Here is a 45,255-nt window from a genome sequence, read left to right on the forward strand (position 1 = left end):
ACATTTTTTCACATGACTGGAATGCGATGCGGGGGTATCATTACCTCATGCATATCGCCCGTATGTTAAATGAAATGGCGCTTCATTCGCTTTACCTGACGGAACATGTCAAAACAGTCGGGGTTCAGTCTTTCATCAAGAAGTTTTATGAAGCTATGACCTATAGTGAGTTGGATACAGGGCGGCTTCGCCGGCTGACCGAATCTCCCGGTCAATTGCGACTAGTGCGCGAAGAAAATTGGAAAGCAAGCCGTCTGGCGGCATAGCGAATTGAACTGATACAGACAGCTTAGGCAGCGGTTGCGCGGCGCTACTCGTCTTTCCGTTGAAGATGTCCGGCATGCTAAAACGAGCAGAAACGGTTTAGTTAAGGATGTGTTGATACGGATAAACCGGTGATTTTTGGAATAACCGAATAGGCAATAGTTGCGAAAACGTCAATTCCAGACCCCGCAAGATTTAAAAAACATTTTCATGCGTCAGCTCTGTGATAATGTGCAAGCGGTAGATCACGACAGTGTAAAAAAACCGGTTTCCGCACAGACTGGTGAACCAAAAGGCGGCGAGAGAAAAGACGGCCAGGTTTATCTCCCCGGCTTCGGCTGGGTGACCGAAACAGGCGGTTCGGGCACAACAGTAGACGGTGACGGTGATATCAACAAACAGGTTGGGACTATGGATTAGCCCTCGACAATAGACCAAACATTCCAAGGAGCGCAGCAGAAATTGCGGTGTTTTTTGCTGTTCAAGGAGGTCTTTATGAAACGAATACTGAGCATTTTTATGGTGCTGACTCTGCTGCTGACCGCCCTGCTTCCCCTCACCGCCTATGCCGAAGGCGAAGGGAACATTGACCATGGAGGCGGCGGCATGGGCAGCGGCACCGACGAAAACTTCTGGAACCCCGGCGACGAGGGGGTGCGGGTCACGGTGGTTAGAGCCGGCGATCACGCGTTGGTCACCACCCCGGTTGATTTTACCAACCAAAGCCCCGACAACATCCAGGCGCACTTCGGCAAGGTCAGCAAAATATCCTACACCAACGGTTTTTCTTTGACGCCCGGCACGCAGCAATACACCTATGTCAATCCGGGGCAAGCGATTCCGAGAATCATCACCTCCGGCAGCGGCAACGCCAACATCGAAGTCATCAAAAGCTATTTTACAGATGAACTGGTTATTAGATATATTGCCGATATTACCGGTTTCAATTATGATACCCTCATCAACGGTGACTACAAAATACTGTTAGAGCCGGTTGTCTACATGACCTTCCAGGGCGTAAGGATTGCTCTGACGGCCACCGAGGCGGCGCTTTACGACCAGCAGTTGGACGGCGGGCTGCGCGGCGTAATGGTTTCACTTTCGCACAAGAACCTGCCGCTGGCGATGTTCCTGGAAACGCCCGATCTCGGCTATCCGGCCTGGTCCGGCTCCCGAACCAGCGCAGCCTCCAACACGGACATCATCAGCTCCCTTGGCCTTGGCATCGTGCGGTTCAGCGAGGCGGAGCCTCCCCAGGTGAGCGGCTATGACTACACCTATCGGGTCAACACTCAGGTCATCACCTCGGTCACGGTCAGCGGCGGCCAGGCCGATCCCGACCATCCAGTGACGGTGCGCTTTACCATCGGCGGTCAAACCTACATGGTGAACAACGTCTATTATCCCGAAGGCGACAGCCAGCTTGCGTGGGTGCGCTGGACGACACCCGCCACGCCGCAGACCATGACCATTAATGTGTCCGTCGCAGGCAGAGGCAGAGCCAGCCAGGGCACCATCACCGCAAACATTGTGGATCTGTCGGGCCATGATCCGCCCAATCCCGTTGCCGACGACCGCAACGACGCCTACTCCAAACCGGGCGTTCCGAGCAATGCGCAGAAAACCTCCGCAACATGGGGCGTGTGGCGTCCCTGGTGGCAAGAGTATTGGGTGTGGCACTCCACCGGCGATGGTTCGGGCTGTTGGTGCGACCATGGCTGGTGGGAGTTCGACTGGAATTCCTACTCGGCAAGCCTTTTGGCGTCCATGAGCGTCAAGCCGGATGACAAGGACCCGACCGCGGCAGGCAAGACCATGAAAAGCGGATACGGCATCAACCAGACCGTCGCCGCCCAGGTCAGCACCAGTCAATCCTCGGCGGTGACAGGCGCGCAGACCGCCGTGACCTATTTTCCTGAATTCCAATATCAGTCCTACTGGCGTCTGCTGGACAGAACCGGCGGCGGTTACAGCGCCAAATTTGAGTTCGCCCCGAACCAGTACAGCACGTATAACCGGCGCACCTACTTCACCCCCATCTGGCTGCCGGACGGAAGCTATACGCCCTACACCTACCTGATGGATTGCTGGACGCCCCAGGGGATGCTCAGCATGAATCTCACCGACTCGGTGACCATCAGCGGGAATCTTTGGAGCGACTGGCATATCGCGCCGGTCAAACCCTGACCTTATCATCGGGAAAAGAAGCGGACCGCAAGGCCAAAACAGCTTTGCGGTCTTTTTTCAGCAATAAAACATGAAAGGTGGAAAAGCCATGAAAAAAACCAAGAAGCTCCTGCTTGTCTTGGGCGCAGCCCTTGTCCTTGCAAGCATATTCTGCGTGGCCGCCCATGCCGCGCCTAGCGGCGACGTGGCGGGAGCCATCGAGGGCACCTGGAACGACGCGTCCGATCAGATCAAAACCGTGGTCAACAAGGTGGTGTTCCCCGCCATCGACCTGATTCTGGCCGTGTTTTTCTTCGCCAAGCTGGGCATGGCGTACTTCGACTACCGCAAACACGGGCAGTTTGAGTGGGAGGCTCCGGCCATTCTCTTCGCTTGCCTGCTCTTTGCCCTAACTGCTCCGCTATATATCTGGCAGATACTTGGCATGTAGTCCAAACAGTGAGTCTGCAGATTTATGGAACCGCGGACCTTTTTATTTCCAAATTCAAGTAGATTATAAAAACTGCTGTGGTATAATAGATCAAAAAGTATTTTAAACATATTTCAAGGAGGCGAGAGCATGACAGCGAAAAAGTATACGATAGAAGAAATCAAAACTGTTGTAGAACCAATCGCCCGAAAATATGGGGTGGAACGCGTGTATCTGTTTGGCTCTTATGCCCGTGGAGATGTTACTGAAAACAGTGATATAGATTTACGCGTGGATAAAGGGTCCCTTAAAGGGATGTTTGCTCTGTGCGGGTTATATACGGAAATTGAAGAAGCTCTACAGACGAAAGTGGACGTTCTGACAACAGGAAGCCTGGAAGATGACTTTCTCCATAAGATACGGAAAGAAGAGGTGCTTCTATATGGCGGATAACCGGAACGCCGACGTACTCCGCCGTATCATTTCCTATTGCCGTGAGATAGAAGAAACCATTCGGCGGTTTGGAAAAGATTACACGGTATTCGCGCAAGATTCCGTATATAGGAATGCCACGGCTCTTTGTGTAATGCAAATTGGAGAATTGACCACGCGTCTCACCAATGATTTTAAACAAACCTACACTGGAATGCCTTGGACGCAGATTAAGGCGTTGCGTAATGTGGTTGCTCACAGCTATGGTAAAATTGACGTGGAAAGCTTATGGGAAACCATAACCATCGACATTCCAAAGTTGAAAGACTATTGCTCCGACATCATCCAACAATTTGATGTCCTCACGCAGGAGAGCGCCAACGATCCGGAGGATGAGCAAAAGATTCCCGGCATTTCCATGGATTAAACAAAACCAACTAAAAAAAGCAATTGGAACACGCTTATCTGAAATAGGAAGCGTGTTTTTTTATTGCCTGTATTTAGAATATCTCTTCACCTCTCCTGTACAATCATTATGCGCGGAAGCCTGGGTAAAAGCAGGCTTTCCGTTTTTTTATGAAAGGAGTGACAGGCCCAAATGTTTATATGGGATTTTACCACCGGCCTTGTGTTGGGGCAGATCATGGACTGGATCTATGGACAGATCATCGGCTTCCTTGGCGAATTCTTTGCCATGATGGGCAACATGGGAGCCGAGCTGTTCGATATGAGCTGGGTGCAGGCCATCGTGCTGTTCTTCTCCTACCTGGCCTGGGCGCTTTACGGGACAGGGCTGGTGGTAGCCGTCTTTGAATGCGGCATTGAGGCCCAGTCAGGCAAAGCCAGCGTCAAGGATACCGCCTTAAACGCCATCAAAGGCTTTATGGCCGTGAACCTGTTTTCCCTAGCGCCGGTGGAGCTATACAAGCTGGCCATCACCTTGCAGAGCAGCTTCACATCGGGCATTACCGGCCTTACGGCGGCAGACAGCGGCATCAGCACCATGTTCATAGCCGCCCTTACCAATCTCGGCGGCTTCGGGCTCAACCCCATCATGAGTATATTCTGTGTCATCCTCATGGGCTACGCGGTGATCAAGGTATTCTTCGCCAATTTGAAGCGCGGCGGCATCCTGCTGATCCAGATCGCCGTGGGGAGCCTGTATATGTTCAGTGTTCCCCGTGGCTACATCGACGGTTTTGTAAGCTGGAGCAAACAGGTGGCGGGCTTATGCCTCACCGCTTTTTTACAGGCCACTATTTTGGTTGCCGGCTTAATGGTGTTTAACAGCAACATGCTCTTAGGTCTCGGCCTGATGCTGGCAGCCTCGGAGATACCGCGGATTGCCGGACAATTCGGACTGGACACCTCCACCAAAGGCAACCTCATGAGCACCGTGTACGCCGCGCAAACAGCGGTCAATATGACCAGAACGGTGATAAGGGCGGTGGCCAAATGACGGAAATGAAGCTGGTCTATATCGCCTCGCCCTACGCCGGGGATATCGCATACAATACCAGGATGGCCATAGAATACTGCCGCCATGCCGCTGGCCGCGGCGTCATTCCCCTGGCTCCTCATTTGCTCCTGCCGAAATTTCTCTTTGAATCCAATCCGCGGGAGCGGGAGCAGGGCATCAAAATGGGGCTGCGGCTGCTGGGCGTATGCTCCGAGCTGTGGGTGTTCGGCGACCGGATATCCGCTGGCATGCGCCGCGAGATTGCGGAGGCCGAAAGGCTGGGTATTAAAATCGTTTATCAGGATTCAAATAAAATTCAGGGAGTGATGAATATGAAGCAATGGGGTATTTGGGTGAAAAGAGGCGCGGACTCTGTCTGCGGAGCGGCGGAAGCCTGGCTGAAATCAAACGGAAACCCCCTGACCTTTGACAGTTATGAGGAAGCGGCGGCTAGGGCCGCATCGCTCATGCAAGATATCGGAACCGCCAATGTCTCCTACTATCCGAAGGAGATGCGGCGGGAGCCGGAGGAAGCGCCCGTGCCCGGCCTGAGCATGAAGCTGTAGGGAGGGCTGAGACATGTATATTTACCCTGACAATTTAAAATCCCAAGCCGTGCTGTGGCTATGGCAGCTTCGGGACATCGGCGTCATCGGCGTCGGCTGTCTTATCTCTGTTTTCGCGCTGGCGCAGCTTGGTATTTTGCTTCCCATCGTGGCCACCGCCCTCTACGCCTTTTTAACTATCCGCTTCGAGGACACCAGCATTCTCGACTTTATAAAATATGCCTGCGCTTTTTTTATCACCAGGCAGCAGTTCTACGAATGGAGGCTGCAATCCGCCGACCACTGGGAATTGGATAGAAAGCAGGTGAACAAATGAGCGGAAAAGAGAAAAAACAACAGAAACAAAAGCTGGCCACGCGGCAGCTCATCAATACCAAAGCCGTCACCGACCACAGTCTGCAGACTTACGGCCACGGCGAGCTTGTATATTTTATCATCAAGCCCACTAATATCTCCGTACTGTCCGAGGCAAGCGTCGCCGCCCGAATTTACGCCCTCATGACCGTGCTGAAAGGCATGGCGGAGATCGAAATGTGCTGCCTGAATTCCCGTGAAAACTTCGAGGACAACAAACGGTTCCTGCGAAGCCGCATGGAGCGGGAGGAGCAGCCCGCCGTCCGCAAGCTGCTGGAAGCCGACCTGACCTTTCTGGACCGCATCCAGGTGCAGATGGCCACCGCCCGTGAATTTCTTATCATTATCCGGCTGCGCAATGAAAAAGAGAGCGAGGTGTTTCCCTATCTGAACCGTATTGAGAAAACCCTGCGGGACCAGGGTTTCTCCGTTAAGCGGGCTGATAAGGAGGACATCAAACGGCTGCTGGCGGTCTATTTCGAGCAGAACGTGACCACGGAGCGGTTCGAGGACTTCGACGGGGAGCGATGGATTGTTTTGGGCGACTGAAAAACATTCTCTTTACCCTTTTTCCCGTATGGACTTGTGGCCGCTCTTCGTTTATTGTCGTGTGTGACGCAAATAGGTAGTTCGCACAGGAGGTGATAAAGGTGACGGTTGCTCAAGATGAAATTCTAAGCATGTTTGTCACGGAGTTGCGGGAAAAAGCACTTTTAGATTTTCGGCATAGCGATCAGCAAGTTCAAGACCGATACAATGAGAACCGTGAATTAAGCATGAAATTAAACAATATTCTCAAAGAACTCAGCAAGGAAAAACGGCGGATCATTGAGGACTACATGGACAAAACAAGCGGCCTTGTTAGCTGCCAGCTTGACTACCTCTATCTGAAAGGGATCAAGGATGGTTTTAAGCTGGTTAAAATGCTGGAACTCATATAGCTCCTGACCGGATACCCGTCAAATGCTTGCCCCAACAAGGCAGGTCTTTTTTTCTATTCATTTTTAACTGATAAGGAGATGATGCCTTATGCCAAAAAGAAAAGGAACTCCTGCCGCGGCACAGCAAGATGGCATCCGCATCCAGGAATTTCTCGATATGATTTCTCCGTCGGTGATTCAATTTTTCACCGACTATTTTATTTGCGGCAACACCTACCGCTATGTGTGAAAATTGTGTGAGTAGCCGACCAGATGTTAAAGACGGCCATTCAGCTTCTGTACTCGCTGACCTATCGGGACAGGGAAAGCGGTTATTCAGTTGTCTGGGCAAGCCTTTGCCGATGACTGATGAGAATGATGTCTACTCGTAACCAATGCGATACAGTCAAAGAACCACTTACCGCAGTTTAGGCTTACTTTTATAAATTGAATTTTATAATATGATAGAAGTAATAAAAATTTTTATTTTTTCGGGAAGTTTTTGACTCTCCAAAACATCTTAATTAGTATCAGGACAAAACGTTATGTATTGTGATGTGATGTTAATGATAGAACGACAGAAAAAATTTTGCAGTTTAATAAGGGAATACCGATTAGGATTATTTCGCGTTGCAAAGGGAATCTTGAGAAATGATACCGATGCTGAGGATGCCGTAAGTGAAACAACCTGCAAAGCATTTGCAAATCTTGATAAACTGAGAAACTTTGAAAGCTTTAAACCCTGGGTTATGAAAATCCTTGTAAATGAGGCATATACCATGGCAAATAAACGGAAAAGAACTGAGCCGCTGGATGACATAGCAGTTGAGGACAACAATTCAGAGGCAATCGAATCACATGAGCTGTGGGATGCCGTTCAACATCTGAGTCTTGAATTCAGAACAGTAACAATTTTATTCTACTACGAGGATATAAGTATCAAGGAAATCAGTAAGATTCTAAATCTGCCACAGGGGACCGTCAATTCAAGGCTTAACCGCTCCAGAGAAAAACTCAGATCAATTCTTAAAAGTAACGGAGGCCGCATAAATGAATAATTTTGATGATATCATCAGAGCAAAAGCAAAATCGGAGCTGATAGTCCCCCCCGAAGGATTTGAAGAACGCAACGATATCCTTATCATGGAGCTTGATGCTCATTCGAGAACTTTGAAAAAAAACAAAAAATTTCCCGTCTTTTACTTTAAATCATCAGCTATAGCGCTCTTAATTGTTTTATTGCTTGCAGGAGTTTGCTCTGCTGCATATACCCTGTCGGGAGGGGACTTCTTTAAACAGTTTTTTGCTGATAAAGCAAATAGCGATGCAGAAAACGATTACAGTTATATGAATACTGAACAAATTGACGATATGGCATCAAGCACGGTTGGCACGGTTGTGAATACGGATGAGCTCACCATTGATGTTATGGGTGTGATCATAAGCGGGAATACTGCGGAAATCATGTTGAAAATTACGGCCAATAAACTGGACAGCGTACTTTATGATACCGGAATAGAGCCGCTTAAAAACTACAGATTCAATGATGATATGGGGGGAAGCTTGTTTAAGGATTTTGAAACTGCATCTATCAGACATTATTACAGCGATGAAGATGAAAGCCTTGCCCCCAATCAATTTAAAATAATGTATACGCTGATCGGCAAGGACAACTTTGAAAAAGGAAAACACACAATGGAATTAAGCAATTTCGGTTATTTTACCTTTGGTGACGGCGCAGGCACGGACTTTGTGTCAATGTATGATAAAAGCTGGCAGTTTGACATTGCATTTGACCCCGGTTCGGACACCAGCAAAAGCGTATTTGTCAATAAGGAAATCACCATCGGAGGCTGCAGTTTTATCTTCAATAGTGTAAATATCACGCCTTTGGCATGCACTATCAGGTTAGAATGCAATCAGGATCGTAAATATTTTAATGAACACTTAGATGAAATCCTTAAGGCTTTTACCGAAGGTACTGAGGATTGCTCCATAACACTTGCAGACGGCACAATATTAAGCAGTAATCAATTCGAGAAAAGAGGCTCCGGAGGAGAAGAAGGTTTTACGGTGGTGTTGACTTTTAATGCGCCTGTCACAGTTAATGATGTTGTTTCGCTAACGTTTTTTGGCACTGAGTACTCCTTAGAATAAGCGATTTAGTAAACCTTGCGATTCTATTTAATACTCATTGTATTATGAACATCTTGGAAGAAAGACAAGTAGCCGAAGCCTTAGACGGAGCAGTTCGTCTAAGGCTTCTTTATAAACCTGTTAAATACCCGAATAGGTAGATTTAACAAAAATGTTCTCGATCATATCTGTAAAAAATAGGGTATCCGGATTATCGTGTTGATACCATAATTAGGGTACCCAGAACTGTAAATATTAGTTAGTACATCCGTTAAAATTCACCACACAACCTGTTCCTATATGTGGCGAAATCTGTTAATAATGCGAATTCATTTTTTTGTTACATCAATCGGTATACTTTTAAGTTCATTTTGAATGAAGTCTGAAAGATATTCCTCAAATTTCTCTTTGTATTTCTTTTGTTCTGGATCTCGATGACGTGGGTATGACGGGTGCGGCAGGTAGAAAACTTTATCCCTCCATTCTTTAAGATAATTATATTGTTTTCTTTTTAGCTCATATTCTACCAATCTGCTCATAGCAAAAATGTATTTTGGGTTAAAGTAGCTTAATTCCTGATATAAATGGCCAATGCAATGTTCTAAGGGGTATTTTGTGTTAAGATCATTTTCTAACTGTTTCATAGCATAACCAAATTCATTAGATTTTTTCTTTTTCCCCTGAGAATTTTTTTCCTCAAGAAATGAATTAATAACCTCATTATTCAGGCTGCACTTAAAAAGATCCGTTACCCACACATAATCTAAAAAGCTACTGCAAATATCATCTTCTTTTAAATTTGTAGTTCGCCTAAGAAGCTTCTTTATGGCAAAGTTTAGATTTTTGTGATACCTCTTATTAGGGTTTTTCTCATTATTAGGATCTATTAAGTAAAAATTAGCTACATCATCAATGAGAAAGTCTAAGTCTTTAATACAATAATCATGATGATTTTTAAAGTATTTTTCTTCCTTATCTTTTGGAGAAGCAGGGTATAAGGTAATCAAAAGATATTGCACCTTTTCTGAGCTATAATTGCCAGCCCAACCTCTAGGTGGGTATGCATGATCTATAACAGCGCTATTGCAATTTTTACACTTCATTATGTCTAATAATTGCTCTTGTATATTACCCACTTAAAAGCCTCCTAATAATTGAGCATTAGGTAAGATTTTTAACTAATGATCCTTCAACATAATTAAAGTACAATGTAATTTTAAAATAGTCAATATTTTGTCGTATCACAAAGATTTAATACACAAACCAACTGGAAATTAAATCAGTCGGATCAACACGATAATCCGAATACCCAAAAAATAATCCACAAAATATCTCTGTAAAAGTGAATCACTTGCACCCAAGACCGCCACAAAAGTTGTCGGTTTTTTTTAATATATTCAAATCCAGTACCGAAAGGAATGAACCCTATGGCAAGAAAAATCAATGCCCACCCAACTACGCAGGAAGATATCCGCATCCAGGAGTTTCTCGACATGATCGCGCCATCCGTCATCAAATTCAACACCGACCACTTCATCTGCGGCAACACTTACCGTTGCGTTTGGGCATTGAGGGAATACCCCACAGCCACCGATGAACAGGCCATCCTGTGCCACCTGGGTGAGAAGGACGGCATCACCCTGCACATCTACACCCGTCATGTCACGCCGGTGGAGGAAAGGAAAATCATATCCAACGCCGCCAACAAGAACCGCATGAAGCAGAGCAGCACCAACGACCTGCAGCAGACTGTCACCGCTCAAAGCAACCTGCAGGATGTGGCCGATATCGTGGCGGCCATGCACCGGAACAAGGAGCCGCTGCTTCACGCCGCCGTGTATATTGAGCTGTCCGCCCACGGTCCCGAACAGTTGAAGCTCCTGCAGACCGAGGTGCTGACCGAGTTGATCCGCTCCAAGCTAAACGTCGACCGGCTGATGCTCCGCCAGCAACAGGGCTTTATCAGTGTGATGCCAAGCGGCTGGAATGTGTTCGGCGACCAGTTTGAACGGGTGCTGCCGGCCAGCAGCGTGGCCAACCTGTACCCCTTCAACTATAGCGGCAAGACCGACGCCAATGGTTTCTACCTCGGCAGGGACAAATTCGGCAGCAACATCCTCGTGGATTTCAACAAGCGGGCCGACGACAAGACCAACGCCAACATCCTCATCCTGGGCAACAGCGGCCAAGGCAAGTCCTATTTATTGAAGCTCATTCTCACCAATCTGCGGCAAAGCGGCATGCATGTGCTGGCCCTTGATCCGGAAATGGAGTATGAGGAACTGACGGAAAACCTCGGCGGCTGCTTCATCGACCTCATGTCCGGCGAATACATCATCAATGTGCTGGAACCCAAGACCTGGGATGAAGCGGGCGATCCTAGGGATGCCGATGCGCCCCAGGCGTTCCGGCAGACCTCCAAACTCAGCCAGCACATCTCGTTTCTAAAAGATTTTTTCCGAACCTACAAGGACTTCGACGACCGGCAGATCGACACCATCGAGATCATGCTGGGCAAGCTCTACGGCAAATGGGGCATCACCGACCGGAGCAATTTTGACCGGTTAAAACCGGACGATTACCCCATCCTGTCCGACCTGTACGAACTGATGGAGGCCGAGTATAGAGACTTCGACGAGAACAGCCGCCAGCTTTACACCGCCGATACGCTGCGGGAAATCTGCCTGGGGCTGCACTCCTTGTGCAAGGGCGCGGAGTCCAGTTTTTTCAACGGCCACACCAACATTACCGGCAGCAGCTTTGTGACCTTCGGCGTCAAGGGACTTTTGCAGGCGTCGAAGAACATCCGCAACGCCCTGCTGTTCAACGTGCTGTCGTACATGTCCAACGAGCTTTTGACCCATGGCGGCACGGTGGCCAGCATTGACGAGTTGTATTTGTTTCTTACCAACCCGACGGCCATCGAATATATCCGGAATTTCATGAAGCGGGTGCGCAAGAAAGACAGCGCCGTCATCCTTGCCTCACAGAATCTGGAGGATTTCGATATTGAAGGCATCCGGGAATACACCAAACCCCTGTTCTCCATCCCGACCCACGCCTTCCTGTTCAATGCGGGCAACATCGACGCCAAATTCTACATCGACACCCTGCAGTTGGAGCAAAGCGAATACAACCTGATCCGCTATCCGCAGCGGGGATTGTGCTTGTACAAATGCGGCAACGAGCGGTACAACCTTATGGTTCAGGCTCCGGAACACAAGGCGAAGCTGTTTGGAAAGGCGGGCGGCCGATGATAAAAAATCGGGGAAAAACAGCGTGGGCGGAATGCAAATGATGTGGCGAGGGGGTGAAGGACTTTGGACATGAAGGAGCAACGTTTCGGGATCGAAATAGAAATGACAGGACTTTCCCGCCAGCGGGCCGCGCAGGTTCTGGCGGAATACTTTGGAACAGCGCTCTCCAGCGACGGGGGCTATTACGGCGTCTATTCCGTCCTGGACAGCCAAAGCCGCAGGTGGAAAGTCATGAGCGACGGCAGCATCACCGTGGAATCCAGGCGCGGCAGCGCCGACAATACCTACAGCGTGGAGCTGGTCAGCCCCATTTGCACTTACGGGGACATCGAAACCATACAAAAAATCATCCGCAAGCTCCGTTCCGCCGGAGCCATCGCCAACGCAAGCTGCGGCGTTCATGTCCATGTGGACGCCTCGCCGCACAACGCCAATACCCTGCGCAACATCACCAACATCATGGCCAGCAAGGAGGATCTGATCTACAAGGCGCTGCAGGTCAATGTGTCCAGGGAACACAGCTACTGCAAAAAAGTCGACGAGCGTTTTCTGGAAGAACTCAACCGCAGGAAGCCAAAGACCCTGGAGCAGATCAGCCGGGTCTGGTACAACGGCGGCGACGGCAGGAGCGAGCATTACCACACCAGCCGCTATCACTGTCTAAATCTGCACAGCGTGTTCCAGAAAGGCACGATTGAGTTCCGGCTGTTCAATTCCACCACCCATGCCGGAAAGATCAAGGCGTACATTCAGCTCTGCCTCGCCATCAGCCATCAGGCGCTCTCCCAACGCTGCGCCAGCCGTGCCAAGACCCAAAGCACCAATGAAAAATACACCTTCCGCACCTGGCTTCTGCGCCTCGGACTTATCGGCGACGAATTCAAGACCGCCCGGCTGCACCTCCTGGAGCATCTGGACGGCTGCATCGCCTGGAAAGACCCCGCCCAGGCCGAGCGCCAAAAGGAACGGCTGAGGCGGAAAAAAGAAAAGGAGCTGGCGCAGACCGCCGAGGCCGCTCCAGCGCCGGAAGAACAAAATAATCAGGATGTCGAACAGGTCGAGGCTGAAGAAAGTCCCGGCCTTTCCATGTCCATATAGCAAGGAGGATTGAGCAAAAATGAAAGGCAAAACCTTATACATTGCCTACGGCAGCAACCTCAACCTGCCGCAGATGGCCTGCCGGTGCCCCACCGCCAGGGTGGTGGGGACAAGCGAGATCAGGGACTATGAGCTGCTGTTCCGAGGCGGCCGTCAAAACGCGGTGGCGACGGTGGAGCTCTTGAGCGGCGGCCGTGTGCCGGTGCTTTTATGGATGCTGAAAGAAAAAGACTTGCAGGCCCTTGATTACTATGAGGGGTATCCGAACTTTTACCGCAAGGAAATCCTCGATGTGGAGCTGAAAGGCAAAACCTTCCCCGCCATGGTGTATGTCATGAACGATGGTCATCCCTTCGGCGCGCCCTCGGATTATTATCTGAACGCCATCCTGGAGGGCTATGAAAGCGCGGGCTTTGACACCGAGGTTCTGGAGCGGGCGGTGGAGAGATCCATCCGTCTGGCCGGAGAACGGCAGCCGGAACAGGAAAACCTGTTTGACCTGAAATGGCGGTGAGGACATGGCCGCTCCCGCAGCCATCACCCTGGCGGTCAAGGCCGCCATCACCGCCGCCACCGACAAAAGGACGCGGCAGGCCGTCGGCGTTATCATCGCCGCATTGCTGGCTCCCGCTATTCTCATCGTGGTTGTGATCGTGAGCCTCCTCTCGGCTGCGGCAAACCACAACAACGCCGCCATCGATCTAAGTTTTAACGGCGGGGCGATTTCTTCGCAAGTTCCCGCTGGTTTTTTATGCTCTGTTCTTCGGCGTGGAAAATCTCCGAATGGATGGTGCGGCATACCAGGCCTTCGTTGATTGCTTCGTGGGCTATGAGGAACGCACCCGCACCGTGGACCATGGCGACGGCACCACTTCGGAGGAAACCTGCACCGTGGCCGTGCCGCTCAAGTCCCTGCCGGAGATCTGCGATAACCTCGAAAAAACCCTGGACAGGACGATCACCCTTGAGGATCAGGCCAACGCCTCGGAGATTTACTACCGCGTCAGCTACGGCGGCAGCGTCCCCACCTATGGGGAGTCCTTCAACAGATGGGCAAACGGACTGCCCCTGTCCGACGCGCCCTTTGCGGGAGCCGACGGCTTCTGTTCACCCCTGGGAGAAAACTGGCGCGGCATGGTTACCTCGGAATTCGGTTACCGTACTGATCCTTTCACCGGCGAGAGCAAGGGGCACACTGGCATAGACCTGGGCGCTCCCAATGGCACACCAATCCGCGCGGCCCTGGACGGCACGGTGCAGTTTGTGCGCTACCAGAACACAGGCTACGGCTATCACCTGGCCGTCGATCACGGCGGCGGCTTTGTCACTCTCTATGGCCACTGCTCAAAAATCCTCGTCGCCGAGGGGCAAGCGGTCAAGGCCGGCGACATCATCGCCCAGGTCGGCTCCACAGGCCGCAGCACCGGCCCGCATCTGCATTTTGAGGTGCGGATCAACGGAGAAATGAAGAATCCAAGGAACTACCTGCCTTAAATGACCCGGAAACGCCGGGTATGAAAAAAAATTACAGGGAGGAAAAGAGCCATGAGAGAAACTGAACTGAAGATACTGTTCCCCACGGAGAAGCTGGACGCCCTCCGTTTTTTTATGGCCAAAAAAGAACTGACCGTCGAGCAGGAACTGAAGGAAACCCTTGACAGGACCTATGAAAAAGTCGTTCCCGCCCATGTCCGTGAGTACGTGGAAAGCAGACTCGACCAAGTGCCTGCCCAGGAGCCGGCACCCGAACCGGAAGCCCAGGAGCGGCAGCCGGAGGCCCAGCGCCAGTCCAGGCAGACCCGCCGCCAGCGGGAGCAGGCCGCCGCTGAACCCGCCCCGGTTTTGGATTCCCAGGGGGAGGACACCGGCCCCGCCGAGGAAGAAAGCCAGGGCATAACAATGAGCATGTGAGCAAAAACAAATTGAAAAGGAGTGCGAAACCATGAAACAGGCAACCGTTCAAATCAGCTTCGACGCGGAAAAGCTCGGAGCCATCAAGCAGTACATGGGCAAAAAGGACGCCGAGCTGCAGACCGAGCTGGGCGAAGTCATGCAGAAGCTCTACGAAAAACATGTCCCTGCGCCGGTGCGGGAGTACATCGAAAGCCGGGAGGCGGAAGAAGCGGCCAACCCCAAAAACCCCTCCCGTTTCGCCTCCTCAGTCTCCGTCAATCGCGGCGGCGGCACTTCAACGTAAACAGGGCGGGCAAAATGGGCGCGGATTTGGCGGCTGTGTCGCCCTGTGCGCCCCTTTGTCCAGCCGGGTGGCATCCTTGCGCCTGGGGGCCGCTGTCTGCCCCGTGTTGGGGCTTGGTGAGGGCCGAAAGACCAACCCAGGCATGGGAGCCTTCCTCCCCGACAGGGGGTGGACCATGGGGTTGAAAACCTTGCAGGTTAAAGAGGCGAGGTCGCCAAGCGCCCCGCCTCGGCTCACATCAGCCCGCAACGCGGGCTGAAGGACATTTTATACCGGAGTCGGATTTTACCCCCTGGGGTCGGGTCAGGAGTTGCAAATTGTGGTAAAGGACGTGAATACAGGATTTTAACAGGGGTTGCAGCCGGTGTTGCGACGGATTGGAGGTCAAAAACATGGCGGAAGAAAACAAGAAGAAATTTCCCCTGTGGATGCGCCCGGAGACGCAGCGCCAGGTCAAGGAATGGTACCAAAAGGACAATTGCGGCAGCCAGAGCGAGTTCATTGAAAAGGCGATTCTATTTTATTGCGGCTACATCTCTACGGAGAACAGCATGAAGTTCCTGCCCACCGCCCTCACCTCCGCCATGGCCGGCGTGGTGGAAAGCACGGAGAACCGGATGGCCCGGCTGCTTTTCAAACTGGCGGTGGAGATGTCCATGATGATGAACATCATCGCGTCCAACGCGGAAGTCGATGAAACCCTGCTTGCGGGGCAAGTGCGTCAATGACGTAAAGAAAAACATCGGCTCCGTCACCTTCGAGGACGTGGTGAAATTCCAGAAGGGCCGGTAGGGTAACGGACCATGCAGAGAATCATCTTCAAATGCCGCTACCTGAAAAATGCGTCGGCCCATCTCTCCAATTTTGTTGGGTATGTGGCTACCCGCGAGGGCGTGGAGAAAATGCCGGACAGCACACGCCTGCTTCCCGCCACGAGGAAACAGCAGCGGCTCATCGCGGAAATCTTGAATAAGTTTCCTGATACGGCTGATCTCTTCGAGTACGAGGATTACCTGCAAGAGCAGACTAGAGAAAACGCTTCGGAGTTTATCTCCATGGCGGTGGAGCAAAACCTCGACCTCCTCGGCAAGCGAAAGAACTATGTCGGATATATTGCCAAGCGTCCCAGGGTGGAAACCTTTGGCACCCATGGTTTGTTCACGGACGTCGGTGTGCCGGTGGTGCTGTCCCAGGCGGCGGAGGAAGTCGGCAGCCACACCGGCAACGTGTGGACCAATGTGATCTCTCTGCGCCGCGCGGATGCGACTCGGCTCGGTTACGATCATGCGAAAGCGTGGCGGGACTTGATTCGCGGACAGCGCAATTATATCGCGGGGCAGATGAAAATCACGCCGGAGAATCTCCGGTGGTATGCGGCCTATCATGACGAGGGTCATCACCCGCATGTGCATTTAATCGCGTACTCCACTGATCCTCATGAAGCCTATGTCACCAAAGCGGCCATCCAAAATATGCGCGGCAGCCTGGCCAGAGAAATTTTCCGGCAGGATCTGATTCAAATTTATTCGGAGCAGACGGAACGCCGCAGCATCCTGGCCAAACAAAGCCGGGACGCCATGAAAGAAATCATCCGTCAGATCAGTGCGGGCGTCTGCGAAAACAAAACCATTGAGAAATTGATTTTGCATTTGTCGGAGCGGTTGGAGCACACCTCCGGCAAAAAACAATACGGCTATCTGAAAGCTCCCCTCAAGGCGGTGATCGATCAGATCGTGGACGAGTTGGCCAAGGATGAGCGGGTGGCGGAATGCTGCGAAAAATGGTATGAGCTGCGCAATGAAGTGCTGCACACTTATGCCGACAAGCTGCCGCCGCCCCTTCCTCTGTCCCGGCAAAAGGAATTCAAGAGCATCAAAAACATGGTGATCGCCGAAGCGTTGCATATAGGCAGTCGCCATTTTACTTTTGAGCCGGATGAGGATATGGACGCATCGGATGGCGAGACGGAACCGACGATGGGTAAAGCAGACAATGTGCTTTCAGTTGAGGAAGAAACGCTGTCCACCGCCGAGGCTATGATGGATGCTGGTGCTAATAATTCCGGCTCCGAAGCGGAACCCATATGGGAGAATGCATCGGGCAATCCATATGCGCAGTATGCGCTGGCGAAGTTGTATCTCTCTGGTAAGGATATGCCCAAGGACGTTCCGAAAGCTGTGGATCTGCTGACGAAATCCGCAGTGCAGGGCAATCAGTATGCCCAATACGCCCTGGGCAAGCTCTGCCTCATGGGACATGATGTTCCCCGTGACCGGGAGGCCGCGCTGAAGTGGCTGACCGCGTCTGCGGCCCAGGGCAATATCTACGCCCAGTTTTTTCTCGACCGCATGGACTCCTTCCGCGATCCTTCAGTGCTGCTGGCGGCCACGCGGCTCATGCACCACCTGGGCAATATCTTCCGTGATGAGCAAAAGAGACTTGACGGAGGCGGCATACAGATTGATCGCAAGCTGCGCAAAAAACTGGCGCAGAAAAAAGCTGCCCAAGGCTATGCCCATGACGATCACGAGCCGCGCCAAAACTATTAACGGGAGGGATTTCCAATGATAAAAAGCTGCTTGCGCAAAAAAGAAAAGGTAGTCATCCCACATTTGCGTCCCGCCTGGAAGCCGCCCCTGCAAAGGGCGGCTTTTTTCCGCAGATGCGGCAAACGGAAATGCTGACCAGGGAGGGATACCATGTCGGGATACATTCACTTCACCGATGAACAAAAACGCCGGGCAAACTCGGTAGACCTGGTGGACTTCCTGCGGCGCCAAGGCGAACAGCTCACCCGCTCCGGTAGAGAGTGGCGCTGGAAGCGTCACGACAGCGTAACCGTCCGGGGCAATCAATGGTTCAGGCACAGCCGCAAGGAAGGCGGCCTGGCCATTGACTTTGTGCAGGAATTCTATGACCTGTCTTTCCCGGAAGCGGTGACCCTACTCCTGGGTGGCGAAGGGGGTGTGGAATGGAATCAGTTCGCCAAGAGCGCACCGCCGCCCCGCAAACCCTTTACCCTGCCAAAAGCCAGCAATGACATGCGCCGGGTCTATGCTTACCTGATCAAGCAGCGGTTCATAGAGCGGGAGGCTATCACCCATTTTGCCAAAGAGAAAATGCTTTATGAAAGCTGTGAGCTGTCCAAAGACAAGAGCAAAGAATACCACAACGCTGTTTTTGTGGGGTGCGATGAGAAGGGTGTTCCGAAACACGCTCACAAACGAGGAATCTATACCATGGGCGTCGGCTACCGGGGGGGCAATGTGGAAGGCAGCGATCCGGGATACAGCTTCCATCATAGTGGCGCTAACGACACCCTGTATGTGTTCGAGGCGCCCATCGACATGCTCTCCTTTATCACCCTCTATCCGGAGGACTGGAAGCAAAACAGCTACGTGGCCCTGGACGGCGTGGCCGAACACGCCATGCTGCGCCAGCTTGAGTTAAATCCTCACCTGCAAAAGGTAGCGCTGTGCCTGGACCATGACGAGGCGGGCATCGAGGCCGCAGGACGGCTAACGGAAATCCTCCATGCGCGGGGATACATGAATGTGTCGGTCCGGCGACCGGAATACAAGGACTGGAATGAAGACTTAAAAGCAAAGAATGGCGTCACACCCATTCCGGCCCAGGAACATCTCAAGCTGGAAGTCCTGCCGGAAGTATGCAAAGCGCTGCTGGAAGCCTGCACATCCTTAAAGTCCACCCATAATCCCCATGACATGCTGCTGGAACATTATGAGAAGCTGAAGTCCCTGATTACAAACGGAAAACTAGTCCAGGGAAAAGAGTCCGCCGTGACGGAACATCTGGAAGGCATGGCGGCCGGCGCCCTACTTGCCGCGCAAAGGCAATACCGGCAGATGGGGCGGCCGGTAACCTTGGAGCGGCTCATCGGAGAGCTTCGGGACAGCTACCGTCCCCATCAGGATCGGGGCCGACTACGTTCCAGGGTAGATGATCTGCGGCAGGACATCGCCTGCCTGAACAAGCAATACCACACACCCGGCATCCGCGGCCCGGAAGATAAGCAGAATCTTATCGCTTCCTACTTTTGCCTGGCGCTGAACTGTGTCAGGACGGAGATTTTCGTGGCCCTTGAAATGCAAAAACAGTCTGAGGTTCAAATAAAGGCAACACAAAATTTTAATATGACTATGTAGCCTTTATTTTATGGAGGTGTGCCTATGCAAGCATCCCAAATCATCACCCTGATCGCCATCGGCCTGATCATGTTCGGGGTCATCGGGTTTCTCTCCCTGCTGGCCCATTACTATACCTTAAACGGCATCAAGGCAAGAACAGTCGGTGACGGGCAGCACGGCACCGCAAGGTTCGCCACCAAGCGGGAAATTCAAAAGACCTATGCCCATGTCCCCTACCGGAGTTGTGGCGGCAAAAAAAGAACCTGCCCGCCTTACAGGGGCTGATCATCGGATGCAAAACATCCCGCGGCTCTGTTACCGCCCTGGTGGATACCGGTGACATCCACTGCCTCATGATCGGCGCCGCCGGCGTCGGCAAGACGGCGAACTTTCTCTATCCCAACCTTGAATACGCCTGCGCCTCCGGCATGTCCTTTATGACAACAGACACCAAGGGCGACCTCTACCGCAATTACGGAAGCATCGCCAGGGATTACTACGGTTACAATGTATCTGTCATCGACCTGCGCAATCCCACCCGCAGCGACGGCAACAACATGCTCCATCTCGTGAATAAATACATGGATGCCTACCTCGCCGACCCGGAAAATCTCTCCTTTAAGGCCAGGGCGGAAAAGTACGCCAAAATCACCGCCAAGACCATTGTGAATTCAGGCGGCGTGGACGCCGGCAGCTATGGGCAGAACGCCTTTTTCTACGACGCTGCCGAAGGTCTTTTGACCTCCGTCATCCTGCTCATCGCCGAGTACTGTCCGCCTGAGGAGCGGCACATTGTCAGCGTGTTCAAGCTGATACAGGACCTGCTGGCTCCCTCCGGCGTCAAGGGCAAAAACCAATTCCAGCTCTTGATCGAAAAACTGCCCCCGGAACACAAGGCCCGCTGGTTCGCGGGAGCCGCCCTCAACACTGCGGAACAGGCCATGCAGAGTGTTCTCTCCACCGCCCTGTCCCGCCTGAACGCGTTCCTTGATTCCGAGTTGGAGCAAATCCTGTGCTTTGACACGGCCATCGACGCAGAAAAGTTCTGCAACACCAGGTCAGCGATTTTTCTCGTCATGCCGGAGGAAGACACCACTAAATATTTTCTCATCTCTCTCATCGTCCAGCAGCTCTACCGGGAGATACTCTCCGTGGCCGATGAGCATGGCGGCAAGCTCCCCAACAGGGTCATGATGTACCTGGACGAAATCGGCACCATCCCCAGGATCGAATCCGCCGAAATGATGTTCTCCGCCTCCCGCTCCCGCCGTGTTTCCATCGTGGCCATTATTCAGTCTTTTGCTCAATTGGAGAAGAACTACGGCAAGGAGGGCGCCGCCATCATCGTCGACAACTGCCAGGACACGGTCTTCGGAGGCTTCGCCCCCAACAGCGAATCCGCCGAAATACTATCCAGGTCCCTGGGCAGCAAAACCGTGATGAGCGGTTCCATCAGCAGGGGGAAGAACGATCCCAGCCAGAGCCTGCAGATGATCCAGCGTCCCCTGATGACGCCGGACGAGTTAAAAAGCATGCCCAAGGGCCATTTCATTGTGAGCAAAACCGGAACCAATCCCATGCGCACCACCCTCAAGTTGTTTCTTGAATGGGGCATCCGGTTTGACAAGGTCTACGAGATAGAGGAAAAGTCCGCCCGCAAGGTGGCCTACGCCGACCGCGGGGAGCTGGAGCGGGAGATCATCAGGCGGCATGTTGTCTGTGTGGAGGTGGACGAGGAAACGGAACCGGCCGCCCCACCGGCACAGGACGGCATGGTCCATACGCCGGTCAAGGAAGAAGCGAAAGCCGCGCCAAAAACAAAGACGCTGCTTAAATCAAAACAACCGGAAGCGCCTGTGCGCGTTGAATAAGGAGGTGGCGCCGTGGGTTATTTTGCATCCCTCTACGCCTCGGAGCTTCCTCATCGGGCGGTGGCCGTATACATGTACCTGCGTGACCGGGCGGACAGGGACGGCAAGTGTTACCCGGCCATCGGCACCATCGCCGCGGAGCTGAAGCTGTCCCGAAGTACTGTAAAAAGAGCAATCGCAGACCTTGAAAAGAGCGGGTATCTTCGCAAGGAGCAGAGGTGGCGGGAAAACGGCGGCAAGAGCAGCTGCATGTATTTTCTGAAATAAAAGCAGGGGGAAGTCCAAAAACCTTACCTTTACACCAAGGGGGCAGTCTGTTCTTTTGATGAACCATGATACGGTTCATAGTGAGCTATGCACTGAACTGCCAACTCTAAGAAATGTTAAACAACAGAAAAGAAACAAAATAGTTTAAAGACTAAATCAATACGAAAGGTGGAAGAATGGATGAATTTAGAAAAATTAAGGGATACGGAGTATATAAAGTGCGTGGGTTTACTGACTGAGTTGATTGACTTGGATGCGGATATTTTTTAAGCGGTGATCCTATTGAGATCACATCTTACTTTGATTAAATAACCTAAACGAACTGTCACGTTTCCATCCAGGAGGCTCCCAGAATTTTTCTCCGCAAGATAAAGCATTTACACAGAGAATTGAGGACATAATCGGGTTGCGATGTTGTCCCCAAGGGTATGTACAACCTTGCCCCTGCTTGCCAGTTTGTACTGCTGATATTAATTCTGTTATCACAGATATTATTTTGTGGATTGCTGATATTTTATTGAATGTATTAAAATAATTTGGTAAAATATGCTTATCATGCCTATGGAGGTTTGACAAATGGCGATAAGCTACATTAAGCTTTGGAAGCTTTTACTGGATAAAAAACTTAAAAAGACCGATTTGCTCAGTCTCGCCGACATCAGCACGACCACGCTTGCAAAACTATCGAAGGATCAGCCTGTCAGTATGGAAGTAATGGGCCGGATATGCAACGCGCTTTCTTGCGATATCGGCGACGTTATGGAAATCGTTCCAAATCAAAACGAAGGATAGGATGTTGCTATGGCTTGGAAATTACCGTACACATCCTCAATTAAGGATATGCCCTTCTTATTTGCGGAAATGCGCAAAACTGCTCAGCTACTATGTGAAGGAAATACGCGGGACGACATCATAAAATTATCTATGAAATCAAACATTTATCAACTTGAAAAAGAGAAAAGACGCCGTGATTTGCCGCTTAGGATGCTCAAGCGTCTGGGGACTATTGACATGCCGCTCCTGCACATTTTAGCGGATGGTCGAGATGACGACGCGAAGCTTATTGCCTTTCTCGCCCTGATTAAGTCTGACCGTTTGCTGTTTGAATTTATGCGTGAGGTTTATGCGGATAAATTCCAGACCGGACAGATGGAAATAAGCGATAAAGACTTTTTTGATTTTATTGAACGAAAGGCACAAAGCAGCGACACTGTGTCGGGATGGACATCGAATAATCTTGCGCGCATACGGAATACCTACAAAAATATTCTTTGCGAAGCCGGGCTGGCGAAACGAAGTGGGAAGTCGCTGCTCATACAAAAGCCTATCTGTGACCAACAAATATACAATTTGGTAGGTGGCGAAAACGATATATTTGCAAAAGCCATGCTTCTGGAGGTTTAGCGGATGATGACACTTAACAAACGGCTTGATCTGATTGAGCCGAAGATATTAGATAAGAGTTTTCGCACGGGACGCGGCACGGCCAACGAAATCAATTTTTGGATTTTTGACTACGATCCAGCAGATGAAATGGCAGTTCGCGCCCACGTTTCGTATCTGGAGCAGCGAATCAATAACCAGTATGATGACGTGCGCATTGTCCAGTTTGATTTATATAAGCTCATTCTGAACGTTCTGCGCGAAAAGAATTATCTCGACAAAGTTATGCAGATGGAGCAGGCCAAGACCAGCCATGCTATCATCAATCCCATAAAGAAAACGCTGCGTCTGACACTTGACGGAGATTTGATTATCGGAAAAATTACGGAAAGCATCGTGCCCGAAAGAGATATCATTTTTTTGACCGGCGTGGGAAAGGCGTGGCCTATTATTCGATCTCACACCGTACTCAACAACTTGCACAGCAAAATTGACAGAAATCCTCTGGTTATGTTTTTTCCCGGTGACTATACAAACGAGCTCCGGTTGTTTGGAGAAATAACAGATGATAACTATTACCGGGCCTTCAAGTTAATTGAAAGATAGGAGAGTAGCGAGATGAAAATTCAAGACATGTTTAAAAAGGACATCGCCAGACAAATCCAGGGCGTCGTAAAAATCGGACAGGATTCTACTGAAATGATCACGATGGAACTGGATGAGTATGTCGTCACCAAGGAATTAAACCGCTACTTTGATGAATTCTTTGAGAGTTATCGCAAAGGAACGACGACCCGCACCGATAAGATGGGCGTCTGGATTTCCGGATTCTTTGGCAGCGGCAAATCACATTTCCTCAAGATTCTTTCTTATCTTCTTTCAAATAAGACGTACGACGGTAAGAAGGCCATCAGCTTCTTTGAAGGCAAGATAGCCGACAGCCGGATTATGGCGGATATGCAGGTGGCGTCAAATACCAGTGCAGATGTTATTCTGTTTAACATTGACGCGGAGGCCGACTCCGATTCCAAGACAAATAAAGACGCCATCGTCAAGGTGTTCATGAAGGTATTCAATAAAATGCAGGGCTTTTGCGGCAGTATGCCCTGGATTGCCGATCTGGAGCGGCAAATGAGCAAAGACGGCGTCTACGACCGCTTCCGTGCCCGCTTCAAAGAGCTGTCGGGAAACGAATGGGAAAACGCCCGTGAGGATTTCTATTTTGAAGAAGATAATATCGTGCAGGCGCTTGCCGATACGACTAAAATGAGCATAGACGCCGCGCGGAGCTGGTACAGCAAATCCGAGGGCAACTATTCTTTGGATATCAACACATTTGCAAGGCGGGTACGCGAATACATTGAAGCGAAGTCAAAGGCGATCGGCAAAAAGCATTTCGTTATTTTTCTATGTGACGAGATCGGGCAATACATCGGCAGTGACAGCGGCTTGATGCTCAATTTACAGACCGTTGTCGAGAACCTGGGCACGGAATGCGGCGGGCAGGCTTGGGTAATTGCCACTAGCCAGCAGGATATAGACTCGATAACCAAGGTGGACAGAGATAACTTCTCCAAAATCATTGGCCGTTTTGATACGAGGCTTTCCCTATCCTCTGCAAATGTGGATGAGGTCATTAAGAAAAGACTTCTTGCCAAAACCGATACGGCAGCGGACAAGCTGCGCCTTTTGTATGCCGATAAAGCCGCCATTCTGAAAAACTTGATCACCTTTTCCCCGGATACGCCGGAAAAGAAGCTGTACAGCTCTCCCGAAGATTTTGTGGAGGTATATCCATTTATCCCGTATCAATTCAACCTTTTGCAGGCGGTCTTTACGGGTATACGCACACATGGCGCGTCCGGCAAGCATCTGTCGGAGGGGGAGCGGTCGCTGCTCAACGCCTTTCAGGAGGCGGCCATGCAATTTAGCAGTTTTGATGACGGCATCCTGATTCCCTTTAATGCGTTTTATAAAACCATCGAGACCTTTTTAGATCACAATATCAGAGCGGTTATTATCAAGGCGGCAGAGAGCGCCGAACGGTCAGATGGAGCCTTGCAGCCCTACGATGTGGAAGTGCTCAAAGTTCTGTTTATGGTGAAATACATATCCAATGTGCTGCCTGCGAATCTTGAAAACATCACCACCATCATGCTGCAAAATATCGATCAGGACAAGATTGAAGCGAAAAAGAAAGTAGATGCTTCGCTTCGCCGTTTGGAGGATCAGAAGCTCATCATCAAAAACGGCGACCAGTTCATCTTCCTGACCAACGAGGAACAGGACATCAACCGGGAAATCCGCGAAATTAAGATTGATACCAGCGAAATCATCGACAAGGTTGGCGACGAAATCTTTTCAGCTTTGTTCGGCCTCAACAAGAAATACCGCTACAACGACCGCTACGATTTCTCTTTCAACACCATTATTGACGACAGACCGCGCGGCGCGCAAAAAGAGGAAATCGGCATCCGCGTATTGACCCCCATGTACGCTCTTGGCGGCGCGAACGATATAGAGTTGAAGACGATGTCCATGCGGGAACGCAATGTCATTGTTGCGCTGCCCTCCGATATGGCGTTTATCGAAGAAATGGAACAGGCCCTGCAAATCGAGACATATATTCGCCGTAATGCCGGTAAGACATCAACGGATGTTGTGGAGGACATCAAAACAACCAAAGCCCGCGAGGGCAAACAGCGTGCAGACAGATGCCGCGAGCTGATCATTGAGGCTCTTAAAAGAGCCGATATCTATGTGTACGGCAATAAGCTTGACATTAAGGAAAAACAGCCTTCCGAGAGGATTAACGATGCCTTCAAAGCATTGGTGGAAGGTATTTACACCAAGCAAAACTATATCACGAAGCCCTTTTATACAAGCGATAGCCTGCGCGAAATCCTCACCGCAAAAGACACCCAGATTACGCTTGAAGGCATGGAGCCAACCGCACCCAATCACCTTGCCGTCACCGAAATGTCGGACGTCATTACCCGCAGTTCCTACAAAAACATACCGATCACCATGCGCAGCCTGATTGATATCTTCGGTAAGATCCCTTACGGCTGGAAGGACATGGACATTGCTGGCATTGTCCTGACGCTGTTCAAAAAGCAGGAAATCCGGTTGGAACTGGGCGGCGAAAGTATTGCGGGAACCGACGTGAATGTGATCAACTATGTGACAAAGAGAGAGTATCTGGAACGTATTTTGATAAAAACGCGCGTGAAAATCTCCCCCGCGCTGCTCGCAAACGCCAAAAACCTTGCCAAGGACATATTTGGCAGAAGCGATTTGCCGAACGATGAAGACGGCCTTATGGCTCGTATTAAAGAGCTTGCTTCTGCTGAGCTAACAAGACACGATCCTGAGAATCCCGGCATTAAACAATTACTCGATGAATATGGCAAAAATGCCAGGTATCCCGGCAAGGCTGTGCTGGAAAGCGGTAAGAAGCTTTATGAGGAAATCAAGCGTATCAAAGATATTAAGGCGTTTTATGATTTCCTCTCCGATGAAAAGGAATCCTTGCTGGATTATGAGGAAGACGTGCAGGACGTCAAGAAATTTTTCAAAAACCAGAAGTTAATCTTTGATAAAGCACTGCAAATGTTGACGATTTATGAAGGCAACCGCTCCTATGTGCTTGATCCCGAGACGATCAAACTCGTAGAGGCCATAGAACATATTACCCGGTTGCCGTCGCCGTACTCTGAAATCCATAAGCTGCCGGAACTGGTGGAGCAGTTTATGACCTGCTTTGTCAATCTTTTAGAGGAAGAATGCAAGCCCATTCGCGCGGATATCGAAGCGGACAGGGCGGCTACCCTTTCCGATCTGGAGCGCCGCTCCTGCAAAGAAAGCTTCTCGGATAAGGTGCGCGCGGATTTCACGGCGCTGCTGGAAAGGCTCTCCCATGCCAACAACATCTATGAGGCCATTGCCATGCGCACGGAGAGCGACCGCATGAAACAGCGGTTTATCCAGAGCTTTGACGAGGAAGAAGCACGCATTGCGGCCCGGCAGGCAAGAGCCGGAGAAGATGCAACTCCCCCGCCGCCCGCCCGTAAGACTAAGACCGTGAGCCTGAAAACGCTGTTTCATGGGACAAGTCAGGTATCCAGCAAGGATGATATTGATAAGCTGCTGGACGATTTGCGCGCGAAACTGGAAGCGCAGCTTGAGGAAAACACTACGATAAAAATCATTTAGTCTGCCAAAGAGCGCACGAGAGGTTGGTATAGTATGGATAAAGCAAAAATCAAAAATTACGCTGTGGCGGCGCGCCGGAAGCTCATCGAGGCTGTCCGGCAGAAGGCGTATCAGTTGTATATCTTTGAGGACGGCGCGTTGCCGCCGGATGAGGCGTATCATAAACTGCGCAGCGACGGCATCTTTATGACGCCTGAACAGTCGAGGGCGCGCGAGCGGCTTTGCTCATACCTGGCTTTATTGGGCAATGAGCTGGACAACGAAAAGGCGTATCAGCATCTGATGGAGGAAGTGGCTTACACTTGGTTTAACCGCCTGATTGCCCTGCGTTTCATGGAGGTAAACGAATACCTGCCTTCCGGTATCCGCATCCTTTCCAGCGTGGACAAGGGCCGCGCCGAGCCGGACGCCATGCGCGAGGCCGAACGGCTTCCCTATGTCAATCAGGACAAAATCGCCGAATACCGCGCCGCCACCGGCATCGACGCCTCCGAAAAGCTGTACAAGTATATCCTGATTTCTCAATGCAACGCCCTGTCCGACATCCTGCCGGGGATGTTTGAGAAGATTGACGACTATACCGAGCTGCTTTTGCCAGACGCCCTGTACCGGAAGGGCGGCATCGTGCATGATCTTGTCCACTCCATCGACGAGGACGATTTCCGCGATCAGGTGCAGATTATCGGCTGGTTGTACCAGTATTACATCTCCGAAAAAAAGGACGAGGTTTTTGCTGGTCTGAAAAAAAATATCAAGATCAACAAGGAAACCATCCCCGCCGCCACCCAGCTTTTCACGCCGGAGTGGATCGTCAAATACATGGTGGAAAACAGCCTGGGGCGGCTGTTTGTTGAAAAGCTGCATCTCGACCCGGCGGCCATGTGCTGGCGGTATTATGTCCCGGAGGCCGAGCAGACCGAGGAAGTGCAGACGCAGCTTGCCCTCATCCGTGAGGACGACAAGGACTTCCACATCGAGCAGGTAAAGCTCATCGACCCCTGCATGGGGAGCGGGCATATTTTGGTGTACGCCTTTGACGTGCTCTATCAAATCTATTTCAACCAAGGGTATGCGGAGCGCGAGATACCCAACCTCATTCTGCAAAACAACCTTTATGGGCTGGATATCGATGGGCGGGCGGCGCAGCTTGCCTACTTCGCGTTGATGATGAAGGCGCGCAGCTACAACCGCCGCTTTTTCCGGCAGGAGAGCATTCCCCAGCCCCATGTCCACGCCGTGATCGAATCCGACGGTGCCCAGCGGCATCATCTGGACTATATGGGCTACGGCATGAGCGAGGCCGAGCAGCAGGCGTGCAAGGACGATCTTGCCTGGCTGATCAGCCTGTTTGCCGACGCACGGGAATACGGCTCCATCCTTAAAATCGATCGGACGCTGGATTATGACCGGCTCCGGCGCTTTGTGAAGGATGTTCCATCTGGGCAGTTGGATATTTACTCCGCGGGTATTGACCAGACCGAGCGGATATTGCTTGAGATCTTGTCTGTTGCTGAGATCATGACGAAAAAGTACGATGTGGTGGTGACCAATCCGCCGTATATGGGTAGCAAGGGGATGGATGGTAAGCTGGTTGACTATTTAAGCGAATATTACCACGATAGTAAAAGCGATATGAGCACGGTTTTTATGACCCGCACGCTTGAAATGTGCAAGCATAGCGGTATTATGGCTATGATTAATATACCTGTATGGATGTCAAAATCGAGTTTTGAAAGACTTCGGTACAATGTCTTGTCAAAAAACACATTTTGTAATGTGCTACATTTCGGTCGAGGTATATTCGGATCGGATTTTGGCACCGTAGCTTTTGTTTTATACAAAGAAAGGATTGCACGTTATAAAGGGGTATTTTTTCAGTTATTTGATCAACTTGGAGCTGTTGATAATATTAATATCAAAGAAAGATGGTTTTTTGAAAAAAAGAATAAGTACATTGTTAATCAAGAGCACTTTTTGAATATTTTCAGTTATCCAATTGCTTATTGGGTAAGTTTGAAAATATTGGATATTTTGGAAGAAGTCCATCCTTTGCAGTATTATGCCGATGCAAGAAAGGGCTTGACCACAGGCGATAATGATACGTTTATGCGTCTTTGGTTTGAAATATCCCAAACCAATTTCAGTATTTATTCTGATAATGCAAAGTGGTTTCCTATGACAAAGGGTGGTGACTTTAGAAGATGGTACGGTAACAACGAATATGTCGTGAATTGGTATAACGATGGATTTGAAATATGCAATTTCAAAGACGAGAAGGGAAAATTAAGATCAAGGCCACAAAATGTAAAGTATTATTTCCGCGAAGGTATCTCTTGGAATGATACAACTGCAACAGGTAAGATTGCATTTCGATATCAAGATTCTCACTATATACCAAACGCCTCTGGCCCTTGTGTATATTGTGATAATCGCGATAGACTTATGTATTTATTTGCTCTGCTAAATTCTTGTGTATCACAGTGTTTATTAGAAGTACTTGCACCAAACATGAAATTTGAAGTAGGGCAAATGGCGTTGGTGCCTACCATTTTGGATGAAAGAACGGATATTCGACCATTGATAGATATGAATTTATCAATTGCACGAACAGATTGGGACAGCTTTGAAACCTCATGGGATTTTCAAGTTCACCCGTTAGTAAAGTTTCAAATGGCTAGTACTTATGCTTGGCGTGATGAAAAGCCCACAAGTAGAATTTCCTCCGCTTTCAAGGCGTGGGAGACTTTTACCGAAGGACAGTTTGTCAAGCTCAAAGCCAACGAAGAAGAACTCAACCGCATCTTCATCGAAATTTACGGCTTGCAGGACGAACTGACCCCGGAGGTCGAGGACAAGGACGTGACCATCCGCAAAGCAGACCTCTCGCGAGATATCCGCAGCTTCATTTCCTACGCCGTGGGCTGTATGTTCGGGCGGTATAGTCTGGACGAGCCGGGGCTTGTGTTTGCGGGTGGGCAGTTCGACATGGCACGGTACAAGACCTTTTTACCGGAAGACGACAACATCCTGCCCATCGGCGCAAGCGACTACTTCGACGATGACATCGTGGTGCGGTTTGTGGACTTTGTTCGCGTGGTGTATGGTGATGCTACCCTGGATGAAAACTTAAATTTCATCGCCGATGCTCTGTACCCCAATGGCGGCGGATCGTCTAAGGAGAAAATCCGACGCTATTTCCTCAACGACTTTTACAAGGATCATGTAAAGACATACCAGAAACGGCCCATCTACTGGCTATTTGACAGCGGCAAGAAGGACGGCTTCAAGGCGCTCATCTACCTGCACCGGTACGATAAGTTCACCGTGGCGCGTGTGCGCACCGATTACCTGCATCCGCTCCAGCGCAAGTACGAGTCGGAGATCGGGCGGCTGGAGATGCTTTCCGGCATCACCGAAAACGCCCGCGAAAAGGCGGCCTACCGCAAGGAAATCGAATCCTTGCACAGCAAAATCGAGGAATGCCGCATCTACGATCAGGTGGTGGCGCACATCGCGCATCAGGCCATCGAACTTGACCTTGACGACGGCGTGAAGGTCAACTACGCGAAATTCCAAGGCGTCGAAGTGCCGAAGGACAATGGCAAAACCGTAAAGATGGATTTGCTGGCTAAGATTTGAGGGGAAGGATTGTATGTATAAGTATATGCCGCAGACACTGGATGAGCAGATATCATGGGCGTATACACTGTCTACTGACAGATTAAGTAAACCAGAGCAAAAAGCATTTTTGTCTTTTATGTTCTTTTTCAACATATTTGAGGCGCACCTTTTTGAAGATGGACATAGAGTAAACGATTTATTGGAAAAGATAAGCAATGATTTGCTCAAAGAAAACTGGTTCAATGTAAATGATTACTCATTCTTCGGCGATTTTTTCAAGCTACGGTATGTAAATTTTGAAGGAAAAGAAACAGACAATTTTCGAACGCTCCAGCTTAATCAATCTCGCAAAAAAGCCGTGTTTGATATTCTAGCAAAGTACAAAATCGCAGATGACAACAGCAACATTCCTGATTTGTTCAGAGCTTATCTTGAGATTGCATATAGGTTCAGGAACAATCTATTCCATGGCAGTAAGGGTGTTCATAGTTTAAGTCAATACACAGATTGCATAGAAAAGATCAATAATTTATTATATAAGCTCCTTACAGACATGAAAAGTAATGGCTTTCATGGACTGACTACAAGATATAGGGTTTGAAAGCGGTGACTGTATGAATCTAACCGAAGTGAAAAAATCTCTTGAGCGGCAATTTGCCCGCGAGTTGTCGCAGGGCAGCGTCCGCAACATTGTCTTCTGGTATGACGAGGAAGGCGTGTTTGCCGACGACATCGACAGCCTTGCGCTTGAGGGCGTGAAGATCATCAAGCTTTATGACAACAACATGTTTGCCACAAAGCTTTTCATAGAGGAAACGGACACAACCGGCAACCTGCTGGTCTATTCCCCGTTGCCCCGCCCGGCGAACCGGGAGAACTGGCTGACCGATACCATCAAGTACAGCCAGACTTTTTCTACCGACGAAACATCACTGAACCTGCTGAACTTCAAAATCGACAGCGCCTTGCGCCATGTGGTGGCACGGTATAAGTTGTTCTTCCGCAACAGCGAGCGTTGCAAACGGTTTGAGGGGTATCATCTGGCGCCCTATACCGAGGCCAAGATCGACGTAGGGGTGCTGTCCGCGCTCTGCAAGCTGCCCGCACCCAATCTGGATAACGTTGTACGGACGCTCTTGATTGAGCTGGCAAATGGGGAAAGCACGGTATATGGCAGCATCGCTAAATTCGGTAACATGGATGCTTTGTGGGCGCTGATTCAGAAATCGTATGGCTATAATTTCCCCGAACAAAGCCTTGAGAAGCTTGCCATCCTGCTGCTTTGCACACACTTGGCGCATAGCATTAACGGTAACCTGCCGAAAGAGTGGCAGACCTATGTTTCGGCAAATTCCAATTGCTTTGTATTCGTGGATAACTTCATGAAAAACAGCCAGCTTTGGGAAGCGTACAATAAGCTGGCCGGGTTTGTGGCAGAGAGATTGAACCTTTCCGAGCGCACATCCAAGTGGAGTATCGATGAAATTGTCGATTGCGATACCTTCGAGGAATTCGACCGCAGCATTATCAGCCGGGTTTGCGAAAATATCGGCCAAGGGGTGGGCGAATATGAGCGATACCGCAAAGTAATTCATAGTCGGAAAAACCGCCGGTATTATCCGCAGTTTAAAATAGAGTACGATGTTTTGCTGTACGCCTGCGAGTATTTGGAGTTGGCGCAAAAACACGCCGAGCTGTCTGGGTTTACCGTGGTAAAACTCTTTGACGAATATACGAAAACATTTTATAAGCTGGATAGCAGTTACCGGCATTTCCTGTTAGGTTACGATAAGCTGGCAGAACGGGACGGCTTCGGGCCGCTCTTTGAAAAGGTGGAGAACAGTTACACGAACTGGTATCTGAACGAACTATCCATGAAGTGGTGCGCGCTTTGGGACGATGAGCGCGTGTGGCAGGTGCCCGGCATTACATCGCAGCAGGGCTTCTATGATAAGTATGTCAGGCGGTTTGTCGCCGATAACGAGCGGTTGATTGTTGTTATTTCAGACGGTTTGCGCTATGAATCAGCGGTGGAGTTGAGCGCCATACTCAACAGGGAGCAAAAAGGGTCAAGCGAACTGGATGTCATGTTAGGCGTGATTCCCTCGTACACTGCTCTTGGAATGGCGTCTCTTTTGCCTCACAAAAATATTTCCATAACGGACAAAGCAGACATTGAGATTGACGGCATCTCCACAAAAGGGACAGATAACCGGGGCAAGATATTGAAGCTTGTGAAGGAAGAATCTGTCGTAACCACCTACGATCATGTAATGGGCATGACAGGTAAAAAAATGGCGGAGAAATTTTCCGGCGTCAAGCTAATTTATATCTATCACAATACGATTGACGCACGGGGAGACAACGCAGCCACTGAGCACGAGGTGTTTGAGGCCACGGAAAAGTGCTTCCGTGAGCTTTCAGGGCTTGTAAGAGCGCTAAGAAACAATATCAGCGCTATCAATATTCTGATTACTGCGGATCATGGCTATATTTATCGCCGGAAGCCTCTTGCTGAGCGCGATAAAACGCCCAAGGAAGACGCTGCCGCCATCGAAACGAAGCGTCGGTTCATCCTGACAAAAGAAAACATCGACATGCAGGGTACACAGGTCTTTTCGATGGATTATCTGACAAAGGATAAGACAGACATCCACGCCGTTATTCCCCGCGCGACCAATTGCTTTAAGATACAAGGCGCAGGGAGTTGCTATGTCCACGGCGGGACAAACCTGCAGGAGGTTGTTATACCGGTCATCCGGTTTAAGAGCGACAAGAACCTGCACCGCTCCATGGGCGCAAAGAAGGTATCACTCGGCCTGACCAATCTGTCACGGAAAATCACCAGCGTCATTACCCACCTGACTTTCTTCCAAAACGAGCCGGTGGGCGAAAAACTCCTGCCCCTGCGGGTGACAGCATATTTTGCCGATGAGGCCGGAAATCGGATTTCCAATGAAAACATCATCATCGCGGAAAGCACGAGCGATAAACCCGATGAGCGAACATACAAAGAAAAATTCACGCTGAAAGATATGCCATATGACAAATCCAAGAAATACTACCTCGTTTTGAAGGATGAGGATGAGATTGTGAACAGCGAATATCTGCGGATTCCATTTATCATTGACCTTGTTTTCGGCGGCAGTATCCAGTTTTAGGAGGGCAGGTTATGTTTGAAGAAAACAGCAAAAGTATGAATACTCTTTTGCAGGAAGCATTTGCGGGTAAGATTGTCCGTAAAGACCTGACAAAGAAAATTAAAGAAGGCGCGAATGTGCCCGTCTATGTGCTGGAATATCTGCTGGGAATATATTGTGCCACCGATGACGAGGCCAGTATCGAAGAAGGCGTGCAGCGGGTCAAAGGCATTCTCGCCGATAATTTTGTACGCCCCGATGAAGCGGAGAAGATAAAATCCAAAATTCGTGAGATGGGCAGCTATACAGTCATTGATAAGGTGGAGGCAAAACTTGACCCGGACAGCGATACATACCGGGCGGTTTTTTCCAATCTCAATCTTAAAAACGTCATCGTGGCAGATTTTTATATCAAACAATATGAGAAATTGCTATCCGGGGGTATTTGGTGTATCCTGCGCATGAATTACAACCGACTTGAGTCGCGCTACGACGAATATGATTCTGACGCACCCAAAGGTGGCAAGAAGAATAAGGTCAGCCCTTTCGAAATTGAGGAATTGACGCCCATTCAGCTCCCCCACATGGATATGCAGGAGTTCTTCGACGGCAGAAAGCAGTTTGCAAAGGAAGAATGGATCGATGTATTGCTGCGAAGCATCGGCATGGAACCGACGCAGTTTGAAAACAGGACAAAGTGGCATCTGCTGGCGCGGATGATTCCGTTGGTGGAGAATAACTACAACCTCTGTGAGCTTGGCCCCCGTGGAACGGGAAAATCCCACATCTACAAGGAAATCTCCCCCAACTCCATTTTGATTTCAGGTGGACAGACCACCGTTGCAAACCTGTTTTACAACATGGCGAACAGGACCATCGGGCTTGTCGGCATGTGGGATTGCGTCGCTTTTGACGAGGTTGCCGGTATCAACTTCAAGGACAAAGACGGCATCCAGATCATGAAGGATTTCATGGCATCCGGTTCCTTTGCCAGGGGCAAAGAGGAAAAAAACGCCAACGCTTCCATGGTTTTCGTGGGTAATATCAACCAGAGCGTGGATGTGCTGATAAAAACATCCCACCTGTTTGAACCGTTCCCGGCGGCTATGGCTTACGATAGCGCTTTTTTTGACCGTATGCACTACTACCTGCCCGGTTGGGAAATTCCCAAAATGCGCCCGGAATTCCTCACAAACGAATACGGGTTTATCACCGATTATCTCGCAGAATTTTTCCGCGAGATGCGCAAGCGATCCTATGGCGATACCATTGAACGCTATTTCCGGTTCGGCGGCGACTTGAATCAGCGGGATGTCATTGCCGTGCGGAAAACTGTATCAGGTATGATTAAACTGCTCTATCCTCATGGCGAATTTTCAAAGGAAGATGTCGCCGAAATACTGGAATACGCCCTTGAAGGGCGGCGCAGGGTAAAGGAGCAGCTTAAAAAGATCGGCGGCATGGAGTTTTATGACGTTCATTTTTCCTATTTGGATAACGAGACTTTTGAGGAGCATTTTGTCTCTGTGCCGGAGCAAGGTTCCGGCAAGCTGATCCCCGAAGGACAGGGCAAGCCCGGTCATGTTTATACGGTTTCATATGGAGATACTGGTATGCTAGGGGTCTTTAAACTCGAAACGGAAGTGGTGGGCGGCAACGGAAAGTTTGAAGTAACGGGTGTTGGATATGACCGTGAGGCAAGGGAGAACCTTAAAACAGCACAAAACTATTTCAAGGCTAACAAAAAGCTTATAAGTGGTTCAATCAGTATTGATACCAGCAATTTCCTGATGCACATAGCGGATTGTCAGGGCGTTGGAACAACGTCAGAGCTGGCATTATGCGCATTTGTTGCCCTGTGTGGAGCGTCACTCCGAAAGCCTGTACAATCGCAAATGTGCGTTTTGGGTAATATGAGCATAGGCGGTACGATCAGCAAGGTGCCTGAACTTGCCAACACTTTGCAGGTTTGCTTTGATGCCGGAGCGAAAAAAATACTGCTCCCTCTGTCTTCTGCTGCTGATATTGCAACGGTGCCTTCTGACCTGTTTGCGAAGTTTCAAACGTCGTTTTACACCAGCCCGGAAGATGCGGTATTCAAAGCACTCGGGATTGAATGACGGCACCTCTTAAAAGGTGTATCCATGAGCACTGCCCGCGGATACATCCTTTATCAATCAATTCGATATATAGGATTATTTCCTCTAAAAAATCCCCGTGTGGAATATATGGCACGTTGAATTCATACCCCTGTCGGTTCATCCGTGCATCTTGATGAACATAAGGTTAACATCAATATTCATCATCTGTGCGATTTGATAAGCGTCATTTTGGCTAACGTGCCAGTTCAAAAATCTTGTCCTCAGCCACGGAATACATGCCATTGCTCAACATATGTCACCTCCGCCAAAACAGCAAAGGAGGGCCGCTATTTGCGGTTTGTGGTGTATTTCTTGTTTTCCTCATACCTTTTCCAACTGCACAAAAATATTACACTGGATGCTGTGTATGAGGCATGAGCTAATAAAGGGTTAAGGCAAACTGACCCTTATTTTCGTGCTTGGTAAAAAAAGGATTTTAAGTGCTTTTTATCGAATTATAGTATATATGTGGAATACATACCATGTACTTACATAAAATTTCATATTTCCCTGGTGAAATTATAAAAAAATGGAACGCACGAGATATTTGTGTCGGCAAATTTGATGAGAAAGACCATTGATATAAATAAATGTGAAGCCTTAAATAGAAAATGTCCTAAATAAACTTGACGGTATTATTGTGGTGTTGTTGTAAATAACAATTGAATTATAGCGCTAAGGGCAAACCTGCCGAAAGGCGGGGACGCAAAGCCACAGGGTCTAAGGCGCCTATCGGCGCTATGATAGCCTGGCCGCCGCGAAGACTACACGTATCCAACCTGCCCTTTAGCGGCAGGTTTTTTTGTTTACGAAACAGGGAATTAATTACTAATTTGAGATCAGCAGGGACATTTCTATATTTCGACATGATATCACCTTGATATTGATGACGCTGTTACCATGACTTTTGTTTTTCGTTTTGTGTGAGTGAGGTGCTGAGAGATGAAAAACAAATTTGAGTTAAGGTACTAAAACAGCAGATGTTAAGGATTATAGAGGCCATATCCGTGCCGATGCCGGCTTCTCCAATACGAATATTTACCTTCCACCCTTATGGGATAAATTAGGCCCTCCATCTATCCCACAGTCCAGTACGTGCCACATAGCCCGGAAAGCCGCAATTTGTAACGAGCAAATTGCGGCTTTCTTATTGACAAAAAACTTGCATTTGCGACTGATATATCGAAAATATCCTTCTGTTTTTGTGCCACATACGGTAATTGAATATTTTGAAATCTTCTCCCTCAAAGTATGCCATCCTCCCCAAAAACGATGGCCTTTTTTAATGAGGGGGTTTTTATATAAATCCCGCCGGTGCCGCTCCCCACCACTTGTTCTTCATTTTCTGGATTAAAAAATCTCGAAATGGAGGACAAGCTCATGGAAGAACATGAGAGCAGGTATACATTGCTGTTTGATAAAATGCGCGTCGCCGTGGGCAGAGAGGTATATAAGGCCTACTATCGGCAGAAGGAGCGTGAAGTCTACCTGGACAAGCTTGCCAGTAAACACAACATATCCTTTGAGGAATGCGAGGAAAAAGGCATTCAAGTCGATTACTTAATATCCCATACGGAAGAATCCATAGAGGACGGCGTCATCAAAAAGGAAATGCTTAAAAAGCTGGCGCTGTGCCTCGAGAAGCTTTCGGAACAGGAGCGGCTGCTGATTTACGCGCTGTTTTTCCAGGGGAAAAGCGAGCGCCAATTGTCGGCGGAAACGGGAACGCCTCAAAGGACAATCAACGATAGAAAGCGCAGGATTCTTCTGAAGCTGAAAAAACTTTTGGAAAAATAAAAAATAAATCCGCTCAACCCCCTCATTTTTTCCTTAAAGAAGTGAGGGGGTTTTTTTATTCCCCCATCGCTCTTTGAAAAAAGCCGGCCTTAAGCCGTCCATATCCAGCGGCTCAAATACGTTAGCCGTTCAGCCGGAAACGGAAAGCGACATTGGCAAGCACGCGAAGACCGCCTGCGGATCGGTCAGAGCGATCCGTAAAAACGATGGCATCAAAGGTGACGAGCGAGAAATGCCCGGCCATAAAACAGTCTGTGGTGGACTGTATCGCGTTGACCTGAACGGCCTATAATGATACTCCCGCATAGTCGAGGTTAGGTCCCAGAGTGCGGCCCGGAGGTTCTCGGGGAGGTGGAATTCCTGTGATATCCGCTGACCACGGATAGTTTGCGCCGTTGCCATTGGCGCTTGGGGAGCAGTGCCGAATTAAGCGCCGGAACGGAAATGAAGAACAGGCGCGACCGCCCGCTTATGATACCAAAAACTATGCGGCAGAGCCGTCAAAGCCCTGCCGCATCCTTTTGGCATCAAACATCAATTCAAATTAACAGTGGAGGGATAAAAATCATGAATCAAAGCAAAAGAGCATGGCTTTACTGCCGCGTCGACGCCCCGGAGGACGAGCATGGCCGCCTCAAAGGGCAGCAAAAAGAACTTTCGGACTACGCCGGACAGATGGGGTTTGAAGTGGTCGGAGCCTCCCAGGACACCGGCAGCGGCCTGAATTTTGACAAAAACGGCCTGGCCGATGTAACCGAGGCCGCGGCTGCGGGGAAAATGGATGTGCTGCTCATCGTCAATGTCTCCCGTCTCGGCAGGGACACCATGAAAACAATGGACTTTATCCGCCGGCTGAACGAGCGGGGCATCAAGGTCTACTCCCCCATGGAGGGCGAGATCAGGCTGAAAACGCGTGTCGAGACCTGCTCGCATATCATCAACACGCTGAACTTATAGGGAGGAAAAAACCATGTCACAGACTCAAATAGCCAATGAAGTGAAGTATAGGATGGCGTATGCCTTTCTAAGAAAGCTCCTGGCACAAGGTCTCATTACCGACGCGGAATTCGAGGTAGCCCACAGGTATACCGCCGAAAGATACAAGCCTTTATTAAAGGCGGTTTAGTACGGATATTGCTTGCTATGTTCCGGCTTGTGTGGTAGTGTCTGTTGTTGAATACCAAGGAAAGGGAGTGAGCTTTTATGGCGGAAGTCAGGGTTATCAATCCCGTCGCGTCCCCCGAAACAAACAAACTGCGGGTATGCGCCTACGCCAGAGTCAGCAGCGATTCCGACGACCAGCAGAACTCCTTTGTCGCGCAGGTTGACTACTACACGGAGCTTATAAACAGCAACGAGGATTGGGAATTCGTGGATATTTACGCGGACGAGGGGCTGACCGGAACCCGCGCCGACAAGCGGGAGGATTTCCAGAGGATGCTGAAAGACTGCCGCAAAGGGAAAATCGACCGGATCTTAACCAAATCCATTTCCAGATTCGCCAGAAACACAAGGGATTGCCTGGAAACCATCCGGGAGCTGAAAACCCTCGGTGTTGAAGTGGAGTTTGAAAAAGAGCAAATCAACACCGGCAAAATCACCAGCGAGATGATGGTCAGCTTTTTCGGTTCCTTCGCGCAAGAGGAATCCATCTCCATCTCCAACAATATGCGCTGGAGCTACCGGAAGCGGATGCAAAGCGGCGAGTTTATCACCTGTAAAGCGCCTTACGGATACAGGCTTGTGAACGGCGACTTAATCGTCCATGAACAGGAAGCCAGGGTCGTCCGCAGGATATTCCAAAGCTACATCGCGGGAAAAGGCATGCTGGAAATCGCGGACGAGCTGTCCGCCGAGAAGATTCCGAAAAGAAACGGCGGCACCGACTGGCTGGAGTCCACCGTGGCGTACATTTTAAAAAATGAAAGATACATGGGTGACGCCCTGCTCCAGAAGAAATGCAGCACGGACACGCTGCCTTTTAGAAAGATAAGAAACCACGGTGAAAAAGACAAATACTACGTTCAAAATTCCCATACCCCGATTATCAGCAAAGCGGAATTTGAACAGGCGCGGAAGATCACACAGCGTCAAAGCGCTTATGATAAGGCAAACAAGCCGCGGCAGTATCCGTTGAGCAGAAAGATTGTCTGCGGCGAATGCGGCGGCACCTTCAAGCGAAGGGTGTGCAACGGGAAAACCTATTGGGTTTGCCGAAACCATGACCGGGGTAAAGAAAAATGCGGTGTCAAGCAAATCCAGGAAACCGAAATATATGAAGCCTTTAAGAGGATGTACCACAAGCTGAGGCATAACAGCCGGTACATCCTCTTTCCACTTCTTGAACAACTGCAAGCGCTGAAAGCGGCGGGCACGATGAGCAATGTCAGGATTGGCGAAATCAACAAAGAAATAGCGGAACTCACCGGGCGGAATCTGATACTCGCAAGACTTAAGTCAAAAGGGTATATGGATTCCGCTGTTTTTATGGAGCAGACCAATGAAATCAATCAAAAAATCATCAGTCTCCGCGCCAAACGCGCAAAGCTGCTTGAAAAGGATGAGGACGACACCACTATAACCGAGGTTAAAAACCTCATCGCCATCATTAAGGATGGCCGGCCGGTACTGCAGGGTTTTGACGAACCTCTCTTCCACGGCGTCGTTGACAAGATCGTCGCGGTGTCCCAGGAAGAGATACGATTCCGCTTAATTGGCGGCTTGGAACTGACCGAGCGGCTGCGAGGGAGTTTGAGATGGCTGTGAGAAAAATGCGTTACATTCCCTTTGGCTACAGGCTCGTTGATGGCGAGATAACCGTTCATGAGCGGGAAGCCGGGGCGGTGAAAATAATTTTTACCGAGTATCTGCATAACGGCCGCTCCTATAAAGACATCGCCGCCATGCTGACGGACCAGGGCGTGGCCTACCGCGAAAATGTCCTGAACTGGAACAAGTCGATGATCAAACGGATACTGGAGAATCCCAAATATCTGGGTGATCCCGAATATCCGCGGTTGATACCCGAGTCGCAATTCAAGCAAGTCGCAGCCGTCAAAAACGCGAAATACACCCGGAAAGACGTGCGGATCATCCCCTCCATTGAAGCGGTAAAGAATAAAGCGTTATGCTTCCAGTGCGGGAGTGGACTTGCCAGGCGGAATAAAACCGGGGACGGAGAAAAATGGTTCTGCAAAAATAAGGACTGCGGAGTAAAAGTCAGGGTAACCGGTGAGCTACTGACGGAGGCTGTCACAATTATTATGAACGAGGTCATAGCCGATCCCTCCATTATAGAGAACGGCGTCATCCCTCCCACTCACACCCACTCTCTCGAAGTCACCAGGCTGACCAATGAAATCAACCGGCAACTTGAAAAGACAGAACTGAACGATGGATATGTCAAGACACTGATCATGGCGTGCGCCGCCGAAAAATACTCGGTCTGCGACGAGGGCGGCACGCACTACCTGACCGAAAGGCTGAAAGCCGAGTTTAAAGGCCACGGTTCTTTGACTGAATTTGACACGGAGCTGTTCAACAGAACGGTTAAAGATATATTGATTGACAAAGACGGCACGATTCACGCGCGGTTCATTAATCATAAGACTATCTCCCGTAGATTGGGATGAGGAAAGGAGCAAGCGAACATGCTGGCGGAAAAAACAGTAACCGTGATACCCGCAAATCCGGTCCTAACGATGGAAAAGCGGGGACGAAAAAAGTTAAGGGTTGCCGCCTACTGCCGGGTCAGCACGGACCAGGAAGAACAGCAATCCAGCTATCAAGCCCAGATAGACTATTACACCGAAAAGATCGGTAAAAACCCCGACTGGACACTGGCCGGGATTTTTGCGGACGAGGGCATCACCGGCACAAGCGCCAAAAAGCGCACTGAGTTTTTGAAGCTCATGGAGCTGTGTAAAAAAGGCAAGGTTGATTTGGTGCTGACCAAATCCATATCCAGATTTTCGAGAAACACCCTGGACTGCCTCGGCTACATCCGCATGCTGAAAGAACGGCAAATTCCAGTCATCTTTGAAAAAGAGGGCATCAACACCATGACCCTCACCAGCGAACTTTCTATCAGCATAATCGGCAGCTTCGCCCAGGCCGAGAGCGAATCCATCAGCAAGAACGTGACCTGGGGCAAGCGGCAGAGCTTCAAAAAGGGCAATGTAATCTTCCAATACTACAGAATGCTCGGCTACGAAAAAGGTGAAGATGGGAAACCCCGCGTCGTGCCGGAGGAAGCCGAGATCGTCAGGTGGATTTTTAACAGCTACCTCGCCGGCTACAGTGTGGAAAAAATCAAGAAAGAGCTTGAGAGCAAGGGAGTTGTTTCCTCAACGGGAAAGCCCACCTGGTCGGCGGCGGCGTTAAGATACCTGCTTAAAAACGAAAAATACATAGGCGACGCCCTGCTGCAGAAAACCTTTGTAGCAGATTTTCTCACCAAAAAGACAAAGAAAAACAACGGGGAGTTGCCCCAGTATTATGTGACAGGGAACCATGAGGCCATTATCTCAAAGGACATTTTCAACCGGGTCCAGGAGGAAATGGCCAGACGAAGCAACAAACGAAAAGTCTCACAGAAAAAGACCAAAACCGAGCATGGCAAATACAGCGGCAAATACGCTCTGACCGAGCTTCTCATGTGCGGCAACTGCGGCACTCAATACCGCCGGGTGACATGGGCGAGAAACGGCAACAAGAAAATTGTGTGGCGCTGCATCAACCGCCTGGAATACGGAACAAAATACTGCAAAAGTTCTCCCACCATAGAGGAATACAAACTGCAGGACGCCATAGTCAAAGCCATCGCCTCATTCGCCGCCGACAAGGACGAGCTGATCGCCACCTTAAAGAATAGCCTGCGGATCGCGCTTATAGCCGGCGAGGATGTCATAGACACCATCGCCATTGAAAACAGGATCAAAGAGCTTAACGCCGTCATGCTCGACCTCGTCCAGATCAGCTTCAGGTCAAGCGCCGGCGCGGATTACTTCGATGACAAATTCAAAGAGATATCCGATGAAATCAAGGAACTGCAAGATACCCTGAAAAACCATGAGCAGCGGCAAATCACCACTCAAAACACCCAGTCAAGAATGGATGAGATCATTAAAATCCTTGAAAAAGAAAACTTCAACCTCGCCGGGTATAACGACGCGCTGGTCAGGCAGCTCGTCAAAAATGTAAAAATTATTTCTGAGACTAAAATACGGATCACCTTCAAAGGTGGTCTTGAGATAGAACGGGAACTGCAGTAATCGCCGCAAAGGAGATTGATTAAAACTTTAAAGATCATTATATCCTGCAATAAGAGCGGGGTATAAAATAAAGGAGCGTAAGCCTATGAGTAAGAAAAAGCAAAAGATACAAAACCGTCCGAAGCGTGTATGGATATACTGCTGGACAGGATCGTAGGATGAAAATTCCTTATCAGACCAGCGGGACGTTTCTATTGAAAATAAAAATCAGAATTATTGTATGAATTTCCCTAAAATGATATTATCAATATGATTTATTAGGTTGTCTATCTATTAGGGAAAGTTTGCCAAATATATTTTAAAAACACATGGGATCTTTAGAGCTTTACGGTAGACTATGACTTTAAGGGGGGATCTATGTTGAAGTATATTGATGACTATACAGTTAAAGCTCGTGTAGCACCGTTTTTCCTAGCATTATTACCTGCTTTATTTGTTCTCTATTTATGGGCTCCCAAAGCATATGAAATTAAAATAGGAATTGGCACAGCGATTTTGTCCATAACCATTTCATTAATTAGCGCACAAGTTGGAAGGAATTCAGGAAAGCGGAAAGAAGTAGAATTATGGAAAAGCTGGGGAGGAGCTCCGACAACGAGATTATTAAGGCATTCAAATATCGAATTCAATTCATTACAGCGTACCCGTAATCACAAAAAATTACAGTTAATGATTCCGGACATAAAGATTCCAACATTTGAAGAAGAGCAAAATAACCCTAAACTAGCAGATGAAACTTATGAAGCATGTGTAAAATACCTAATTAGCAAAACTCGGGATGCAGATAAATATCCATTGATTTACAAAGAAAATGTTAACTATGGTTTCTTAAGAAATCTTTGGGGCTTAAAGAATTTTGGAATAAGTATATCAATCCTTAGCATCATCTTATCTTGCCTATATATAGGAATAAATTGGTTTAAGGCTTTATATATATCCCCTGAGTCGATTATTGTTCTATTATTGTGCGTAGTCGCTCTGTTATCATGGATATTCTGGATTAAACCAGATAAAGTAAGAATTGCAGCAGAAGCATATGCCGAACGTCTATTGGAATGCTGTGAAACCATTGAATAATTAGCCTCAAATTTTCAGGTAATGGAGATGACAAAGCCTGAACAAAGTTGTAGAAATCATAAAAATTCCTGATTTTAATAATTGGTTTAGAAAAATCGATGGTCTTTGTTGGAGAATTAGTAAGCTCCAAATTGGAGATGTTGTGGCTTTTGACATGAGTAATATTACCTTTATTAAGCCAGGCGGGGCTATTCTTCTTTTACTAATGTGTAAGCAGGTTTGGGGTAAAACTTTATGTAAAGTACGACTAGATAATTTACGTTTCAATGTTCAATCCTATTTAAATAGGATTGATTTTTTTAAAAATGATTTCGTTTATACTAATGATCGACTCTCTTTATGGTCGAAATTTGGGCGAAACGATCGATCACTTTCCGTTATAGAGATAACCCGAATATTGAACCCTATGGATGTAGCGAAATTCAGAGAAACAGCAAAAACCATTACCAATAAATGGTTTCCAGGGGATAATCTAAAACCAGAAAGAGAAAAGTTTTCTACGATGATAATGGAAATATGCAATAACAGCTTGGAACATAGTACAGGCTCCGAAGAAATGGGTGAATGTTACGGTCTTTTACAGGTCTACTCTCATTCCGAAAAACCGGAAATATCAGTATCCATAGGTGACCTAGGTATAGGTATTAGAACTCATTTAAAGAAAAAATATTCTTGGGTTTATAATTCAGACTCAGCAACTATTAAAAAAGTTCTGGAAGGGCTTAGTGGTAGGCTTGATGGGACTGGAGGAATGGGTATACCTTTTATTAAAAATACTACAGTAGAATTGAAAGGAACACTAATAATCCGATCAGGTAGAGGTATTGTTTCAGTTGGAAATATGGCCAAAACCTCCGAATTTGTCGGTTCTTTCCCGGGCACCCAATACCAAATAATTTTAAATAAGAAATAACATCAGAGCTGACGCATGAATCTAAAGATTTATAACTGACAAGGTTTATAAGAGTTGGGGAGAAAAAGTTTTTCGCAAAATAGCACTGGACACCACAAAATAAATATGAGACAATAGTGTGGGAAATTTT

At 49.1% G+C, this 45,255-nt stretch carries 40 protein-coding genes, 3 pseudogenes and 1 riboswitch; of the genes and pseudogenes, 42 read left to right on the plus strand and 1 reads right to left on the minus strand.

Annotated elements, in window-relative coordinates; genetic code table 11:
• From Pmgp_RS12525 to Pmgp_RS12585, 14 genes are all read left to right on the plus strand, one after another.
• On the plus strand, positions 1-266 hold a 266-nt coding region (locus Pmgp_RS12525), incomplete at its 5' end, for a hypothetical protein (protein WP_205078015.1).
• A 229-nt stretch (positions 267-495) separates the two neighbouring features.
• Positions 496-684 carry a DUF6550 family protein gene (locus tag Pmgp_RS12530; protein ID WP_243119837.1) on the plus strand — a complete coding sequence of 63 codons (189 nt, stop codon included), beginning with the start codon at positions 496-498 and terminating at the stop codon, positions 682-684.
• 75 nt (positions 685-759) lie between these two features.
• Positions 760-2,451, plus strand: coding sequence for a DUF8193 domain-containing protein (locus Pmgp_RS12535; protein WP_134214328.1), 1,692 nt, complete (start codon positions 760-762; stop codon positions 2,449-2,451).
• Between the two features lie 88 nt (positions 2,452-2,539).
• The gene (locus tag Pmgp_RS12540; protein ID WP_134214329.1) at positions 2,540-2,881 is read left to right on the plus strand and encodes a DUF3852 domain-containing protein; all 342 of its coding nucleotides are present in this window, start codon (positions 2,540-2,542) and stop codon (positions 2,879-2,881) included.
• Between the two features lie 129 nt (positions 2,882-3,010).
• A complete protein-coding gene (locus Pmgp_RS12545) occupies positions 3,011-3,313 on the plus strand; it encodes a nucleotidyltransferase family protein (RefSeq protein WP_134214330.1) in 303 nt (100 codons plus the stop codon).
• Positions 3,303-3,719: a HepT-like ribonuclease domain-containing protein gene (locus Pmgp_RS12550; RefSeq protein ID WP_134214331.1), complete on the plus strand. Its 417-nt coding sequence runs from the start codon at positions 3,303-3,305 to the stop codon at positions 3,717-3,719. The genes Pmgp_RS12545 and Pmgp_RS12550 overlap by 11 nt, the downstream gene beginning before the upstream one ends.
• A gap of 171 nt (positions 3,720-3,890) precedes the next feature.
• Entirely contained in the window at positions 3,891-4,751 is an 861-nt protein-coding gene (locus Pmgp_RS12555) for a conjugal transfer protein TrbL family protein (RefSeq protein WP_134214332.1), read from the plus strand.
• A complete protein-coding gene (locus Pmgp_RS12560) occupies positions 4,748-5,317 on the plus strand; it encodes a DUF7768 domain-containing protein (RefSeq protein ID WP_134214333.1) in 570 nt (189 codons plus the stop codon). The genes Pmgp_RS12555 and Pmgp_RS12560 overlap by 4 nt, the downstream gene beginning before the upstream one ends.
• A gap of 13 nt (positions 5,318-5,330) precedes the next feature.
• Positions 5,331-5,633: a hypothetical protein gene (locus Pmgp_RS12565; protein ID WP_134214334.1), complete on the plus strand. Its 303-nt coding sequence runs from the start codon at positions 5,331-5,333 to the stop codon at positions 5,631-5,633.
• Entirely contained in the window at positions 5,630-6,220 is a 591-nt protein-coding gene (locus tag Pmgp_RS12570) for a hypothetical protein (protein ID WP_134214335.1), read from the plus strand. The genes Pmgp_RS12565 and Pmgp_RS12570 overlap by 4 nt, the downstream gene beginning before the upstream one ends.
• Positions 6,221-6,321: 101 nt before the next feature.
• On the plus strand, positions 6,322-6,612 hold the full coding sequence (locus Pmgp_RS19770) for a hypothetical protein (RefSeq protein WP_192902921.1): 291 nt from the start codon (positions 6,322-6,324) through the stop codon (positions 6,610-6,612).
• Between the two features lie 88 nt (positions 6,613-6,700).
• Complete coding sequence (locus Pmgp_RS19775; protein WP_192902923.1) at positions 6,701-6,841, plus strand: hypothetical protein; 141 nt, start codon at positions 6,701-6,703, stop codon at positions 6,839-6,841.
• 316 nt (positions 6,842-7,157) lie between these two features.
• Positions 7,158-7,649, plus strand: a complete 492-nt coding sequence (locus Pmgp_RS12580) for an RNA polymerase sigma factor (protein ID WP_243119838.1) — start codon at positions 7,158-7,160, stop codon at positions 7,647-7,649.
• Positions 7,642-8,748 carry a hypothetical protein gene (locus Pmgp_RS12585; protein WP_134214337.1) on the plus strand — a complete coding sequence of 369 codons (1,107 nt, stop codon included), beginning with the start codon at positions 7,642-7,644 and terminating at the stop codon, positions 8,746-8,748. The genes Pmgp_RS12580 and Pmgp_RS12585 overlap by 8 nt, the downstream gene beginning before the upstream one ends.
• Before the next feature lie 308 nt (positions 8,749-9,056).
• On the opposite strand, the gene Pmgp_RS12590 is transcribed toward Pmgp_RS12585, so the two are convergent.
• Complete coding sequence (locus Pmgp_RS12590; protein ID WP_134214338.1) at positions 9,057-9,863, minus strand: hypothetical protein; 807 nt, start codon at positions 9,861-9,863, stop codon at positions 9,057-9,059.
• 291 nt (positions 9,864-10,154) lie between these two features.
• Here Pmgp_RS12590 and Pmgp_RS12595 point away from each other — a divergent pair, with 291 nt between their 5' ends.
• From Pmgp_RS12595 to Pmgp_RS12730, 28 genes and pseudogenes are all read left to right on the plus strand, one after another.
• On the plus strand, positions 10,155-11,984 hold the full coding sequence (locus tag Pmgp_RS12595) for a VirB4 family type IV secretion system protein (RefSeq protein ID WP_134214339.1): 1,830 nt from the start codon (positions 10,155-10,157) through the stop codon (positions 11,982-11,984).
• 63 nt (positions 11,985-12,047) lie between these two features.
• Positions 12,048-13,082 (plus strand): amidoligase family protein, encoded by a 1,035-nt coding sequence (locus Pmgp_RS12600; protein WP_134214340.1) that lies wholly within the window; start codon positions 12,048-12,050, stop codon positions 13,080-13,082.
• Between the two features lie 19 nt (positions 13,083-13,101).
• Positions 13,102-13,596 (plus strand): gamma-glutamylcyclotransferase family protein, encoded by a 495-nt coding sequence (locus tag Pmgp_RS12605; protein ID WP_134214341.1) that lies wholly within the window; start codon positions 13,102-13,104, stop codon positions 13,594-13,596.
• A gap of 4 nt (positions 13,597-13,600) precedes the next feature.
• Positions 13,601-14,576, plus strand: a pseudogene (locus Pmgp_RS12610) (M23 family metallopeptidase).
• A gap of 51 nt (positions 14,577-14,627) precedes the next feature.
• Complete coding sequence (locus Pmgp_RS12615) at positions 14,628-14,993, plus strand: DUF6103 family protein (protein ID WP_134214342.1); 366 nt, start codon at positions 14,628-14,630, stop codon at positions 14,991-14,993.
• A 31-nt stretch (positions 14,994-15,024) separates the two neighbouring features.
• Positions 15,025-15,279 (plus strand): DUF6103 family protein, encoded by a 255-nt coding sequence (locus Pmgp_RS12620; RefSeq protein WP_134214343.1) that lies wholly within the window; start codon positions 15,025-15,027, stop codon positions 15,277-15,279.
• 55 nt (positions 15,280-15,334) lie between these two features.
• The gene (locus Pmgp_RS12625) at positions 15,335-15,538 is read left to right on the plus strand and encodes a hypothetical protein (RefSeq protein ID WP_134214344.1); all 204 of its coding nucleotides are present in this window, start codon (positions 15,335-15,337) and stop codon (positions 15,536-15,538) included.
• 133 nt (positions 15,539-15,671) lie between these two features.
• Positions 15,672-16,071 (plus strand): annotated as a pseudogene (locus tag Pmgp_RS12630) (hypothetical protein).
• 11 nt (positions 16,072-16,082) lie between these two features.
• On the plus strand, positions 16,083-17,828 hold the full coding sequence (gene mobP3 / locus Pmgp_RS12635; protein WP_134214345.1) for a MobP3 family relaxase: 1,746 nt from the start codon (positions 16,083-16,085) through the stop codon (positions 17,826-17,828).
• Between the two features lie 150 nt (positions 17,829-17,978).
• Complete coding sequence (locus Pmgp_RS12640) at positions 17,979-19,445, plus strand: toprim domain-containing protein (protein WP_134214346.1); 1,467 nt, start codon at positions 17,979-17,981, stop codon at positions 19,443-19,445.
• Between the two features lie 24 nt (positions 19,446-19,469).
• A pseudogene (locus Pmgp_RS12645) lies at positions 19,470-21,298 on the plus strand (VirD4-like conjugal transfer protein, CD1115 family).
• Between the two features lie 12 nt (positions 21,299-21,310).
• The gene (locus Pmgp_RS12650; RefSeq protein ID WP_134214347.1) at positions 21,311-21,565 is read left to right on the plus strand and encodes a helix-turn-helix domain-containing protein; all 255 of its coding nucleotides are present in this window, start codon (positions 21,311-21,313) and stop codon (positions 21,563-21,565) included.
• A 576-nt stretch (positions 21,566-22,141) separates the two neighbouring features.
• Positions 22,142-22,357 carry a helix-turn-helix domain-containing protein gene (locus Pmgp_RS12655; protein ID WP_134214348.1) on the plus strand — a complete coding sequence of 72 codons (216 nt, stop codon included), beginning with the start codon at positions 22,142-22,144 and terminating at the stop codon, positions 22,355-22,357.
• Between the two features lie 9 nt (positions 22,358-22,366).
• The gene (locus Pmgp_RS12660) at positions 22,367-22,969 is read left to right on the plus strand and encodes a DUF1819 family protein (RefSeq protein WP_134214349.1); all 603 of its coding nucleotides are present in this window, start codon (positions 22,367-22,369) and stop codon (positions 22,967-22,969) included.
• Positions 22,970-22,972: 3 nt separating this feature from the next.
• Complete coding sequence (locus Pmgp_RS12665; RefSeq protein WP_134214350.1) at positions 22,973-23,554, plus strand: DUF1788 domain-containing protein; 582 nt, start codon at positions 22,973-22,975, stop codon at positions 23,552-23,554.
• 12 nt (positions 23,555-23,566) lie between these two features.
• Positions 23,567-27,163, plus strand: coding sequence for a BREX system P-loop protein BrxC (gene brxC, locus Pmgp_RS12670; protein ID WP_134214351.1), 3,597 nt, complete (start codon positions 23,567-23,569; stop codon positions 27,161-27,163).
• A gap of 33 nt (positions 27,164-27,196) precedes the next feature.
• Positions 27,197-30,802 (plus strand): BREX-1 system adenine-specific DNA-methyltransferase PglX, encoded by a 3,606-nt coding sequence (pglX, locus tag Pmgp_RS12675; protein ID WP_134214352.1) that lies wholly within the window; start codon positions 27,197-27,199, stop codon positions 30,800-30,802.
• A 13-nt stretch (positions 30,803-30,815) separates the two neighbouring features.
• A complete protein-coding gene (locus tag Pmgp_RS12680) occupies positions 30,816-31,385 on the plus strand; it encodes a hypothetical protein (RefSeq protein ID WP_134214353.1) in 570 nt (189 codons plus the stop codon).
• Between the two features lie 13 nt (positions 31,386-31,398).
• Positions 31,399-33,945, plus strand: a complete 2,547-nt coding sequence (pglZ, locus tag Pmgp_RS12685; protein ID WP_134214354.1) for a BREX-1 system phosphatase PglZ type A — start codon at positions 31,399-31,401, stop codon at positions 33,943-33,945.
• Between the two features lie 11 nt (positions 33,946-33,956).
• On the plus strand, positions 33,957-36,044 hold the full coding sequence (gene brxL, locus Pmgp_RS12690; protein WP_243119839.1) for a protease Lon-related BREX system protein BrxL: 2,088 nt from the start codon (positions 33,957-33,959) through the stop codon (positions 36,042-36,044).
• A 691-nt stretch (positions 36,045-36,735) separates the two neighbouring features.
• A riboswitch (cyclic di-GMP riboswitch) is annotated at positions 36,736-36,825 on the plus strand.
• A 620-nt stretch (positions 36,826-37,445) separates the two neighbouring features.
• Positions 37,446-37,862: a sigma factor-like helix-turn-helix DNA-binding protein gene (locus Pmgp_RS12695; RefSeq protein ID WP_134214355.1), complete on the plus strand. Its 417-nt coding sequence runs from the start codon at positions 37,446-37,448 to the stop codon at positions 37,860-37,862.
• Between the two features lie 567 nt (positions 37,863-38,429).
• Positions 38,430-38,819 (plus strand): recombinase family protein, encoded by a 390-nt coding sequence (locus Pmgp_RS12705; RefSeq protein ID WP_134214357.1) that lies wholly within the window; start codon positions 38,430-38,432, stop codon positions 38,817-38,819.
• A gap of 13 nt (positions 38,820-38,832) precedes the next feature.
• Positions 38,833-38,988, plus strand: coding sequence for an SHOCT domain-containing protein (locus Pmgp_RS19780; RefSeq protein WP_192902922.1), 156 nt, complete (start codon positions 38,833-38,835; stop codon positions 38,986-38,988).
• 77 nt (positions 38,989-39,065) lie between these two features.
• Positions 39,066-40,628 carry a recombinase family protein gene (locus tag Pmgp_RS12710; protein WP_134214358.1) on the plus strand — a complete coding sequence of 521 codons (1,563 nt, stop codon included), beginning with the start codon at positions 39,066-39,068 and terminating at the stop codon, positions 40,626-40,628.
• Entirely contained in the window at positions 40,619-41,494 is an 876-nt protein-coding gene (locus Pmgp_RS12715) for a recombinase family protein (RefSeq protein WP_134214359.1), read from the plus strand. Before Pmgp_RS12710 ends, Pmgp_RS12715 begins: the two co-directional genes overlap by 10 nt.
• A gap of 18 nt (positions 41,495-41,512) precedes the next feature.
• Positions 41,513-43,135: a recombinase family protein gene (locus Pmgp_RS12720; RefSeq protein ID WP_134214360.1), complete on the plus strand. Its 1,623-nt coding sequence runs from the start codon at positions 41,513-41,515 to the stop codon at positions 43,133-43,135.
• A gap of 357 nt (positions 43,136-43,492) precedes the next feature.
• Positions 43,493-44,212, plus strand: coding sequence for a hypothetical protein (locus tag Pmgp_RS12725; protein WP_153189219.1), 720 nt, complete (start codon positions 43,493-43,495; stop codon positions 44,210-44,212).
• A 142-nt stretch (positions 44,213-44,354) separates the two neighbouring features.
• Entirely contained in the window at positions 44,355-45,125 is a 771-nt protein-coding gene (locus tag Pmgp_RS12730; protein WP_153189220.1) for a hypothetical protein, read from the plus strand.
• The last annotated feature ends 130 nt before the right edge of the window (positions 45,126-45,255 follow it).

Source organism: Pelotomaculum propionicicum (assembly GCF_004369225.1).
GTDB classification, from domain to species: domain Bacteria; phylum Bacillota; class Desulfotomaculia; order Desulfotomaculales; family Pelotomaculaceae; genus Pelotomaculum_B; species Pelotomaculum_B propionicicum.

What these genes read in the sequence shown, in the direction of transcription:
- Pmgp_RS12535 (WP_134214328.1), top strand. Translation starts at nt 760, where the DNA reads ATGAAACGAATACTGAGCATTTTTATGGTGCTGACTCTGCTGCTGACC.
- Pmgp_RS12540 (WP_134214329.1), top strand. Translation starts at nt 2,540, where the DNA reads ATGAAAAAAACCAAGAAGCTCCTGCTTGTCTTGGGCGCAGCCCTTGTC.
- Pmgp_RS12545 (WP_134214330.1), top strand. Translation starts at nt 3,011, where the DNA reads ATGACAGCGAAAAAGTATACGATAGAAGAAATCAAAACTGTTGTAGAA.
- Pmgp_RS12550 (WP_134214331.1), top strand. Translation starts at nt 3,303, where the DNA reads ATGGCGGATAACCGGAACGCCGACGTACTCCGCCGTATCATTTCCTAT.
- Pmgp_RS12555 (WP_134214332.1), top strand. Translation starts at nt 3,891, where the DNA reads ATGTTTATATGGGATTTTACCACCGGCCTTGTGTTGGGGCAGATCATG.
- Pmgp_RS12560 (WP_134214333.1), top strand. Translation starts at nt 4,748, where the DNA reads ATGACGGAAATGAAGCTGGTCTATATCGCCTCGCCCTACGCCGGGGAT.
- Pmgp_RS12565 (WP_134214334.1), top strand. Translation starts at nt 5,331, where the DNA reads ATGTATATTTACCCTGACAATTTAAAATCCCAAGCCGTGCTGTGGCTA.
- Pmgp_RS12570 (WP_134214335.1), top strand. Translation starts at nt 5,630, where the DNA reads ATGAGCGGAAAAGAGAAAAAACAACAGAAACAAAAGCTGGCCACGCGG.
- Pmgp_RS19775 (WP_192902923.1), top strand. Translation starts at nt 6,701, where the DNA reads ATGCCAAAAAGAAAAGGAACTCCTGCCGCGGCACAGCAAGATGGCATC.
- Pmgp_RS12580 (WP_243119838.1), top strand. Translation starts at nt 7,158, where the DNA reads ATGATAGAACGACAGAAAAAATTTTGCAGTTTAATAAGGGAATACCGA.
- Pmgp_RS12585 (WP_134214337.1), top strand. Translation starts at nt 7,642, where the DNA reads ATGAATAATTTTGATGATATCATCAGAGCAAAAGCAAAATCGGAGCTG.
- Pmgp_RS12595 (WP_134214339.1), top strand. Translation starts at nt 10,155, where the DNA reads ATGGCAAGAAAAATCAATGCCCACCCAACTACGCAGGAAGATATCCGC.
- Pmgp_RS12605 (WP_134214341.1), top strand. Translation starts at nt 13,102, where the DNA reads ATGAAAGGCAAAACCTTATACATTGCCTACGGCAGCAACCTCAACCTG.
- Pmgp_RS12615 (WP_134214342.1), top strand. Translation starts at nt 14,628, where the DNA reads ATGAGAGAAACTGAACTGAAGATACTGTTCCCCACGGAGAAGCTGGAC.
- Pmgp_RS12620 (WP_134214343.1), top strand. Translation starts at nt 15,025, where the DNA reads ATGAAACAGGCAACCGTTCAAATCAGCTTCGACGCGGAAAAGCTCGGA.
- mobP3 (WP_134214345.1), top strand. Translation starts at nt 16,083, where the DNA reads ATGCAGAGAATCATCTTCAAATGCCGCTACCTGAAAAATGCGTCGGCC.
- Pmgp_RS12640 (WP_134214346.1), top strand. Translation starts at nt 17,979, where the DNA reads ATGTCGGGATACATTCACTTCACCGATGAACAAAAACGCCGGGCAAAC.
- Pmgp_RS12655 (WP_134214348.1), top strand. Translation starts at nt 22,142, where the DNA reads ATGGCGATAAGCTACATTAAGCTTTGGAAGCTTTTACTGGATAAAAAA.
- Pmgp_RS12660 (WP_134214349.1), top strand. Translation starts at nt 22,367, where the DNA reads ATGGCTTGGAAATTACCGTACACATCCTCAATTAAGGATATGCCCTTC.
- Pmgp_RS12665 (WP_134214350.1), top strand. Translation starts at nt 22,973, where the DNA reads ATGATGACACTTAACAAACGGCTTGATCTGATTGAGCCGAAGATATTA.
- brxC (WP_134214351.1), top strand. Translation starts at nt 23,567, where the DNA reads ATGAAAATTCAAGACATGTTTAAAAAGGACATCGCCAGACAAATCCAG.
- pglX (WP_134214352.1), top strand. Translation starts at nt 27,197, where the DNA reads ATGGATAAAGCAAAAATCAAAAATTACGCTGTGGCGGCGCGCCGGAAG.
- Pmgp_RS12680 (WP_134214353.1), top strand. Translation starts at nt 30,816, where the DNA reads ATGTATAAGTATATGCCGCAGACACTGGATGAGCAGATATCATGGGCG.
- pglZ (WP_134214354.1), top strand. Translation starts at nt 31,399, where the DNA reads ATGAATCTAACCGAAGTGAAAAAATCTCTTGAGCGGCAATTTGCCCGC.
- brxL (WP_243119839.1), top strand. Translation starts at nt 33,957, where the DNA reads ATGTTTGAAGAAAACAGCAAAAGTATGAATACTCTTTTGCAGGAAGCA.
- Pmgp_RS12695 (WP_134214355.1), top strand. Translation starts at nt 37,446, where the DNA reads ATGGAAGAACATGAGAGCAGGTATACATTGCTGTTTGATAAAATGCGC.
- Pmgp_RS12705 (WP_134214357.1), top strand. Translation starts at nt 38,430, where the DNA reads ATGAATCAAAGCAAAAGAGCATGGCTTTACTGCCGCGTCGACGCCCCG.
- Pmgp_RS19780 (WP_192902922.1), top strand. Translation starts at nt 38,833, where the DNA reads ATGTCACAGACTCAAATAGCCAATGAAGTGAAGTATAGGATGGCGTAT.
- Pmgp_RS12710 (WP_134214358.1), top strand. Translation starts at nt 39,066, where the DNA reads ATGGCGGAAGTCAGGGTTATCAATCCCGTCGCGTCCCCCGAAACAAAC.
- Pmgp_RS12715 (WP_134214359.1), top strand. Translation starts at nt 40,619, where the DNA reads ATGGCTGTGAGAAAAATGCGTTACATTCCCTTTGGCTACAGGCTCGTT.
- Pmgp_RS12720 (WP_134214360.1), top strand. Translation starts at nt 41,513, where the DNA reads ATGCTGGCGGAAAAAACAGTAACCGTGATACCCGCAAATCCGGTCCTA.
- Pmgp_RS12725 (WP_153189219.1), top strand. Translation starts at nt 43,493, where the DNA reads ATGTTGAAGTATATTGATGACTATACAGTTAAAGCTCGTGTAGCACCG.